At 46.0% G+C, this 57671-nt stretch carries 46 protein-coding genes and 1 riboswitch (2 of these 47 only partly in view); of the genes, 28 read left to right on the top strand and 18 right to left on the bottom strand.

The features are described from left to right. On the bottom strand, positions 1 to 267 hold the start of the coding sequence (locus tag JFT56_RS15325) for a LysR family transcriptional regulator (protein WP_198780883.1). The gene continues 624 nt to the left of window position 1, outside the view; only the first 267 of its 891 coding nucleotides appear in the window; its start codon is at positions 265 to 267; the stop codon falls past the left edge of the window. A gap of 136 nt (positions 268 to 403) precedes the next feature. Here JFT56_RS15325 and JFT56_RS15320 point away from each other — a divergent pair, with 136 nt between their 5' ends. The 5 genes from JFT56_RS15320 (at position 404) to JFT56_RS15300 (ending at position 5860) form a co-directional block, all read left to right on the top strand. After that, on the top strand, positions 404 to 835 hold the full coding sequence (locus tag JFT56_RS15320; RefSeq protein ID WP_198780882.1) for a CidA/LrgA family protein: 432 nt from the start codon (positions 404 to 406) through the stop codon (positions 833 to 835). 1 nt (position 836) lies between these two features. Beyond that, entirely contained in the window at positions 837 to 1571 is a 735-nt protein-coding gene (locus JFT56_RS15315) for an LrgB family protein (protein ID WP_198780881.1), read from the top strand. Between the two features lie 171 nt (positions 1572 to 1742). Next, positions 1743 to 2219, top strand: coding sequence for a GNAT family N-acetyltransferase (locus JFT56_RS15310; protein ID WP_198780880.1), 477 nt, complete (start codon positions 1743 to 1745; stop codon positions 2217 to 2219). 225 nt (positions 2220 to 2444) lie between these two features. Continuing rightward, on the top strand, positions 2445 to 3917 hold the full coding sequence (locus JFT56_RS15305) for a carbon starvation protein A (protein WP_198780879.1): 1473 nt from the start codon (positions 2445 to 2447) through the stop codon (positions 3915 to 3917). Positions 3918 to 4177: 260 nt separating this feature from the next. Continuing rightward, positions 4178 to 5860 (top strand): glucan biosynthesis protein, encoded by a 1683-nt coding sequence (locus JFT56_RS15300; RefSeq protein WP_198780878.1) that lies wholly within the window; start codon positions 4178 to 4180, stop codon positions 5858 to 5860. A 67-nt stretch (positions 5861 to 5927) separates the two neighbouring features. Here the strand turns inward: JFT56_RS15300 and JFT56_RS15295 are convergent, their stop codons facing one another. Then, entirely contained in the window at positions 5928 to 6644 is a 717-nt protein-coding gene (locus tag JFT56_RS15295; RefSeq protein WP_198780877.1) for a type 1 glutamine amidotransferase, read from the bottom strand. Between the two features lie 84 nt (positions 6645 to 6728). Between JFT56_RS15295 and JFT56_RS15290 the strand changes: the two genes are divergently transcribed. The 3 genes from JFT56_RS15290 (at position 6729) to JFT56_RS15280 (ending at position 10243) form a co-directional block, all read left to right on the top strand. Beyond that, complete coding sequence (locus JFT56_RS15290; protein WP_198783600.1) at positions 6729 to 7544, top strand: AraC family transcriptional regulator; 816 nt, start codon at positions 6729 to 6731, stop codon at positions 7542 to 7544. A 246-nt stretch (positions 7545 to 7790) separates the two neighbouring features. Next, positions 7791 to 9260, top strand: coding sequence for an inorganic phosphate transporter (locus JFT56_RS15285; protein WP_198780876.1), 1470 nt, complete (start codon positions 7791 to 7793; stop codon positions 9258 to 9260). 134 nt (positions 9261 to 9394) lie between these two features. Then, positions 9395 to 10243: an isocitrate lyase/PEP mutase family protein gene (locus JFT56_RS15280; RefSeq protein ID WP_198780875.1), complete on the top strand. Its 849-nt coding sequence runs from the start codon at positions 9395 to 9397 to the stop codon at positions 10241 to 10243. Between the two features lie 73 nt (positions 10244 to 10316). Here JFT56_RS15280 and JFT56_RS15275 read toward each other — a convergent pair whose 3' ends face one another. Then, a complete protein-coding gene (locus tag JFT56_RS15275; RefSeq protein ID WP_198783599.1) occupies positions 10317 to 11213 on the bottom strand; it encodes a DUF72 domain-containing protein in 897 nt (298 codons plus the stop codon). 341 nt (positions 11214 to 11554) lie between these two features. Between JFT56_RS15275 and JFT56_RS15270 the strand changes: the two genes are divergently transcribed. After that, positions 11555 to 12982: a GGDEF domain-containing protein gene (locus JFT56_RS15270; RefSeq protein WP_198780874.1), complete on the top strand. Its 1428-nt coding sequence runs from the start codon at positions 11555 to 11557 to the stop codon at positions 12980 to 12982. A gap of 85 nt (positions 12983 to 13067) precedes the next feature. Here the strand turns inward: JFT56_RS15270 and JFT56_RS15265 are convergent, their stop codons facing one another. The 6 genes from JFT56_RS15265 to JFT56_RS15240 all read right to left on the bottom strand — a co-directional run bounded on the left by JFT56_RS15265 (position 13068) and on the right by JFT56_RS15240 (position 21517). After that, a complete protein-coding gene (locus JFT56_RS15265; protein ID WP_198780873.1) occupies positions 13068 to 14960 on the bottom strand; it encodes a methyl-accepting chemotaxis protein in 1893 nt (630 codons plus the stop codon). Between the two features lie 294 nt (positions 14961 to 15254). Beyond that, on the bottom strand, positions 15255 to 17888 hold the full coding sequence (gene pepN, locus JFT56_RS15260; protein WP_198780872.1) for an aminopeptidase N: 2634 nt from the start codon (positions 17886 to 17888) through the stop codon (positions 15255 to 15257). A 249-nt stretch (positions 17889 to 18137) separates the two neighbouring features. Next, positions 18138 to 18731 carry a penicillin-binding protein activator LpoB gene (gene lpoB / locus JFT56_RS15255; protein ID WP_198780871.1) on the bottom strand — a complete coding sequence of 198 codons (594 nt, stop codon included), beginning with the start codon at positions 18729 to 18731 and terminating at the stop codon, positions 18138 to 18140. Positions 18732 to 18793: 62 nt separating this feature from the next. Next, complete coding sequence (locus tag JFT56_RS15250) at positions 18794 to 20197, bottom strand: COG3014 family protein (RefSeq protein WP_198780870.1); 1404 nt, start codon at positions 20195 to 20197, stop codon at positions 18794 to 18796. A gap of 147 nt (positions 20198 to 20344) precedes the next feature. Further along, positions 20345 to 20557 (bottom strand): SlyX family protein, encoded by a 213-nt coding sequence (locus JFT56_RS15245; RefSeq protein WP_198780869.1) that lies wholly within the window; start codon positions 20555 to 20557, stop codon positions 20345 to 20347. 9 nt (positions 20558 to 20566) lie between these two features. After that, positions 20567 to 21517 carry a WD40 repeat domain-containing protein gene (locus JFT56_RS15240; RefSeq protein WP_198780868.1) on the bottom strand — a complete coding sequence of 317 codons (951 nt, stop codon included), beginning with the start codon at positions 21515 to 21517 and terminating at the stop codon, positions 20567 to 20569. A 154-nt stretch (positions 21518 to 21671) separates the two neighbouring features. Between JFT56_RS15240 and fkpA the strand changes: the two genes are divergently transcribed. The 5 genes from fkpA (at position 21672) to JFT56_RS15215 (ending at position 27058) form a co-directional block, all read left to right on the top strand. Continuing rightward, complete coding sequence (gene fkpA, locus JFT56_RS15235) at positions 21672 to 22451, top strand: FKBP-type peptidyl-prolyl cis-trans isomerase (protein WP_198780867.1); 780 nt, start codon at positions 21672 to 21674, stop codon at positions 22449 to 22451. Between the two features lie 566 nt (positions 22452 to 23017). Next, positions 23018 to 25630, top strand: a complete 2613-nt coding sequence (gene exeM, locus JFT56_RS15230; RefSeq protein WP_198780866.1) for an extracellular exonuclease ExeM — start codon at positions 23018 to 23020, stop codon at positions 25628 to 25630. Between the two features lie 107 nt (positions 25631 to 25737). Beyond that, positions 25738 to 26190: a hypothetical protein gene (locus JFT56_RS15225; RefSeq protein ID WP_198780865.1), complete on the top strand. Its 453-nt coding sequence runs from the start codon at positions 25738 to 25740 to the stop codon at positions 26188 to 26190. 93 nt (positions 26191 to 26283) lie between these two features. Then, a complete protein-coding gene (locus tag JFT56_RS15220; protein WP_198780864.1) occupies positions 26284 to 26721 on the top strand; it encodes a PaaI family thioesterase in 438 nt (145 codons plus the stop codon). A 94-nt stretch (positions 26722 to 26815) separates the two neighbouring features. Further along, the gene (locus JFT56_RS15215; protein ID WP_198780863.1) at positions 26816 to 27058 is read left to right on the top strand and encodes a YgjV family protein; all 243 of its coding nucleotides are present in this window, start codon (positions 26816 to 26818) and stop codon (positions 27056 to 27058) included. Positions 27059 to 27256: 198 nt separating this feature from the next. Here JFT56_RS15215 and JFT56_RS15210 read toward each other — a convergent pair whose 3' ends face one another. Beyond that, a complete protein-coding gene (locus tag JFT56_RS15210) occupies positions 27257 to 27811 on the bottom strand; it encodes a TMEM165/GDT1 family protein (protein ID WP_198780862.1) in 555 nt (184 codons plus the stop codon). Positions 27812 to 28222: 411 nt separating this feature from the next. Then, positions 28223 to 28322, top strand: a riboswitch (cyclic di-GMP riboswitch). 122 nt (positions 28323 to 28444) lie between these two features. On the opposite strand from JFT56_RS15210, the gene gbpA reads away from it, so the two are divergent. The 3 genes from gbpA (at position 28445) to JFT56_RS15195 (ending at position 34051) form a co-directional block, all read left to right on the top strand. After that, entirely contained in the window at positions 28445 to 29890 is a 1446-nt protein-coding gene (gbpA, locus tag JFT56_RS15205) for an N-acetylglucosamine-binding protein GbpA (protein ID WP_198780861.1), read from the top strand. Between the two features lie 566 nt (positions 29891 to 30456). After that, a complete protein-coding gene (locus JFT56_RS15200) occupies positions 30457 to 31632 on the top strand; it encodes an aromatic amino acid transport family protein (RefSeq protein WP_198783598.1) in 1176 nt (391 codons plus the stop codon). Between the two features lie 262 nt (positions 31633 to 31894). Further along, positions 31895 to 34051, top strand: a complete 2157-nt coding sequence (locus JFT56_RS15195; RefSeq protein ID WP_198780860.1) for a S46 family peptidase — start codon at positions 31895 to 31897, stop codon at positions 34049 to 34051. A gap of 994 nt (positions 34052 to 35045) precedes the next feature. Here JFT56_RS15195 and JFT56_RS15190 read toward each other — a convergent pair. Then, positions 35046 to 35816, bottom strand: coding sequence for an FRG domain-containing protein (locus JFT56_RS15190; protein WP_198780859.1), 771 nt, complete (start codon positions 35814 to 35816; stop codon positions 35046 to 35048). Between the two features lie 487 nt (positions 35817 to 36303). Between JFT56_RS15190 and JFT56_RS15185 the strand changes: the two genes are divergently transcribed. Beyond that, on the top strand, positions 36304 to 37761 hold the full coding sequence (locus JFT56_RS15185; RefSeq protein ID WP_198780858.1) for an OmpA family protein: 1458 nt from the start codon (positions 36304 to 36306) through the stop codon (positions 37759 to 37761). A 162-nt stretch (positions 37762 to 37923) separates the two neighbouring features. On the opposite strand, the gene JFT56_RS15180 is transcribed toward JFT56_RS15185, so the two are convergent. The 5 genes from JFT56_RS15180 to JFT56_RS15160 form a co-directional block, all read right to left on the bottom strand. Beyond that, positions 37924 to 38634: a 23S rRNA pseudouridine(2604) synthase RluF gene (locus JFT56_RS15180; RefSeq protein WP_198780857.1), complete on the bottom strand. Its 711-nt coding sequence runs from the start codon at positions 38632 to 38634 to the stop codon at positions 37924 to 37926. Between the two features lie 8 nt (positions 38635 to 38642). Next, the gene (locus tag JFT56_RS15175) at positions 38643 to 39338 is read right to left on the bottom strand and encodes a hypothetical protein (RefSeq protein WP_198780856.1); all 696 of its coding nucleotides are present in this window, start codon (positions 39336 to 39338) and stop codon (positions 38643 to 38645) included. A gap of 192 nt (positions 39339 to 39530) precedes the next feature. Continuing rightward, positions 39531 to 40868, bottom strand: coding sequence for a Na+/H+ antiporter NhaC family protein (locus tag JFT56_RS15170; protein ID WP_198780855.1), 1338 nt, complete (start codon positions 40866 to 40868; stop codon positions 39531 to 39533). 329 nt (positions 40869 to 41197) lie between these two features. Then, a complete protein-coding gene (locus JFT56_RS15165; protein ID WP_198780854.1) occupies positions 41198 to 42829 on the bottom strand; it encodes a methyl-accepting chemotaxis protein in 1632 nt (543 codons plus the stop codon). Positions 42830 to 42968: 139 nt separating this feature from the next. Then, positions 42969 to 43859, bottom strand: coding sequence for a DMT family transporter (locus tag JFT56_RS15160; RefSeq protein ID WP_198780853.1), 891 nt, complete (start codon positions 43857 to 43859; stop codon positions 42969 to 42971). Between the two features lie 191 nt (positions 43860 to 44050). Between JFT56_RS15160 and JFT56_RS15155 the strand changes: the two genes are divergently transcribed. Next, positions 44051 to 44830, top strand: coding sequence for an AraC family transcriptional regulator (locus tag JFT56_RS15155; RefSeq protein WP_198780852.1), 780 nt, complete (start codon positions 44051 to 44053; stop codon positions 44828 to 44830). 490 nt (positions 44831 to 45320) lie between these two features. On the opposite strand, the gene JFT56_RS15150 is transcribed toward JFT56_RS15155, so the two are convergent. Next, on the bottom strand, positions 45321 to 45728 hold the full coding sequence (locus JFT56_RS15150; RefSeq protein ID WP_198780851.1) for a GreA/GreB family elongation factor: 408 nt from the start codon (positions 45726 to 45728) through the stop codon (positions 45321 to 45323). A gap of 634 nt (positions 45729 to 46362) precedes the next feature. Between JFT56_RS15150 and JFT56_RS15145 the strand changes: the two genes are divergently transcribed. Then, positions 46363 to 47658, top strand: a complete 1296-nt coding sequence (locus JFT56_RS15145) for an O-acetylhomoserine aminocarboxypropyltransferase/cysteine synthase family protein (protein WP_198780850.1) — start codon at positions 46363 to 46365, stop codon at positions 47656 to 47658. 99 nt (positions 47659 to 47757) lie between these two features. Here the strand turns inward: JFT56_RS15145 and JFT56_RS15140 are convergent, their stop codons facing one another. After that, a complete protein-coding gene (locus JFT56_RS15140) occupies positions 47758 to 48891 on the bottom strand; it encodes a methyltransferase (protein WP_198780849.1) in 1134 nt (377 codons plus the stop codon). An 83-nt stretch (positions 48892 to 48974) separates the two neighbouring features. On the opposite strand from JFT56_RS15140, the gene JFT56_RS15135 reads away from it, so the two are divergent. The 8 genes from JFT56_RS15135 to JFT56_RS15100 form a co-directional block, all read left to right on the top strand. Continuing rightward, positions 48975 to 49676, top strand: coding sequence for an alpha-ketoglutarate-dependent dioxygenase AlkB family protein (locus JFT56_RS15135; protein WP_233095526.1), 702 nt, complete (start codon positions 48975 to 48977; stop codon positions 49674 to 49676). A 147-nt stretch (positions 49677 to 49823) separates the two neighbouring features. Then, complete coding sequence (locus tag JFT56_RS15130) at positions 49824 to 50144, top strand: BolA family protein (protein ID WP_198780848.1); 321 nt, start codon at positions 49824 to 49826, stop codon at positions 50142 to 50144. A 253-nt stretch (positions 50145 to 50397) separates the two neighbouring features. Continuing rightward, positions 50398 to 51513: a TRAP transporter substrate-binding protein gene (locus JFT56_RS15125; RefSeq protein WP_198780847.1), complete on the top strand. Its 1116-nt coding sequence runs from the start codon at positions 50398 to 50400 to the stop codon at positions 51511 to 51513. A gap of 163 nt (positions 51514 to 51676) precedes the next feature. Next, the gene (luxS, locus tag JFT56_RS15120; protein WP_198780846.1) at positions 51677 to 52186 is read left to right on the top strand and encodes an S-ribosylhomocysteine lyase; all 510 of its coding nucleotides are present in this window, start codon (positions 51677 to 51679) and stop codon (positions 52184 to 52186) included. Positions 52187 to 52342: 156 nt separating this feature from the next. Next, positions 52343 to 54394, top strand: coding sequence for a TonB-dependent receptor domain-containing protein (locus tag JFT56_RS15115; protein WP_198780845.1), 2052 nt, complete (start codon positions 52343 to 52345; stop codon positions 54392 to 54394). A gap of 403 nt (positions 54395 to 54797) precedes the next feature. Beyond that, a complete protein-coding gene (locus JFT56_RS15110) occupies positions 54798 to 56132 on the top strand; it encodes a Na(+)-translocating NADH-quinone reductase subunit A (RefSeq protein WP_198780844.1) in 1335 nt (444 codons plus the stop codon). Beyond that, entirely contained in the window at positions 56132 to 57331 is a 1200-nt protein-coding gene (locus JFT56_RS15105; protein ID WP_198780843.1) for an NADH:ubiquinone reductase (Na(+)-transporting) subunit B, read from the top strand. Before JFT56_RS15110 ends, JFT56_RS15105 begins: the two co-directional genes overlap by 1 nt. Beyond that, positions 57324 to 57671, top strand: the beginning of a protein-coding gene (locus tag JFT56_RS15100; protein ID WP_198780842.1) for a Na(+)-translocating NADH-quinone reductase subunit C. 441 nt of this gene lie beyond the right edge of the window; 348 of the gene's 789 nt are visible here — the first part of the coding sequence; the start codon lies at positions 57324 to 57326; its stop codon lies beyond the right edge, outside the window. The genes JFT56_RS15105 and JFT56_RS15100 overlap by 8 nt, the downstream gene beginning before the upstream one ends.

The raw sequence follows: 57671 nt of genomic DNA, 5'->3' as shown, positions 1-57671 counted from the left end.
GCTGCGCTGCGCCGCGAGTTCGGCGAGCATGCGCTGTCTTCCCGCGAGCAACTCTTTACCGTGGCGATAGACGACTTCTCCCGCTTGGGTAAGTTTCACTTGAGTGCCGCGTTTGCCCCGTTCCAGCAAGGTCAGATCCAGTTCATCCTCTAATTGCCGCACGGCTTTGGAGAGGGCGGGCTGTGTGAGGTGTACTTTTTCCCCTGCTTTACCAAAACCGCCCGCATCAACGATTTCGATAAAATAGCGGATCACTTTAAGATCCATGTTTACTCACCTTGAATGCATTCTTAAAATTTATGGATTGCATTCTTAATATTCATTTTTTTTATTAAATAGGCAAGCCTAAACTATCGCTATAGAAACTGTTCGCTACAGAAACTGAGAGTCAATCGAGAACGTCATGTTATTTCCAGCCGCAATACGTCGATGCCGCTATGGGGCTTTGCTCTTTATCCAAATAGGTCTGTTTTGTTTGTTGTCCTTTGCTTGCCACTGGCTGGCAATTTGGGCGCATTTACCCATACCGGGTAGCGTGCTTGGTTTAGGCATGCTATTGATTTTACTCGGCTCTAAACTTATACCTGAGAGTGCTGTGCAATTGGGCGCCGCATGGCTTATCGGTGAGTTATTACTGTTTTTTATTCCGCCTGTGATATCCGTTATCAAATATGAAGGACTATTTGAGCAATATGGCGTCAATATCCTTTTTACGCTGATAATGGGCAGTGTCTGTGTGATGGTGGGGACCGGATTTGTGGTAGACAGAGTGTTTCGTTTCGAACGTCAGCTCAATATTAAGAAGCATGCTCGCCGCCATGCTAAGGCCATTTAGGATGTCTAACCTAGATCTAAGCACTGTGGGTTTATCCTCGTTATTGTTTTCTCAAACAGGGCTAGCACTGCTTAGCCTATTGCTGACCTTATGCAGTTATTTTGCCGCTAAACGTTTATATCAACGCCATAAAGTCTGGTGGCTAGCCCCGATAGTATTCGCCCCTGTGGTGATCACTTTATTGGTATTTAACTTAGATATTCCCTTACCGACCTATTTTGAATATACCCATTGGTTAATGGCCATGTTGGCACCGGCGACCATCGCCTTTGCGCTGCCGATTTACCGCGAACGCCAGTTGATCCGTCAGTACCCACTTACTCTCACTCTGGGTGTAGTTGCAGGGCTATTTTTGGGGATGATCTCGAGTTGGTTGTTAGTGAAGTGGGTGCCACTTCCCGCTGAGCTTTCAAGGAGTCTATTAGTGCGCTCGGTTTCAACGCCCTTTGCGATGGAGGCGACGGGTGCATTTGGTGGGGTGCCAGAGCTTACCGCCATGATGGTACTCATCACAGGGATTATTGGCATGTTAGTGTGTGAACCTTTATTTAAACTGATGCATATTCGAACCTCGCTAGGTAAAGGTGTTGCGCTGGGGGCATCGGCCCATGGGGCTGGCGCCGCCAAAGCCAGCGAGTTAGGCCAGCAGGAGGGCGTTATCGCCAGTTTAACCATGATTTTTATCGGTATTGCTATGGTGTTAGGCGCTCCGGTGTTTGCAGTGATCTTCAGTTAGTTTTTGTGAGTGATTAGTGAGTTTGCGTTAACCATCTCGACTTTAATTTAATTTCGTCAGCTTTAATGATTTTGTTTTACCTCTTCGGGCGCTAACCTCTGCTTGGGTTATGCGCCCATTTTTTTAGTTGGTAGTGAGTGATGACGAAATTGAATCGAGTAGGGACTTAGGATGGAAAAGCAGACAAGCGTGTCGAATGTGACGCTACGGCCAATCAAGCAAAGCGACCTTGAACAACTCTTTATCCATCAACGGGATCCGATTGCTTGCCAATTGGCCCAGTTTCCCCCGCGGGATCGCGAGGCTTTTTTTGCCCATTGGCAGCAAAATATTCTCGGGCAGGCGTCTGTGCTGGCACTGGGGATAGAGGTGGATGGTCTGCTTGTGGGAAATATCGGCCATTGGCATATGGATGGACAGGCGCTGATTGGTTATTGGATTGACCGCGCATTTTGGGGGCGTGGGGTGGCGACGTTAACCTTGAGCGCTTTTTTACCTTTAGTCGCCTCAAGGCCGCTTTTTGCCCATGTGGCGAAGCATAACATCGCATCTCAGCGGGTGTTGCAACGCCACGGATTTGTAAATTCGAATGGTTTAATTCAAGAGGAGGATGACGCTGCGCCATTGTTCGAGTTTGTGCTGCGCTGATGTTTAAACAGGTTATCTGGCCAATGGCTTAAACACTTATCGAGGGGATTGGATTTATATTAGCGAACACATTATTTGAGAAATCTATTTAGATAAGCTAGTCTTATCGTAAATTTAGATTTATCAACCCGACTTTAGTCTAATGCTGAGTTGCTTGACCTTACCGCATAACTCAATGAAACTCGTCATTTAATCATCTCCCACTAAAGTATGGGTAATTAAATAATGTTAATTTTCTTCATTTGCCTTGCGCTGTTAGCGCTTGCATATCGGTTTTACAGTCCATTTGTTGAACGCCAAGCGGGTATCGATCCTAAGGCTCTTACTCCTCAAGCCAGATTTAAAGATGGCGTGGATTATGTTCCTGTTCACCCCTTTAAAGCGTTTTTGATCCAGTTCCTCAATGTGGCTGGTGTGGGGCCGATTTTTGGTCCTATTCTGGGTGCTCTCTATGGTCCTATTGCTTTGGTCTGGATTGTGCTTGGCAATATTATTGGTGGTGCTGTACACGATTACTTTTCGGGTGTACTCAGTATTAAGGAAGATGGCAAAAGTCTGCCGGAAATTGCGGGGCATTACTTTAATATTTACTTTAAAGGCGTGATGCTGCTCTTTACGGCTATGTTGCTGTTTTTTGTGGGCGTGGTGTTTATTATGAGCCCAGCGGGACTTTTGAGTAATCTGGATTACTTTAAAGACACCATTTTTGGCAATAACACCTTCTGGGTATTAGTGATTTTAGCTTATTACTTTTTAGCAACTATGCTGCCGATTGATAAGATCATTACTAAGTTATATCCCGCATTTGGTTTGTTAATGGTCGTTATGACCACGTCAATTGCAGTTGCATTAATGCTCCATGCTCCGCAGTTACCAGAAATGGGTGATGTGTTTGCCTATTTTGATCATAGTCATTATAACAATGACTTACTCGAGCCTAACCCTGATGGTTTACCTGTATGGCCACTGCTGTTTGTGACTATTACTTGTGGTGCAATTAGTGGTTTCCATTCGACTCAAGCACCGATTATGGCTCGCTGTTTAACCAACGAGAAATATGTTCGTCCCGTTTATTATGGCGCTATGGTTGCTGAAGGTATTGTGGCATGTGTCTGGGCTACTGCGGGTATTGCCGCTTTCCCTGGAGGATATGTTGAACTGAAGAGCCTGCTGGATCAGGGGGGTCCTGGCTTAGTGGTTAATCAAGTGGCGACAACTTATCTTGGTGTTCTGGGCGGCGTGATGGCGATTGTTGCTGTTGCTGTATTCCCTATCACTTCGGGAGATACTGCTTTTAGATCCTTACGTTTAACGATCATTGACGCATTTAATATTCCACAGAGTATGCGTAATCGTTTATTAGTAGCAGCCCCGATCCTTACCATTGCTTACTTTATGACAAAGATCGATTTCTCATTGATTTGGCGCTACTTTGCCTTCTCAAATATGTTGTTATCGACCAGTGTATTGTGGCTAGCGACTAAATATTTATTCGATAGAGGCACTTTCCATTGGATTGTGAGTTTACCTGCAATAGCTGGAACCTGTGTGACGGTTTCCTATATCGTTACCGCGGGCATAGGGCTTGGTTTACCTCAATCTTTGAGCCAACCTGTGGGGATTGCGGTGGGCGTTATCTGCCTCATAGCACTGATTATTGCCCATAACAGACGTAAAGTGGCTGTCGATCTGAAGTAATTTTAGTTGGTGATTCACCGTTTATCAGGGGCTACATTGTGTAGCCCTTTTTAATACTATTTTCATAAACTGGCGTCAGTATTGAATATTGTTGTCGAGCCATATTCCATTGTATCGAAATTATGTTAGATTCTGGCGAACTGATGGAGATAGAGGTATGTTTATCACTGTCATTCACAGTTCTCCACAGGGCAGTCACTGCAATAACGCTTAAATTTGCAGAGAAGTGTCAGGAAGTTACACCAATTCAGAGTCTGCTTATGCAACCCAATTTATTTCCCGAACAAAGAAATGTTAACCGTGGAACTAGGCTAATACCCTCATCGGTTGAAGCTAAATCTCACCGCGGTCGCCTACAACGTATGGTTGGCAGTGTATTGCTGACCTGCAGCGTATTACTGAGTCTCTCGGCCTGTGCGGCTAGCAAGGTTAGCACACCGCAAGAGGGTGAAGCATTTAGCTATGCTTGGCTAAAAGGCTATGCCCATACGCTAGCATCAGGGCCCTATGTCAGCCATAAGGGTGAATTGCCTAAGAGCTTACAGGGCATGAGCTGGGATGATTACCAGCAATTCCATTATAAGAAAAAGGCCGCCATGTGGCGTGAGGATGATTCAGAGTTTCGCGCCGAACTGTTTCACTTAGGCCTCTATTTTGATACGCCAGTCCACATCTATGAGCTTGATGGGGGAAAAGCGGAGCTTATCGAATACTCACCCTCGATGTTTGACTATGGCAAATCTAAAGTGAAGGGCAGTCAGCTGCCAAAAGATCTCGGTTTTGCTGGCTTTAGAATGCAGTTTAATACCGACTGGCAACGCGACGTGGTCGCCTTCTTAGGGGCTAGCTATTTCCGTGCGGTAGGCCAAGAAATGCAGTACGGCTTGTCAGCCCGTGGTTTAGCTGTAGATACGGCTTTACCAAAACCTGAAGAGTTTCCAATGTTTACCCACTTCTGGTTAGAGAAGCCACAACCAGGTTCTAATATTGCAACTGTTTATGCCTTGCTTGACTCACCGAGCGTGACTGGAGCTTATCGCTTCGATATCGAGCCGGGTGAGCGTTTAAAGATGAAGGTGGATGTGGCGATTTATCCACGTAAAGCCATCGAGCGTTTAGGGGTTGCACCGCTAACGAGTATGTATATGGTCGGTGAAAATGATCGCCGCACCGGTTACGACTGGCGTCCAGAAATTCATGATACCGATGGCTTAGCCATGCACACGGGCAACGGTGAATGGATTTGGCGTCCGCTAGCTAACCCAGAAAATCTGCGATTCAATGCCTATAGCGATGAAAATCCAAAGGGTTTTGGTTTACTGCAGCGGGATCGTAACTTCGATCATTATCAGGATGACGGTGTTTTCTATGAAAAACGTCCGAGCCTGTGGATCGAACCAACGGGTAACTGGGGTAAAGGTTCGGTACAGTTAGTGGAAATTCCAACCTTAGATGAAACCTTCGATAACATAGTGGCCTTCTGGAATCCTGCTGAGCCTATCCTGCCAGGTCAAGAATTGCTATACAGCTACAACATGTACTGGGGCGGCATTCCACCGGTTCAGTCACCCCGTGCTCGGGTTGTCGATACCTTCACCGGGATTGGCGGCGTAGTTGGCCAGAAACGCAAATACTACAGTAAGCGTTTTGTGGTGGATTTCGCGGGCGGCACTTTGCCTATGATAGGTAAAGACACCCAAGTTAAAGCGGTGATCACAGCATCTGAAGGTAAAGTGGAAATTGAATCAGCGCGTCCGTTAGCGTCGATTAATGGTTATCGCGCTATGTTTGACGTAGTGCCACCCGGAGACGGCACAGAGCCGATTAACCTGAGAGTCTATTTGGAAGTCGATGGTCAGCCATTGTCTGAGACTTGGATGTACCAGTGGACTCCGCCTGCTAAGGATGATCGTGAATTGCACAACGCGGGTCATCTGCAATAAGCGATTTGTGAGTCATTAATCTAAAACGCCAGCTAAGTTAGCTGGCGTTTTTGTGTTGGCTTTATTCTTATACGGCTTGATAGGCTAAGACTAGATTATCTAAAAAATGCCCCAGCAACTGATTCATTCGAGTCGTTGATTGCCCTAAGATGAACTCAGGGCTTTGAATATATGGCATTTTCTGTTTGCTAGAAAAAGCATTTTCTTGGGCAATGAGTGGCGTTAATTGGCTACTGATAAATTCAAGATGGCATTGAAATCCAAAGACTAAATTTGTGTAACGTACAATTTGTCGCGGGCAAGCTGCACTCGTGGCGAGCACTTCGCAATCGGGAGTGAGGCCTGGCATATCGTTATGCCAGTGACCGACCACTTCAGTGGCCGAAAATGTCTTAAGGCTAATATCACTTCTTCCTGCCGCCGTCAGTTCAATGGGGAAGTAACCAATCTCGGCATGTGGGCTCTTTTGATAACGGGCACCTAATGCTTCGCCGATTAACTGCGCCCCAAGGCAAACCCCTACAACGGCTTTATTTGTTTGGATAGCTTGTCTGATAAGCTTTTGTTCTGCTTGGCTATCAAAATATGAACAATCACTTTGGCATGTCGCGGGAGACTGGGGGCCGCCGAGGACAATTAACAGATCAAAACTATCACTATTTTCGGGTAAAGCTTCATCTAGATAGACTTTGCTAAAGCTCATACTGTAGTTTTTGCTTGCGGCCCAATCGCTAAAATAGCCTGGACCTTCATAGCTTTCATGGATAATGCAATGAATGTGCATCGAGTTTTCCTGTGTCTTTTATGGGGTAACGCTATGCTACAATCCGTTGTATTTGGCTGAATAACGTCATATGGACAAGTAATGATGCTAAACCGACAACTCGATTCAATTAACGCCATGATTGAGCAAGCGCCTAATATGCCTTCTTTTGTAAAAACGATTGAGATGCAGAAGGGTTATGTGGATGTTTTACACCAGCACTGCTGGCATCAGCTTATTTTTCCGCTCCAAGGTTTGTTGCAGACTGAGGCAAATGGGGCACTGTTTTTAGTCCCCCATACCACAGCGCTTTTTGTGCCAGCAGGTGTCATGCATGAGTCTGTTGCGATTACAGATACCTGCTTTATTGGCGTCTATTTGAATCCTATGTACGGCCGAGATTATGGCGCCACGATTAAACCCGTCGCTATGAGTGCTTTTCTAAGGGAGTTAGTGTTAACGCTCAGAAAACAATGTGCTTTTATTACCCCAATGAATGTTGATCCAATGGTTCAGGCGCCAATACTGCGTTTGCTTGAGGTGTTATACGATCAAATTAATAGTGCGGAAGGACAGACGTTTAAGTTACTGATACCGCAAGATAGGCGTCTCAAATTGATTTTTGAGCATTTAACCCAAACGCCAGCTTTAGATTTCTCTTTAGCAAAATGGGGGGAGATGGTTGGGGCATCGGAACGAACATTGTCGAGGTTATTTGTGAGGGAGTTTGGTTCTTCATTCGGATTATGGCGTCAACATTTGCGACTGATCTATTCGCTGTCGTTATTGGCCACTGATCTATCAATACAGAATGTGGCCCACCAAATTGGTTATCAAAATGATTCATCTTATATCAAAGCCTTCAAGGAGCGTTTTGGGATGACGCCACAGCGATTTCGGTTAGGCGATCATGGGGTATAGCTCAGTTACGACTGATGACGACGAACACTCTATTTAAATGGTTTTTACATGTTAAATCAATATTTTGCATAATATTTCTGCACAGTTATTCATATAGTTGAATAAAATGAAGCCTGTGTTAATTGCAAGCATGCTACTGAGTTATTGAGGGCTAATTCACTTTTTGACAATCTAAATAATTTTTCACTGTAAAAGAGGTTAAATATAGGCGTAATCTGTGGGCGTTATTGCTATTGGTAGTATGTTATGTTTGAAATGTTCACAACGTTAGGCTTTGCTTGGTCTGTGGGTTTAGTACTTGCGATACTGTTTGTATTGGCATACGAGTTCATCAATGGTTTCCACGACACTGCCAATGCGGTGGCTACGGTCATTTATACCAAGGCAATGCCAGCCAATCTTGCCGTTGTTACCTCTGCGCTCTTTAATTTTGCGGGTGTGCTATTAGGTGGCTTAGGTGTGGCCTATGCGATAGTGCATTTGTTGCCCGTAGACTCCCTGCTCAGTATGGATTCGACCCAAGGTTTATTGATGGTCTTTTCCTTGCTGTTTTCGGCAATTATTTGGAACTTAGGCACTTGGTATTTTGGTATTCCGGCATCGAGTTCCCATACCTTGATTGGTTCAATAATGGGCGTAGGCGGCGCGTTCGCTTGGATGAATCATCAGCCTATCTTGCAGGGCATTAATGTCTCCAAAGCCTCGCAGATCATGTTGTCCTTAATCATTTCGCCAACCTTAGGTTTTGTGATGGCAGGGATTTTTCTGCTCATCATGAAATACGTCTGGCAGAAACATAAAATCCACCGTACTCCCGATGAACAGATGCAGATTAATGGCAAAAAACATCCGCCATTTTGGGCAAGGGCGAGTTTAATTGTTTCTGCAATGGGGGTGAGCTTTGCCCATGGTTCGAACGATGGGCAAAAGGGCATCGGCCTAGTGATGCTAGTGCTGATTTGTATGGCTCCGGCGTATTTTGCCTTGGATATGAGCAGCCAACCCTATGATTTAGAACGAACTCAAGATGCCAATCGGCGCATTATGGCGATTTACGATCGCAATCAAACCATTATCGCGGATGTCATCGATTTTAACGCTTCGGCAAATGTCCCCGAATATATGCTGGCCCATTGTTCGCCCGCGAATGTATTACCGGCGATGTCGCTGCTCGATCGCCGCTTGGCAAAAGTCTCGACTTACCAAGATATGGATGTACAAGAGCGACGCGAGGTGCGTCGGTTACTCCTGTGTATCGATGATACTGCCCGCCAAGTAGCTAAGTTAGACCTTCCCGCGAAAGATCTGACTTCATTGGCTAAATGGCGCAAGGATCTCACTCTAACCACTGAATATGCGCCTCTTTGGGTCATTATTGCCATTGCGACTGCGCTGGGCTGCGGTACGTTAGTGGGCTGGCGGCGGATTGTGCATACCGTTGGGGAAAAAATTGGTTCATCGAGTATGACCTATAGCCAAGGTATTGCCGCACAGGTCACCGCGGCCGTTTCCATTGGTATTGCCAGTGTGACGGGCATGCCAGTATCGACGACTCATATTCTATCTTCCGCTGTTGCTGGCACTATGGTGGCGAATCGTTCAGGGCTTCAGAACCAAACAATCAAGCAAATCATGCTCGCTTGGCTGCTGACGCTTCCTATTACTATGTTGCTCTCTGCGTGCGTGTTTATCCTTGCCAATGCACTTTGGGGTTAGCTAAGAATACTCAAGTTGAATGTACACATAGCCAAGCCCTGAGGGATTGGCTTTTAGGTTCAGTGCCGTTTCCCGCGATAATGACCTAAGCCATCTTGTTAGAGTTGAGCTTTCAACACCCACAAGGACATAAAATGGCTGACCAATCTAGAATACTTTTCAAAGCACTACATCAACAATCAGAGCCGCTGATATTAACTAACGTTTGGGATGCCGCCAGTGCGGCCATCATCCAAGCATCGGGCGCCCGTGCGATTGCGACCAGTAGCGCGGCATTGGCTTGGTCGCTCGGTTATCCCGATGGGCAAGCGCTACCTAAAGCGGCTTTATTGGACGCAGTGAACCATATCCTACGACTGAGCCGAGTGCCCGTGACGATAGATATTGAATCTGGTTATAGCCAAGATCCCGATGAGGTTGCTGCTTTTGTTGCGCAGCTCGCTGAGCTTGGCGTAGCAGGAATTAATATTGAGGATGGCAGTGCAGGTGTTGCTGAGATGGTGGCCAAAATTAAAGCTATTCGCGCCCACCCTCGTTGCCAAGGATTATTTATTAATGCGCGAACCGATGTGTATTTACTGGGTTTAGCCAGTGGTGAGGCCGCAGTCGTTATGACTATTGATAGGTTAACTCAATATCAGGCTGCGGGTGCGGATGGCGGCTTTATCCCTGGCGCGATTAAGGTCGAGACCGCTAAGCGCTTGTCTGCCGCTGTGGATATGCCACTGAATTTTATGCTATTGAATGAGCAGATGGATATCGGCGAGTTATTTGCCGCAGGTGTGCAGCGTTTTTCCACAGGTCCGGCTTCGTTTTTACAAGCCTATGACACTTTGCTTAATCCAATTTTGTTGAGTTCTATTACGGCAAAGCCGTTTCAACAACAGCCAAAAGATGCGGTTATTGCCGTTGATAAGGGTTCAGTACCTAAAGCCATTGCCCTTGATTTTGAACGAATGAATAACTTATTTATCCCGAGTTAAAGCTGTTTTTCATCTATATCCACGGCGAGCTTGCCGTGGGTTTCTTCTTAAGTCCGTTTCACCTCGCGCCCTTTTACCAAGAAAGTCCCATCTGCGTGCTTGTCTCCTCAGGTTTCTTATCATGCAGGCTTATCTCGGCGAGTTGAATGTGCGCTGTAATTTGGCTGCGCAATTTTTGATAGAGACGGATGGCCAGTTCGGGCGCGGCTTCATTATCGGGAGTATGAATAAACAGATAGGGCTCTCGACCTTCTGCGAGCCACAGCGGGAGCTGTGCGAACCAATTATCAAAAAAGGCATCGTTATCCTTAGGCAAAGCGCTAACGCCTTGCTGCGCGAGTTGTGCTACGGCATCGTCTGGTTGGCCGATAAAGCGCACCACAGGATTGTTGGCGGTGGCAATCGCATGCACTGGCACCCGCGGTTTTTTCCTGTGGGCGTCGATGATGGCAGCGTTGCTGGGTGGCAGGGCAAATAATGGACGACTATCCATAATGATACGATTCACTTTTTTATCTATGAGTAATCGATTGAGTGCGCGTTCGGCTTCTCCCTTAGCAAAAAATGCGGGATGCCTCACTTCGACGCCGTAGTTGAGCCCTTGGGGGACTTGCGCTAAAAACTGTTTAAGTACAGGTAATTGCTCCGGCCCGAAGTGAGCGGGTAACTGTATTTTCCACACTCCCGTTTTCTCAATCAGTGGCGTCATTACCCGAAAAAAATCATTGAGTTCTTGTCCGCAAAGTAAAAGCTGCTTCTGGTGGGTAATGGTCTGTGGCAGCTTAAAGGTAAATCGAAAATTCTCTGGGGTAGCACTGTGCCAATTCAATACGGTTTGTTGGCTTGGTGTCGCGTAGAAACTGGTATTGCCTTCAACGGTATTAAAAATATCGGCATAGCGGGCAAGTCGATCGGCCTGCTTGGTTTCTCGGCCATAAACACTGTCTTGCCAATGCTGATGCGACCACATGGCTAACCCAATACGTAGGCTTCCGTGACGGTGTGAAGGCGGTACGAGTGGATTCAAATAGACATTCCTTTCACAATACTGTGGGTTTATCCCAGTATGATTTTCCCAACAAGAAATTGACCGCTATTGTGCCTATGTCACTATAGAAGCGTCAAATCCGTTGCAATAGCCTGAGTTAGGGCGGTTGTATACTCAATGATTATGGATAAATTAACGGCTTCGAAACGTCTATTCATGAATGTTGGTGATGGATCGACGCTGAAAATTAACCTACTCTAATAGTGTGTTATTGTACGCTTTGCATTACCTTCTGTTGAAATGGAACTTGAGTGGAGAACCGCGTGAATAATGATGGTTACACATCCCTAAGTCATTTTATCGATCTGTTATTAGATGCGATTTGTGTCGTCGATAAAACGGGACGATTTGAATTTGTGAGCGCCGGTGCCGAGCGAATTTTTGGTTATACCCCAGAAGAAATGATTGGCATGCAGATGTTAGATCTCGTGCTGCCGGAGGATAGGGATCGCACACTCGCGACCGCGCAGGAGATCATGGCTGGGCATTATAAGGTGGATTTTGAGAATCGATACGTCCGTAAAGATGGTTCAGTGGTCGATATTCTCTGGTCTGCGCGATGGTCTGAGGCCTATCAGCAACGTGTCGCCGTCGCCCGTGATATCACTAAGAGCAAAAATGCGGAACGTAGGCAGTCGGCCCTGTACGAGATCTCCGAAGCCGTGCATGTCACCGAGGATTTACTCGCGCTCTATAGTCGTATTCATCAAATTATGGCGAAACTCTTGCCCGCGGCTAATTTTGCCATTGCGCTCTATGATCAAGATTTAAATGAATTAAGTTTTCCTTACCGCGTCTTGTCCGAAGAATATGCGGAAGTCGATATCGCAAGTTTTAGCATTTTCACTGAGCAAGTGATCCACAGTGCCGAGTCTTTACTGATATGCCCTATCACCTTAAGTGGGGAGGCCAGCGCCTCAGACTGTGAGCATAATAGTTGTAATATGAGCTGGCTTGGCGTACCGCTTAAGTTACAAAAAGGGGTGATAGGTGCACTGGTGATGCATAGCGATCCCAGATTTGCCTCTTATACCCAACAAGATCGTGAGTTAGCCGAATTTGTTTCAACTCAAATTGCCTTTGCGATTGAGCGTCGGCAGATGTTGGCTCGTTTAGAGCATATCGCTCTGTACGATCAGTTAACCCATCTGCCAAATCGCGAGTTGTTTTACGATAGATTTCAGAAAGCATTGAATCGAGCCCACCGCGAGTCAAGTTACTTCTCTTTGCTTTACTTAGATTTAGATAAGTTCAAATGGGTGAACGATACCTATGGTCACAGTGTGGGCGACCTATTATTGCAAATTACCGCCCAGCGTATCCTCAGTTGTGTGCGGGAGTCGGATACTGTGGCGCGTTTTGGTGGCGATGAGTTTGTGGTGCTGCTTGAGCGAGTGGATTCGGCTCAAAATACGCTATTAGTGGCGCAGAAAATACTGCAAATGCTAAATCAACCATTTGAGCTTGCCGATCAGCAGATCCATATTTTACCTAGCATAGGTATTGCCTTGTATCCAGAGCATGGCTTGGATGAGAAACAACTGCTCTCCTGTGCCGATGCCGCCATGTATAAGGCGAAAAAGAATGGTGGCAATCGGATTGAGATGGGCTACCAAGGTTTAAGAACCGTGCAAGTTCAATCTTTACCTCACCTCGAAGTACAACTGATGGATGCTAAAAAAATGATGTAACTTCAGCATCAATAAAATGCCCGATAACCTCAGGTTATCGGGCATTTTTTATTGATGCGGATGAGCCGTAAATTATGATCCAAGATTATAGCTTAAAGCGGTTGACCTCTTGCTGTAGCGACGCCGCTAAATGGGCGAGTTCTTGAGCCTGCACCATGGATGTTTGGGCTTCGATAGAGAGATTTTCAGAAACCTCACGGATGGACTCAGTGTTACGGTTGATTTCGCTGGTCACTGAGGTTTGCTCCTCCGCTGCGGTAGCAATTTGGCTCGCCATATCCGAAATATCATTAATGGCTTTGCTGATTTGCAATAGGCTCTCACTGGCCGAATTGGCATCGGACACACTGGTTTCAGCCATTGCGTGACTCTGGGTCATAGATTTAACCGCTTTGCCTGCCGTTTGTTGTAGGGTTTCAATCATGGCTTGAATTTCTTGGGTCGATGAATGGGTACGTTGTGACAATACCCGTACTTCGTCGGCAACGACCGCAAAGCCTCGACCCTGTTCGCCAGCGCGAGCGGCTTCAATCGCTGCGTTGAGGGCCAGTAGATTGGTTTGCTCGGCAATGCCGCTGATGGTCAGCAGGATACTGTTGATCTTCTGCGAGTGTTCATTGAGTTCACCGATAATACGGCCAGCGGTTTCCACTTCATTGGCTAAATTACGAATGGATTGCTGGCTTTGCATTACTTGCTTTTGTCCGTGATTTGATAGACTTACGGCATTTTGCGCCGTTTGTGCCGTGTGCTCGGCATTGCTGGCAATTTCCTCCGTTGCACTGGCCATTTCGGTAACCGCAGTGGCGACCATAGTCACTTCATCCTGCTGCACTTCAATGCGTTGGCTGTTATCGGTTGCCGAAGCACTGCTGCCTTTCGCTTGGTATTCGAGTTGGCCTGCAATTTTGTGCATCCGTGAAATCATACCGTGGAGACGTTCGACAAAGCGGTTAAAACCAGAGGCCAGCATACCTATTTCATCGTGCTGATTGGCAGTATGAATACGTACCGTTAAATCGCCATCGCCCTCGGCAATATCATTGAGCGCTTGGGCAACGCGTTCTAGATCTCTAAATTGGATTTTGAAAATGGCCACCAGAATCAAACCAAAGAGGAACAACAGCGCGGCGCCAACGACGGACATCCACCAAGCCAAATTAGTCGCTTGGGACATAATTTCCTGTTTATCCATAACGAAAATGAGCGCCCAGTCAGTGGAGGGAACGGCAGCGACATAGACTAATTTTGTCGTACCATCGAGCTCTCGCTCCTCCATAGTATTGGCGTTAGCGCGTTGGGATAGCCAGCTGGTGGTGAAGTCGCCGTCAATGCTATTGAGCTGCTGGTTATTGAGTTGGCTATTGGGGTGGCTGATGATAAGACCTGCCATATCAACCATTAAAGTATAACCTTTGCCCGGTACGAGCAGGCGCTGCACCGCATCGGTCAATTGATCTATGGTCAAATTTGCCGCAGCCACCCCAAACAGTTGCCCTGAAACCATCACAGGCTCCGCTATGGTGACAACTTGTTTTTTTAAGGTCGCACTGACATAGGGAGCCGTCATTATCATTGCATTGGCGGCCTTCGCATCCATATACCAAGGGCGCACCCTAGGGTCATAATTTGCGGTATTGAGGGAGGGATCTTGGCGGTACATATTGCCTTGTTCATCACCGAAATACGTCAGAGCAAAGCCCATAGTATTGTGGGCTTGGAGTAAATACGGCGTCACTTGTACTGAAGGTTCTCCCTCTATGGTCTTTTTGAGGCTAGTGATGGCGGTTTTTCGATCCTGCATCCAAAGGCCGATACCTTGGGCAAAGGTATTAGCAAGCTGATCAATTTCATGCTGGGTATTTTCTAATGCATTATTTCTGATGAAATAGCTGGAGATGCTGACCAAAACCGCAATGGTAATAAGTACGGCCATGAGACTGCTTAATAATAAGCGTGTTTTGAGAGTGGATCGCATATCTATTCCTTTATATTCCGTTGGCACCCTAAAGTTATTTTAGTATAGCGGCTATAGGTGACAAGACATGGTGAGGCTAGCATTATTTTAATTAATTTAGGCGTTTATCTCATTATTTACCGTTTGCATAACGGTTTGATAACCATAACGAATGGGGCAAAATATGATGAGGTTCTATTTAAATGGTTCACAAATGCGGTGGCTAAATAAAGGCGTGATTTTGTAGTCTGTTGCTTTCCAGCGGACATAAAAAGAGGCTCCTAGGAGCCCCTTAACGTGATTTTTACATTAAGATCAATGGGTCATCTTATTCTTGATCAACACGCAACGCTGCTCTGCTTGGCGGGTTTCGAGCAGGGCACGGCGCCCGAGATTAGAAAGCCCAGTCTGACTGTCTAGCACTTTATCCAATGCGGCAATACTCGTGTAATTACAGTCGGTTGGGATCAGGTTTTTGCTATAGCTACGCATAAACACGGGTCCCTTTTTATCCATATCCACTAAGCTGGCTAAGCGCTCTTCTGCGGTTGCGGCATTCAATAGTTTTTGCTCGGCGGGGTATAAATGCTCCATCACGATACGCTGCTTCGCAAATGGCAGGGTGTCTGAATGCACCTTACTCAACCAGCGACGTTTAGCCGCGGCTTCTGGGCGAATAACCTGAGCCGCAAGGGCCGCTTTTTCACCCGAGTCCGAGTTATCCTTTGCCGCTTCTTTGGTTAAGCGTTGTTGGGCATTAGGGAAATCATAACGGTTGAGTTGGGTAATGATGCTCCAGCGTAGATCTTGATCTAGCGTTAGGCCTTTGATTTTTGAGGTGCCATCTAAAAGCTGTGCAAGGTGGCGCAGACTGTCGCGATCGCTTGCTAGCTGTATATAGGCGTTAAACCAACGACGTTGGAAGTCAGTATCATCTTTACTTTCCATGGTTTTTCTCAGGCTCATCTGCGCTAGCCCTTTCACCGCATTCTCGGCATAGTTTTGCTGGATAGGGGCGATTTGCGCTAAGTATTCCTTTGAGCGCAGCAGGCTTGAAATAATTTGGCCGACGATAGTGTAATCCGTCTCCGCAGGTGCGTTGACAAACACTGTGCTCAGATATTGATCTAAGCTCAAGTTACCTTCGCGCACGCTATCCCACAGGCTTTGCCACAGCATAGAACGCAGCAGTGGATCTGACACATTGCTGAGTTGCTGCTTGGCAGTCGTAAAGGACTTGTCATCTAATTCTACTTTTACAAAACCCCAGTCATCGAAGTTTGGATACACTAAATCCGGGCAACGCTCGCCAACTAATTGTTTGACTTCGGTGCGTTCACCCTTATAGGTCACAGGGACTGTAATGTCATTTCTTAAATCGAAACGGCCTTGGGTGAATAGGGCTATCTGTACCTTTTGCTCGCGCAGTGTTGGCAGCTCTGCACTTGCGGGGAGTTGCAATAGGCTAAACTCGCTTATGCGATTACCGTCGCAGCGATATTCTGCTTTGATAGTGTTAACACCAGCACTGTAGAGCCATTCCTGAGTCCATACCTTTAAGTCACGTCCAGCCGCTTGGCCTAAGCTATTGATAAAATCGTCTAGTTCGGCATTTTGATAGCTGTACTGTTTTAAGTAATTACTGACACCGCGGCGGAACACCATATCGCCTAGCAAGTGGCGCAGTTGTTTCAGTGTCGAGGCTCCCTTTTGATAGGTAATGGCATCGATATTATCGAAGGCATTTTGCGTCGTTGCGACGGGGACTTCAATCGGGTGAGTGGTGACTAAACTGTCCTGTTCATAGGCTCTTTGCTTACCTTGGGCATAAAAACTGCGCCAGGCATTGGTAAATTCGGTGGCTTCTTGGGTGGCAAGCGTTCCCATAAAGGAAGCAAAGCTTTCATTTAACCAGAGGCCGTTCCACCATTTCATCGTGACGAGATCGCCAAACCATTGGTGTGCCATCTCGTGCATGATAACGCCGGCGAGGCTTTGTTTTTGTTCTGCCGTCATGGCCGCTTTATGGAGGAAATGATCCTCAGCAAAGGTCACTGCGCCCGCATTTTCCATCGCACCATAGAGAAAGTCAGGCACTAGAATTTGATCGTATTTCTTAAAGGGATAAGGGATCCCAAAATAGTTATCAAAGAAGGTTAAACCTTGCTTTGTATAGGTAAACCAGTCCTGGGGTGTCACTTGGCTGGCGACGGACTCCCGCGCAAATAAACGCATTGGATAGCGGCCGGAGTTATCCTGCCACATATGGTAAGGTCCCGCATGCATTGAGAAGTTATAGGGACTCAATTTAGGCGTTTGGGGAAACTCCCAGCGATTAAAGGCCCCTACTGGGGTGATATTGGTTTCACGCATCGCACTGATCACTTGCCAATCCTTTGGGGCCGTTACCGTAATTTGGTAGTTGGCCTTAATATCAGGTTGGTCAAATACGGCAAACATCTGCTGCGCCGCGGCGGGTTCGAAGTGGGAATAGAGGTATACCTTGCCATCAACGGGATCTTGGAAACGGTGTAAGCCTTCACCATTGGTGCTGTGGGCGCGGGTAAACAGGACTTCGACCGTGTTTTCACCCGAGGTGAGTAAACGGGTATTTAAGCTGATATAGGCGCCATTATAATTAGGGTAAACGGCGGTGCCATTGATTATAAAACGTTTTATTTGGGCTTTGTTTAAATCTAGGCTCAGTTGTTTTGGTACTTCACTTAAGTTGAAGGTCACCTTAGTGCTCGCCGTGAACTCGGCTTCGCCCGTCAGTTGAAAATCCAGTGCGTAGTGGACGTCGGAAATGACTTGGGAACGCAGACTCGCCTGATATTGGCTGATATAAGGGCTCGCATCCCGTGGCCCAGTATTGAGCGTACTTTGGGTTGCACATGACATTAATGCGGAGCAGGTTAGGGCGATCAGGCTAGCTTTAAACAAGTTCACAACTTAAATCCTTCAACGATTTGTTATTTTTTCTGCGCCGATGTTGGCATTCATCTCGCCGTTGGCTGACCGTGCTGGTTTTACCCAAAGGGGAGGGCAACGCCCAATCGTGGCATCATTGCAGTGTATTTTGGGGCAGTACACTACCTTATTTACCTTGGATAACCAATGTTAAAAATGTAAAAAAAAGCCAGCAATGATGCTGGCTTCTACGGGGCGATAGGGCACCGCGGGTGCCCAGCGCTATAATTACATCCCTAAGAAAGACTTAGACTTAGTCTTACGGATTTCTTTTTCATCTGACCACTCAATCAAACCTGTTTCTAAATCCATTAGACGCATGGTCATCTTGTAGTAGACATCCTTAGTGCTACCGTCTTGTTTTACTATGCTAGACAGGTTGCCATAGAGCATATATTGGGCACCAATTTGACGACCAAACTTGATGGCAGTTGATGGGTCAATCATGCCAGTATTATTTTGGTAATCCAGTTGCTTACGCACCGAATCAACCTTGGTCATATCGATAAAACGGAACTTGCCAGAGCGTAACAGCTTATTGCTGATAGAGTCGGTCACTGACTCAGTATCAATATGTTCTGAGGTTTTGTTTTTAATGCTATCGACAAATAAAATTGGACGATTATTTGCAGTCATAGCGACGATAGGGGGAAAAGTCATCATGCTATCCACCATCTTAGCGGCGATGGCCTGTAGATCCGTTGAGCCAAAGTTTTCGTTGACGGTTTCAACTTCGGTGGCATCACCATACTCGACTTTAGATTGACATGCAGCCAGACCTAGTACGGCAGCCAGCACAAAAATCAGTTTAAATTGTTTCATAGTCAGTTCCATTTTGTGATTGTATAAACTTAATGACACTCGTTTTATCCAAATATTCACCGCTAGATGATTATTGAATAAATTCGAGTGTAATTACCAGTATCAATTGCCCAGACTAAGGTGGTTTTGCCTGCTGCAACGTCAATTTTGGCTGGCGGAGCTTTATCTAACTGTAGGGTATATTCCCCCGGATTGAGATAACGTCTGCCGATCTGCGCCTGTTTCGGGAGCGTTAGCCAGCTGCGGCGATCCGCCTGTTCAGAGACTACGTTAAAAATCTGCATGGCAATACTGCCTATATCGGCGGCATTGTTGCCGGGTTTGCCACTCTTTTCGACCTGATAGGCCATTTCTGATTTGGCATATACCCTAGCGACCTGACGCACTAAAGTGCCGGGCAAGTCTTCTTTTAATGCCGTGATGGCTAAGGCATCGATATTAGCAATAGGTTCAGTTTTGAGCACTGTACCTAAACCTTGCACTTGGGCTGGCTGTACAAAAGCATTATTTGGCCCATAGGTCGCCAGCGATACGGTTTGCCAGTTACCGTGTATGGTAAAGGGCACGGTTAGCGCTTGCTTCTCTGGGACAAAACCACGCTCGACCATCAAAATTACTTGGCCTTCACCTGATTTGGGCAGTTTAGCATCGCCCCAGCGCCGTTTAAATTCATCGTATTGGGGCATGCCTAGCTGTTTTGCAAGGCGGACTAAATCCTGTTGTAGATAGGTGTTATCAGGGGTAATTTGCGCCGCTTTGCGGTAATCAATAAAGGCATCGTTTGGCTCGCCGAGCACTTCATGCAGTACGCCAGTAGTGTAATAGCTGTAGGCATTTAAGAAAGAGCTGGTCACAGTGCCGGCGGCTTGCCCGAGTTTATTGACCTCAGCATCGACAGTACCATTTGCCATGGCTTGCACAGACTTTTGCGACTTTTGATAGCGTTCCTGCTCACTGCCTTGCAACTCGTTACTACGGCGAACTTCGACGAGCGCCCCCTGATAATCCCCACTGAATAAGTAATTAAGTGCTTGATATTGATGTAGCATAATGCGCTCATACCCAGGCCCACGGTAGGGGATCGCATTATCGTTTAGCACTAAACTACTGGCGGTAGCGCCCACATCACTTGCGCTAATTTTGGCTTTATCGTCAAAGGCTGTATAGGCCGCGACGGCCTGCTGATAGTATTGTTTGCTGCTGGCAAAGTCGCCGGCAACTTGGGCAACTCTCCCGGCCTCTTGGGCATAGAGTAAGCCATCGTTGCCTTGGATATTGCTCGCCAGTTTATCTATGCCAGCCAAGGGGGTTGCAGTGTTTAGCCCTTGTTTAATAGGCGCTATTTGCGAGGGATAATTGATAAAAATACTGTTATAGGCACAACCACTGGCGCCTAATGCGAAACCGATAATTAAGCTGCTGCTAATGGCCGATTTTATCAAAGAATTGCTGAAGGTCATTTTCATGCTTGAGGGCGCCTTAAAATGGCATCGCCAACGGCGGCAATAGTCAATGATGGTGGCGTTTCTTCTAACATCTTATCTCTAAACATCGCATTCCCTGGATATTTACATAGTTTCTAGTGGTCACAGTCTTAACGGATTCAGTGGCAATTAGTAATGTGGTGGCGGTGTTTCTTCCGCTTGAGTGGCCATATTACTTGGCTCCATTGCCTGTAATCTACCGACTAATAATTGGATCTGGTGCTGCTGATGAGCCACGAGCCGATTCAGTTTTATCACTTCTTGGTTTAGCTCTTCGACCGTGAGCTCCTGAAAAGCCAATTTCGTTTCTAGCTCTTCAATCTGTGCTTGTACGCCTTGCATGACTAACCTCTATTGCTGCCAAGTCTCGACTAAGCCTTGGCTACTGATACTAACGACTTTATTGGTATCTCGAATTGCCACAGAGTATACAACGGCTCCTCGGTTTTGGCTGTTTTTAGTGAGTGCGACCTGCCATTTACCGATTTGTTTCCCCGTATCGCGTTGCCAGAGTATCACCTCTCTGGCGGGGGTGCCGGTCAATAACTGGCTGTCTTGTTTAATAAAACGCACCGCAGAGAAGTTCATTTGGCGCCGTTTAATCTCTAATTGATTGAGTAACTTACCGCTAGTGTTGTCCCAGATTTTTGCTTCATTAGTGCTACCATTGGTAAAACTTAGGCTGCCACTATCATTAAGGGCAACTTTGGTGATCCGACTACTTAAGGTCCAAGTGTGCAGGGGTTGTCCGGTTTGTGCCTGCCAGAGAATGGCTTGCATATCGTTCGATCCTGTTAAGGCGATGCGTCCATCGGCTGAAAGGGCGACACTATTTACCCGCTCTTTATGACCCAGAAATTTGATTAAGGCTGTTTTGGCCGCATTTAACGACATAACAGTACCATCATTAAGCCCGATTAAGAGGGCGCCGGTATCGGCAACTGCGACACTTTCACCCGATGAGGGTAATGACCACCAACCTATGGATTTACCGTCGGTTATTGTCCACAGTGCAACTGAATCCCGGCTTAATGAAGCGGCAAAGAGCCCATTGGGGGAAATGGCGGTGCTCGTGACTCCGGTATTTATATCGCCATGTATCCATTGGTATTTAAGAGTGTGGGTGCTTAAGTCCCAATACTGGACGCCCTCACTTTGAGTCGCAACTAAGGCGAATTGGGCATCACTCGAGAGGCTGGCACTATAACTTGGTCCTGTGGTGAGGACGTTAATATCATCGGCTTTGGGCTGGCAAGCAGTCAGAAAAATGGTACAAATTACCAGCAGTAGATTTTTCTTCATGAACTTGCTCCTAAAGTTGGTGTCTCTAGTCTCGAGAGAGTGAGATTAATCACTGTTAACCCATAAAGAATCTAGTTGGTATAACTGAGATAACTAGTATAAAGTTGTCGCGCTTAGGTTATTGTAACCGCTTGAGGATGCTGAGGAAGCTTTAATGAAATCGATTTATAAATTATCGTTAGTTGCATTGGCTGTTATTGGCCTATCTGCTTGTAATCAAGAAGAAAAAGCAACAAACACAAGCACAAATGTTGAATTAACGACAGAAGCTCAAAAAGAAGCATATAGTGTAGGCGCTTCAATCGGTCGTTACATGTCTGGCCATATCAAAGAGCAAGAAGAATTAGGCCTGCCAGTTGACCGCACTCTGATCGTTACCGGCTTTACTAACGGTTTGAATGATCAGCTGAAATTAACCGAAGAAGAAATGCAAACCATTCTTCAAGGTTTAGACAAGAAGTTAAACGACAAACGTCAAGAACAAGCTAAAGTTATTGCCGCGAAAAATGTCGAGGACGGTAAAAAGTTCCTCGAAGACAACAAGGCTAAACCAGGCGTAGTCACCACTGAATCGGGTCTGCAATACGAAGTGTTAACACCGGGTTCTGGTGAAAAACCTGCCGCTGAAGACACTGTTGAAGTGGATTACGTTGGAACTTTAATCGACGGTACTGAGTTCGACAGTTCATACAAACGTGGTCAAACTGCTAAGTTCCCACTGAATCGTGTTATTCCAGGTTGGACCGAAGGCGTGCAATTAATGCCTGTAGGCGCTAAGTATAAGTTTGTTATTCCTGCAAACTTAGCCTACGGTGACCGCGATACTGGCACTATTCCACCAAATTCGACGTTGATTTTCGAAGTTGAGTTGAAGTCAGTTGAGAAGGCTCCTGCAGCACCAGCCGCTGAAGCTACTGAAGCTGCTAAAAAGTAAGTGGTTAGCTGCGACGTGTAATACACCGTCATTTGAAATACCGCTCCTCAGTGAGCGGTATTTTTTTTGCCTTGAAAATACCGATTGTTTTAATGTGTTTGGCAAAGGCTGATGCAGCAAGGCTGGGATAACACGGATATGTTTAACCCTTAGATTTTATTTTGTCGGGCGGGTTGTTTATTTCAAAATAATGAATTCATAGTTAAGTTTTAAATAAATCAATTGGGCCTTATATGGGCTCTTTTTTTATATTTTATTTGGTACTTCGTTCTGAATAATATCATTAAAATATCATATTTAAATATTGTCGATTATTTGGTCGTTGATGAAGATTAATCCAGTTTATGTGTATTAGTCTTACTGATTGTTTTTATTTGGCTAATACTTTTGTTTTATATGCCTGTTCTGCTTGGTGAACAATAAAATGTATATAATTATATACTCATCAATGTGTTACATGGTCAATGTGAGATCTTGCCCTCTTTTTTTACGCTTACAACTCTGAAATAATCCGCCCGCACGTTAATAGAAGTTAGCGGCAATATTATAATAATGGGGTTGATGATATGGATAATGTTAATAAGTTAACGGCTATTTCTTTAGCGGTTGCAGCAGCTTTACCTATGATGGCAAGCGCTGATGTGATGATTACTGAATATGTTGAAGGTAGCTCAAATAATAAAGCGATTGAACTATATAACGGCGGCGATACGGTAATTGATCTTGCTGGTTATAAACTGGTTCGTTATAAAGATGGTGCAACCGAAGCCGCAGATATGCAGGTCTTAGATGGCCAAACCATTGCGCCTAAATCCACTAAAGTTATTATAAACTCCAGTGGTGCTATTACTCTGGCCCAAGGTGTCGATAGTTTCTCTGGCACATTAAGTTTTAACGGTGGCGATGCGGTTGCTTTAGTTAAAGATGGCAATGTTGTCGATATTATCGGTGATGTGCCAACTCCAGCGGGTTGGGGATTCGATGTAACCCTCAAGCGTAAACTCGACTCATTAGTGGCAAACACTGTCTTCAATTCTGCCCAGTGGGAACAACTGCCTAAAGATACTTTTTCTGGTTTAGGTTCGTTAGACACGCCAGTAGAGCCTGAAGTCCCGGTTTTTAGCTGCAGCGGCGCGAAAATAGTCCCGATTTATCAAGTACAAGGTGCGGGTGAGTCTAGTCCTTTTGTGCCTGAAGGCGCATTTGAGTCTGAAAGCGAAGTGACGGTTCGCGGTGTGGTTACTGCCCGTGGTGAAAGCTTGTTTAAAGGTTTCTATCTACAAGAAGTTAAAGGGGATAACTCTCCTTACACCTCAGATGGTGTGTTTGTTTTCCTCGGTGAAGCGGCGCCCGAAGCGATTCAACCTGGGGTTGAAGTCTGCGTACAAGGTAAGGTGAAGGAATACTTCGGCTTAACCCAAATTGATATTAAAACCGACAAGAAATTTGACGTTGGCGCTAAGGGAGACGTCCCCGTTGCCACGCCTTTCTATGTCGCCGATGGCGAAACCTTAGCCCAAGCGTTAGAACGTTATGAAGGCATGAATGTCGCCTTAGATGCGGGCAGCGATCTGAAGATCAGCCGTACCTTCAGCTATGACTATGCGGGTCGTCGTAACAATATGTTAGTGTCCTATCAAGCTCCCTTGATGAAATCGACACAGCTGTATCCCGCGCTTTCTCCCGAAGCGATTGCTTTAGTTAAATCTAACCAAGCTAATCAACTCTTTATCGAATCCGATTACAAACCTGCAGATGGCGTTATTCCATACTTCCCTGATTTCAACGTCGAAACGGGCTACATCCGCGTTGGCGATCAACTGACTAACCTGCAAGGGGTGATTGGTTACAGCTACGGTGCCTATCGTTTAGTGGCGACTAACTCTATTACTGCGGGGGATTTTATTCGTGGTGACGACAGAACCGATGCGCCAAGTGTAGCGACTAAGGGCGATCTGCGGGTTGCTAGCTTTAACGTGCTTAACTTCTTCAACGATGTCGTTGGTGGCGATACTAACCCTTCAGGCAGTAACCGTGGTGCACTGACCGAAGAGGAAATGCTGTTACAACGCACTAAAATTGTCAGTGCCATTACCGCGATGAATGCCGATATCGTGGGCTTAATGGAAATCGCTAACAATGGTTTTGGTGAAAAGAGCGCGATTAAAAACTTAGTCGATGCACTGAACGAGAAGCAAACCCCTGAAAACGCCTATAGCTTTGTTGAGATCGCCGATGCCGACAAGTATGACGGCAAATACTTTGGCTCCGATGCTATTACTGTGGGCATGTTATACCGTGGCGGCAAAGTGACCTTAGCGGGCGCAGCGCAGACGATTGAGACACCAGAGCAACACGCCAGTGCTGGTAGTGTGACTCGGACTAAAGATGGCAAGACGGAAACTAACCCAGGTAACGATGCTTACCAACGTCACAGCCTAGCGCAAACCTTTAAGATCCATGACGAATCCCTGACGGTCGTTGTTAACCACTTAAAGTCTAAAGGCTCAGGCTGTTTAGAGGATTGGGCTAACTTCGAAGACAAGACAGATCCTGCCGATCAACAGGGCAAGTGTAATGCTTTCCGTGTATCTGCAGCCAAAGTCTTAGGTGAAACGTTAAAAGACGTGAAGGGCGATTTACTGGTTATCGGTGATATGAATGCCTATGGTATGGAAGATCCTATCCGTGTATTAACCGACTTCGATGCTAGTAAGTCAGATCGTGACATCATGACCGCCTCTTGGACGACACTCGATGGCAGAGTGTTTGAACGCCAAGGCAGTAAGATTGAGAAGGGTTATGGCCTGATCAACTTGAACACTAAGGACCACGGTGCAGGCACTTATTCTTACAGCTATAACGGCGAGTTAGGTAATTTAGACCACGCTTTAGCCAATGCTAGCCTAGCTAAACGTTTAGTGGATATTGAAGATTGGCATATCAACTCAGTGGAATCGAACCTGTTTGAATACGGTAAGAAATTCTCTGGTGATCTAGCTAAATCTGAAAATGCCTTCTCGGCATCAGATCATGATCCTGTGATTGTCGCTTTAAGCTACCCAGCGCCAGTCGAGCCTCCAAAACCTGAGCCAAAGCCTAAAGATGATGGCGGTGCCTTGGGCTATTTAGGCTTAGCACTGATGTCCTTGTTTGGTTTACAACGTCGTCGCCGTTAATTCAGCAGTTTGATCATCACAAAGAAAATTTGTGAACTAAACTGAGAACAAAGGGATGGTTAACCATCCCTTTTTTATGCTTGTGCTTAACGGGGACGGGGGAATATATGATCGCTACGGCTGCTTATCCCATTGAGGGTGTGAAAGCACCCATGTGGTTTTATTTTGTCGCAACCTTTAGTTTATTGTGGAATATCATGGGATTTTTGTCGTTTGTTATTGAAATGACAATAACGCCGGAAGCGATGACACATATGAGTCCTGAGCAAGTCAAACTCTATGAATCTACGCCAGTATGGGTCGAACTTGTCTTTGGCTTTGCAGTAATATCTGGAGTGCTAGGTTGTTTGTTGTTGATATTGAAAAAAGCCATATCTTATAAAGTGTTATTGGTATCACTTGTCGCAGTGTTAGTGCAAATGGGTTATGTGTTTGGTATTCAACATGCCGCCGTTGTCCTCGGAGCCGGCAGTCTTATTTTGCCGAGTGCCGTGATCCTGTGGGGGATTTTTCTCGTCTGGTTTAGTCATTTTAGTATCACCAAACAGTGGTTAACTTAAATGGATGTGAGCTTATTTAGGGCTTGTTAATCTGTTGAACTTCATCCAGTTCCCAGTAAACTGCTTATTGGTTTTAATTACTAGGATGTTGAAATGAGTATTTGGTTTAGACCTGTGACCTTAGAAGATTGTGCACGTTTAGATGCCGGAATGGGTGGCAAAGGCACATTAATGCAGACCTTAGGGATAGAGATCAGTGAGATTGGCGACGATTATATGAAGGCCACTATGCCCGCCAGTCCTGCGGTGCATAACCCATTAGGCATAGTCCATGGCGGTGCGAATGTTGCCCTTGCCGAGACCGTCGCTAGTTATGCGGCAAATTTTGCGGTGGATTTTGAGCAGTACTATTGTGTAGGGCAAGAGATTAATGCCAATCACTTAAGGGCTTCCCGTAATGGGATATTAACCGCCACGGCTAAAGCTATCCATTTAGGGAAACGTAGCTCGGTATGGGAAGTGTTAATCCATAACAGCGCCGGTGAACTGACCTGTATTTCACGGATGACGGCGGCCGTCGTTAAACGCTAAATGCTAAATGTGACGGACCAGCCCAGCCTATTTTCTGTTGTGTAAATGGCGTATCAATTGGTTGATTTAAATAACATATTAACAAGGATTAGATATGGATAGCGCAACAATGTGGGAATGGGTTGGTTATTTAGCCTCTGTGGTCGTCGCAATATCACTGATGATGTCGAACATCAAAAAACTGCGCTGGTGGAATCTTATCGGTGCCGCTTTATTTGTGGCCTATGGAATGGCAATTGGTGCTTATCCCGTTGCCTTAGTTAACTTTTTTATTGTACTCATAGATGCTTATTATCTGGTTAAGCTATATCGCGAACCTGAGCTACCCGCTAATTAGTGCAAGATGCTCTCATTCTTACGATCTCGCTCTGGCTATCACATACTGACTATCTAAGTCTGATCTCCAAACCTAACTCAATAGCCGTTTAATTTTAAGGCGGGTTATTGCGCTAAAATCTGGGCACATTCGTGCTAAGTATTGGCGGCATAACAGGCCAGTAATGCATTTACTGGCCTAATTGATTAATCGAATCCCCTAGAACAATAGCGTTGCCACACCTAACAGTGCGAACAATAGGGCGCAGCCTCGGTGGATCCAGTGCATGGGGAGTTTGTCTGCGCTGAAATGACCGGCGATCACTACGGGCACGTTGGCAAGCAGCATGCCTAAGGTCGTACCCGCAACCACCATAGTTAATGAATCGTATTTTGCGGCGAGCACCACTGTCGCTATCTGGGTTTTATCCCCCATTTCGGCAATAAAAAACAGGATAAAGGTGGCGAGAAAGGGGCCCATTTTGTAGAAACGGCTTTCCTCGGCATCAACCTTATCGGGGATTAACACCCACAGGGCAATTGCAAAGAATGACGCGGCAACTAAATAACGTGCAAGATCTGGGCTGACCCAGTTAATCGCCCACTGGCCAATCCAAGCAGCCGCAAAATGGTTGAATAATGTCGACAACAAAATACCGAAAATAATGGCGGTTTTATTTTTAAATCTTGCGGCAAGAATCAGTGCAAGTAGTTGAGTTTTATCGCCAATTTCGGCAATGGCAACCGTAAAGGTTGAGGCAAGTAGGGCTTCCAAGTGTGATCCTTTAGGGGTGGTTAAGACATAAGCACAATACACCGTCCACCCCTAGGTGCGGTTATTGTGCTCAGGTCTTGCCGGGCAAATCTATGATTTGCTGTGAACACCATGGCATGTGGCCAAGTATGTTGATGTTCACCCAGAATGACGATGGCTCGAAATTCCGTTAGCTACTCCCCCGAAGCGAGGTGGGCATTATACCTAAGTGCATTTCGCTTTCAAGCGTGAGTTGATGGCAGCAGGCGCTGAACAATGTTTGACAGGTGTCAGAAAAATACCGCTCATCGTTCCATAATTAATTGAATTTAAATAAAATAATTTTTTGACAGCGTTGTCTTTTGTTGTTAATTTAGCCCGGTCATTGCAACACGATTACATATTGTTAACTTGTCGTGATTCGATGGTACCTACCGTATTTGGCAAACTAATTGAAAAGTTAGGACGCAAAGCTTCCGGTCTAAGGTTGTAAAGGGATTTTTTAGTGAACTAAGATAGCGGAGTTGCCGCAGAACGCGATTTCTGTGAAAGATAAATGACTGCTGTTTAATGCCGTTGTTTGCCCAAATACCACTTTTATATCTAAGCCTAAGCCAATACTGGCAAAGATGGCTGCAAATGGAGTGCATTAAAGTGGCAAATCCTACAGTTTTTTCCCCTGTTTCTAAATTGAGTTTATTGGCCGTTGCAGTGATGGCGGCGAATACGTTTGTGAGTATCTCTGCACAGGCACACGGTTATGTGGTAGCGCCTGAGTCACGTTCCTATGCCTGTAAAACCGGCAAAAATGCCAATTGTGGCGCAGTACAATGGGAGCCGCAAAGCGTAGAGGGGCCATCGGGTTTTCCTGAATCCGGGCCTGCTGATGGCAAACTGGCGAGTGCAGGCAATGGTGCATTTTCACCTTTAGATGAGCAGAGCCCAAGCCGTTGGTCAAAGACGGATATCAAAGCGGGCTGGAATAAGTTCAGTTGGCAGTTCACTGCCAACCATGTCACCCGCAATTGGCGTTACTATTTAACCCGCCCAGATTGGAATCAAAACCAAGCTTTAAGCCGTGCGAGCTTTGATTTAGCACCCTTTTGCGTAGTTGATGGCGGCATGGTGCAGCCGCCTAAGTTAGTGACCCATGACTGTTATGTGCCAGAAGGTCGCAGCGGTTATCAAGTGATTCTAGCCGTGTGGGAAGTGGGCGATACCACCAACAGTTTCTACAATGCTATCGATGTGAACTTAGGCTCGGGTCCTGTTGTGCCGGGTGAATGGCAAGATGTGGGGGATATCAATCCGTCACTCGATCTAAAAGCTGGCGATAAAGTGATGACCCGAGTGTTCGATGCCAATGGTGAGCAAACGGCTAAGCAAACCGTCATAACGATTAGCGATGCGACTCAAGGCGATAAACAGAATTGGCCTTTCCTGTTAGCGAGTGCGATTAATGCACAACACTCAGATCTTAAAGCTGGGCAAAAAAATGCCGCAGCTGAGATAGTGCCTGTCTACGGTAAGAACGATATTTTTACTGCGGAAAACTCAGGCATTGAACGTGTCGAAGTGGGATTCGATCTCGCACCTGCGCCGGGTAATAGTTTAGAAGTCACCTCACTTGCCGACGATTATCAAATCATCGACGGTGCAGCTCAGGTTCGTTTCGACGTGACGAGTAACACTGATATGTTAGTGTCAGCCTATTTGTTTAGTCACAATGGCACTGCGGCAGGTTTTGTCAGCCAAACTGTTAACAATACCAGTGCTAGCTTAGTGTTAGACGTGGTTGACCCTAAAGTTGGGCATTATCACTTGCAGGTTAAAGGTGAGCCAAAACAAGGTGATGTTATTCAGCAGAACTTTGACGTCTTCTTAAAGGATCAAGCACCAGCACCGGAGGCAGACTTTGTATTCCCTGAAGGGCTTAAAGGTTACGTTGCGGGCACCACAGTGTTACAGCCTAAAAATGGCAAAGTGTATCAATGTAAGCCATTCCCCTATAGTGGCTATTGTGTTCAGTGGTCGGCTTCTGCCACTGGATTTGAGCCGGGTGTCGGCGCTGCTTGGACGATGGCATGGACGGAGCTGTAAATTAACATGCTGAGTTAACCGATCCTCAATATGTTGTGATTGGGCTTAATTATATTCGCTGTATTTAAGCCCATATTCTGTTCGCTCACTATGGTGAAAAGACCTAGGTTACTTCGATTCAAGTCTAATACCGTATCCCGTGTATTTTTGGCTAAGGTAGCGACTTTGTTCGCTTGTGTATTTTCGTTTACCACAGCGCTATTAAGTTGTTACCGTACAATGGGCAACTCATCTTTGTTCACAACTGGCTTGCCCACTGGGTTTGGCTCTGTTAATGTCCCAAACTATCTATTTAGCCAGTACGTTAATTTGGGCAATCACAATTGAAAGTCATGCCGTTTTTAAGTCATCGATTTAGTTAGCCTCAATGGCTACTGGGTTGAAATATTCAAAAGCTATTGGGGCCAATTGATCTGCTAGGTGGAGATCCGATTGGATGCTTTTTGAAGCTGCTTTAAGTGAGATGTCGCTTATTTCGATTTAAGACGCAAGACTTTATCGGTTCAGATCTTACTCAAATAAAATAATAATTAATTATTGAACAGGACTATTGTGTGAATTCAAAAATGTTAGGCTCGATTGCCATCGTTGCCGGAACTGCAATTGGCGCCGGGATGTTGGCCTTACCTTTAGCAACAGCCGCTTTGGGGATTATCCCGGCAATTTTACTGCTGGTGGTCATTTGGGGTGTTTCTGCCTATACCTCGCTATTGATGCTCGAAATTAATTTACGCTCAGGGGTGGGTGATAATGTGCACGCCATCACAGGCAAGCTTCTTGGTAAAAAAGGCCAAATAATTCAAGGGGCTTCCTTCTTGAGTTTATTATTTGCCTTGACCGCAGCTTATCTTACCGGCGGCTCTTCATTATTAGTGCTTAAAGCCAAGAACATGTTCGATATCGTGCTCGATAATCAAGTCGCAGTGTTGTTATTTACACTGGTGCTCGGTGGCTTTGCGGCGCTAGGTGTTGCTTGGGTCGATAAAGTTTCACGTTTCCTATTTTCGTTAATGATTCTATTGCTCGTGGTGGTGGTATTATTTTTATTGCCCGAAGTCAGTATTGCTAGCATGGCAACGGGGGCGATTGCCGAGTCTATGACCAGCAGTTGGATGGCAGCGATTCCCGTGGTGTTTACCTCCTTTGGTTTCCATGTTTGTATCGCTACTTTAGTGCGTTACCTCGATGGTGATGCGGTATCCCTGCGTAAGGTGTTGTTGATTGGTTCGACAATTCCTTTGGCATGCTACATTTTTTGGCTATTGGTGACCTTAGGGACAGTTGGTGGGGCTGAGATCAATGGTTTTAACGGTTCTTTACCGTCACTGGTGACCGCATTGCAGGAGATTGCCCATACGCCTTGGATCAGCAAATGTATCTCGTTATTTGCAGACCTAGCACTAGTGACTTCATTTCTTGGGGTGACCTTAAGCCTATATGATTTTGTTGCCGAACTCACTCGCGCGAAAAATACCGTTATTGGTCGTATTCAGACCTGGGTACTCACCTTTGTGCCGCCATTGCTATGCGCCTTGTATCTACCGGAAGGGTTTGTCGCTGTACTTGGATTCGCGGCTGTGCCTTTGGTGGTGATGATTATATTTTTGCCGATTGCAATGGCTCTGCGCCAACGCCAACCACAAGCGGAAGGATATCAAGTCTCTGGCGGTTCTATAGCGTTACTTGCCGCGGGTGTATTAGGCGTCATCATTATTGGTGCCCAGCTTGCGGTAGCTCTGTAACGCATAATTGCATGGCGTTTTTTTAGCGAACGAAGTAGGGTAATCTTCGGGGAATGTATTTGCTTTGTAAGCGAATTTTTCTGAACCTGTTATAGAGTGTGTCCCATGTGATAAAGTCAGGCCCTGTGCCTGACTTTTTGCTTTTTAGGGTTTAAAGCGAGTGGGTACTAGGTTTTAGCACTGTTATTCAAGCTTAACGATTAAAACAAGAACATAGCCCAGCTTGCGCATGGCTCTATTCACATCAAACGGACTTAACACAATGAAAAAATGGTTACTCGCAGTTGCCGTGGCCGCCAGCTTTGGCGCTCAGGCTGACGAAGGTATGTGGCAGCCACATCAGCTGCCGTCTATGGCCGATGAGTTAAAGGCTAAAGGGTTAGAAATTGATGCTAAATCGATTTCAAAACTCACCGAATTCCCCATGAATGCCGTAATAAGCCTCGGCGGCTGTACCGCATCATTCGTATCGCCAAAGGGCCTAGTCGTGACTAACCATCACTGTGCCTATGGGGCGATTCAATACAACTCAACCCCTGAGAAAAACCTGTTACAGGATGGTTTTTTAGCTAAGACCTTTGCAGATGAATTGCCAGCGACACCGGGCTCTCGTGTGTATGTGACCGAAGATGTGACCAATGTGACCGAGCGCGTTAAAGCTGGGCTTGACGGTAAAGTGGGTAGCGATTTCTATCAAGGCATTGAAGCACAAGAAAAAGCCCTAGTGGCGGAATGTGAGAAAGACGAAGGTTACCGCTGCCAAGTGTATAGCTTCCATGGTGGCCTCGAATATTATCTGGTCAAGCAACTGGAAATCCGCGATGTGCGCTTAGTCTATAACCCAGCGGGCAGCGTGGGTAAATACGGCGGCGATATCGATAACTGGATGTGGCCGCGCCACACCGGCGACTTTTCTTTCTATCGCGCCTATGTCTCTAAAGCGGGCAAGCCTGCCGATTTTAGCAGCGATAACGTGCCATATGAGCCAAAGAGCTTCTTAAAAGTATCGGCTAAAGGTGTGAGCGAGGGTGATTTTGTGATGGTTGCAGGCTACCCAGGTCGCACCAACAGATATCGCACCGCCACTGAAGTTCAAAATGAGTTTGAGTGGGCTTATCCCGAAGGCAAAATGCTGCGTGAGCGCTTTATTGAAATCATTAAAGAAACCGCGCCCGAGGGCAGTGATGAGCGTATTAAGTACGAGAGTCAAATTGCGGGTCTGGCAAATTACGCGAAAAACTTCACTTCGATGATCGAGTTTTACGGCAAATCCACTATGTTGGCAGACCGTAAAGCCCTCGAAGCTAAGCTTGCTGAGTGGATCGCCAAAGACAGCAGCCGTGAAGCGAAATACGGCAAAACCTTAGCCGAATTAGATGCTTTGATTGCTAAAGCTAAAGCGCATCAAGAGCGTGACATGATCCTAAGCTACATTGGTAGCACGACTATGTTGCCGACGGCGCGCAGCTTATATCGCCTAGCGAACGAGAAGCAACTGCCAGATATGCAGCGTGAACCGGGCTTCCAAGAGCGAGATATGACACGCCTTAAAGCCAGCATGGAGCGTATCGATCGTCGTTATGCGTCAAGCGTTGATAAAGCGGTGTTGTTCGACATGCTAAAACGCTACGCGGCATTGCCAGCTGATCAGCGCCTGCCCGCATTGGATAAAGCTTTTGGGATCGATAAAAAGTTTAGCGAAGCTAAGCTTTCGAAAACCTTAGATAAAATGTACGCCAACACTGAATTAGGTAACAAAGATGTACGTCTGGCATGGATGGATAAATCCGTCGCCGATTTTAAAGCCTCTAAAGATCCTTTCATTCAATTCGCCGTCGCTATGTATGACACAGATATGGCCGAAGAAAAGAAAGAAAAACAATTAGCGGGTGAACTAATGAAGGTGCGCCCACAGTATATGGATGCCATCATTGCCTACAACCTAGAGCAAGGTAAGCCGGTTTACGCCGATGCGAACTCTAGCCTGCGTGTTACTGTCGGCCATGTGAAAGGCTATTCGCCAAAAGATGGCTTAGTGGCCGTGCCATTCACTCGCCTTGAGGGCATAGTGCAAAAGGACACGGGGGTTGACCCATTCGATGCGCCGAAGAAAGAGTTAGAGCTGATTAAGCAAAAGCAATACGGTGATTTCTACATGAAATCAATAGACTCTGTACCGGTAAACTTTTTATCAACCTTAGATACCACAGGCGGTAACTCAGGTTCTCCGACTTTAAACGGCCGCGCCGAACTCGTCGGTCTGCTGTTCGATGGTGTGTATGAAAGCATTATCGGCGGTTGGGCATTTGATAACGAGATTAACCGTTCTATTCATGTCGATAGCCGCTATATGTTGTGGGTAATGAAGTATTTAGATCATGCCGACAATTTATTAGCCGAGATGGAAATCGTTAAGTAACCCATTGCCGCATCAGCAATGGTGCGGCCTATAATGGCATAGTGAATTTGGATTATCAGCATTCAAGCGCGATTTAGTGCTTTAAGAATGCTGAAATAACAAGACAGCAAAATAGCGATAAACTCACTGGGTTTATCGCTTTTTTGTAGCTGTAATGGACGGCTGACGGCAGTTAAGATAGCTGCCGTGATAGGCGCGCCAGGGCATTAGCTCACCTTTTTAGTATTAGCGTAACCAGTGGATTGAAAATATATACGCAACATATTTTTAGACTGAAATGTGTTGGAAAGTAGTGCCGGAGGACCTGCATCTTTAGTTAGAGTTTTTAGTGGGTTAGCATTGGCAGGTATCCACGCATATAGGTTCGCCATGGCATTGACTCGTCGACACGCAGCAAGTCCATCCTTGGATGCTCGACCGCCCCGTCCATGGGGCGGACGGTCGTCTCGCAAAATCACCATGGCTCACCTTTCTAGCATTGGCGTAGTCAGTAAGTTTTAAAGACAAACGTAGCATGTTTGGGGACAACTCATAGTTAGTTCATGGGTTCTAACACATAAATTTCGGGATGAAAATTTCGATGGATTAACGCCCAAATCAGGGAGCGTGTTAACTAGTCTAGTCCGCAGGACGATGTTGCCTTTGTTTGTTAAATGCTCACACTTTGATAGAACCGTTAGTCCACCCAGTTATGAGCTGACTGATACTATCAGATACTTTATGAAACCTAGTTTCTATTGGATAGAAAACCCATATCCCTTGATTGTGGATGCGTAAACAAAATTCGATACCATCAGTGCCAGCATGACCGATAACTAAGTGGTGGTGATTCTTGTCAATTGAAACTTCAGCTATTGGAACCACCAACTGCAAGAAAGACTGTCTATCGTAATAGCCTTCTTCGTACTTAGATATGAGTTCTAAGCAATCATAGTTTTCCACTAAGTATTTCTTAGCAATCACTCAGAATCCCTCCGACATTTAGCGCCACATTTTATGCCTCTGTACTAATAGATAGAGGAGGTGGCGGAGGTAATATTGGTTGCTGACTTGTAAAATGCACTTCTTTAAGATGCTGACATAAGCCATCAAAGTCAGGAAACATTGTCATATCGTTGATCCCCATAGAATTGAGCTCACGCATAACGATATTTCGTTCACTCGCGGGCATATCGTAACGCCATAAAAACGTTTGATTCTTTTCTGCTCCCTTCTTCATTATAAAGCCTGCAATGTCTACTACGTTAGTTGATGTAGTAACCCCCATTTGTCGCACCATTCTTTGATTACCCGTTGCATAAGGGACAAAGTTGCTAACAAATTCTTCCCCTCCAAGAAAATTACTATCAGCTCCAAATTCTTTGTTCCAACACTCGATATCAAATATAAACACTGTTACTTTATCTGTGGGCTTAGTATTCAAAGAAGCGCCTTTAAATGCAAAATATGCAGCCACGTAACCTGACAATGTCCAGTCAAGCAAGGGTGTGGGAAAACCATGATGTTGTAACTTTCCTAAAAATGAGCCGTATTCAACGCTATTTTGAAAGTTAATTGGGGCTTCAAACGCAGCAACTTGGTAATGAACATCATTTATGATGGTGCTAAAGTAATCTTGAAGTGAGATATTTTTGAACTTTGCATTTCGGTGAAAAGTCGTTTCAAGCTTCCAGTCGCTGTTACTTTGCCCACGATAGTATAGTTTTTTGTTGTTTTTGGTAGCATCAGCTATCCAGTTTTTATAAGTATTCCAGTTTTGTTCCATATAATTTCGTATCTCGTCGAACTAAAGATGGATAACATTTATTAGTGCGTATGCGTGTTTATCACGTTAGACCAGTAATAAAAACTTGCCACTCATTTTTAATCACCAACATAATGCACTTTCGATTTGCCAACAACACGCTCTGGATAAAATGGCTTGAATATGAGGCGACAAAAGTAGGAGGACTACATCAGAGTCAAAAAGTGGTATTAGGGACTAATTTAAAGAGATAGTTCAAGGCTTATCTGAGTTCTGCAAGGATGTGGCATATAAACCTCCTTGTCGGAGGGCTACCACGCTATTTAAAAATGGGTATCTCTATATTTCTCTATTTATTTCTGTCTCTGTATTTCCTTTTCAATAAAAAGTATGACTTTTATGCCGTTTAATACCTAGGTAAAAATTTTTATCGTATCATCCCATCACTATTTCTTTATCTATCTAGTTGGTTCGCGAGAGCTAGATTCCCCACAGAAAAGGATTTTTTATGGGACATAAGACGTTATTGAGTGCTGTATTTTTGACCGCGACTTGCGGTGTCGTCACTTTTGCGGTGAATGCTGAATCGCTGTTTGCTCCCTTCCCAGACTCCAAATCGCCTGAAGAAAAGCACATCCACTTTACGCCCTTTGAGCTCATTACCGCAGTGAATGGTGACAAGTTCACTCTTTTAACTGTGTCGGGGAAATTGACTCGACAAAGCGTTGAGTTACCAGAGGGGTATAGTCCTGAACATGTGATCAATAACTATTTGGCTCAGCTAAAAAAACTGAATGCTGAAGTGTTATTTAGCTGTCAGGCCGCCACCTGTGGTGATGGCCAAGCCATGCAAACTCAGCTAAAGCCACTTAAAAGCGTGAATGCCGACTATCACAGTGCTTACGTGGCGGCAAAAATGGAAGGCGCTGGTGGTGATGTTTACAGCAGTATCTATGCCGTCAACCGTGAGGGCCGGTACACCTATTTGCAGGTCGATACCCTTGAAGCGATTCCCGAGCCGCTAAACTTGATTCAGGCAAACAGCAGCTTTTTGCAACAGGTCCAAAAAGAGATTGAGATTAAAGACAAACGCAGTGAGGATACCCAAGGATCGGCTGATCATCCTTTGTTGGGGCGTATGCCTGGCAGTTACATTGCTCACTATAAGCAAACCAATTTTACGCAGGTGCCTGTGATTGTGGGCATTGCCGGAGCTGACTACCAGACCAAGTTGCTGGATGCCAAACTCACCCAGATAATCTACCGCATGCCTGAAAGCTATTCCCTGTTTGAAATCAACAGCAATTATGCCGCAGCCGCACAAAAGCTGGCAGCAGAGCGGGTGTTCCATTGTAAAGGCATTGCCTGCGGCGACGAAGATAGCCTGATAAAAACCATGGGATTATTTAAAGATGATCAAGATGACGAGGGGCAAGAGTATCAGTTGTTTAAACTCAGCCACCCACAGGGCGAGGTGTATTTTGATATCTACTCACAGGGGTATTCCAATGGCACCCCATCCGACACTACTGTCAGAGTAATGGAACTCTCCGTTCTGAAGGATGATCGTGTTGCGATTGACCTCGATGCCTTGACCGATGCTATTAGCCAAACAGGCAAAGTGACGTTGGAAGGTTTGCTTTTTGATTACGACAGTGAGCGCATGTTGCCCGAGTCCAAGTCTGTACTCGATGTACTCGCGAGCTATCTTAAGCAGAATCCGACACTGAGTTTCTATGTGGTCGGACATACCGATGACAAGGGTGAGCGGAGTTATAATCAAAGCCTGTCGGAGCGTCGCGCTGCAGCTGTGATTAAGCAGTTGAGTGACGGGTTTCAAATTCCGTCAGCACAATTAACTGCCCACGGTAACGGTGAATACAGCCCAATCGCCAGCAACACGAATGACGCTGGACAAAAATTGAATCGCAGAGTGGAGTTAGTGCTTCGTTCCGATAAAAAGTAGCCCATATTAATAAGCTTGAAAGGGGAGCTTCGTTTTATAGAAACGCCTGAGTCATCTCAGGCGTTTCTATCTTCATTGGAGTTCATTGGAAGATATTGTTAGTGAAGGCATTCGTCTCATATTGAAGTTAGATGATTGAGTGTATTCGCCACTTGTATTTCTCTAAATTGTCACTGCGGCTTTAAGCACTGCAATTTCTTGTGGGGTGAGTGGCCGCATCTCTCCTTCGGCTAATGCTTCTAGCGTTAATGTCATTAATGCGACGCGCTGTAAGTCAATCACCTTATAGCCTAAGGCGCTGGCCATGCGCCGAATTTGTCGATTTAAGCCCTGAGTCAGCACGATTTCAAAGGTGTCCGAGCTGAGGCGGCGGACTTGGCAGGGCAGAGTTTGCACATCTTTATAATTTACCCCACTTGCCATTTGTTCAATAAAATCATCAGTAAATGGTCTATCGAGACGCACATGGTAGGTTTTGCTGTGAGCAAAACTGGGGTGCATGAGTTTATGGGTGAGTTCACCATCGTTTGTTAACAGCAGTAGGCCGCGGGAATCTTTATCTAGCCTGCCGATGGGATAGAGCCTCGGTGCTTTGGGAAGTAGGTGTATAAGGCTCGTTTCATCCTGCTCCAGCAGACGGCAATCCGTACCTACGGCTTTATTGAAGATCCAATAGGCGAGGGTTTCGGCTTTAGCAATAGCAGTGCCATCAAGCTCAATACTGTCGAGACAGTTTAATGAGCTGTCCAAACGAATAGGATCTGTGTGCTTGGCAATCTTGCCATTAAGTGTAATACGCCCAGCTTCAATCAAACGGCAGGCTTCACGGCGTGAGCCAATGCCACATTGGGCGAGGTATTTGGCTAAGCGCATAGGTTAAGTTAAGACAAATGATGGGTTTGGGCGCGATGATACAGGATTTTGGATAAGCGGCGCATGGCAAATGCGAGGCTTAAACACCAAATAATGTTGAGGTTGGTTTGCAGCCACATATTGGCTGAAACACTGCAAAAGTGTGTTTGGGGCTCGCAGGGGGGGAAATCTAACAGAGTCCAATCTAACTGTAGGCTTAAGCTAATAGCGCTTATAAAACTAATTAAACTCAAGTAAAACAAAGGTCTTGGACAAATTAGTTTAGGTGCTATGCCCGCAATAATCACTAAAAAATGCAAGCTTAATGTGCTCAATAGGTAACTTGTTGAAACCAGTCTGTGCATGCTTAAAAAGTTAATCGGGAAAATGCCCATCAAAATCACCGAAGTACCCACCCAAGCGCCTGTAAGGGCAATATATTGGCTAAAGGTATCGAGCTTGAGTAAGTAAAGCCCAGCCATTGAGATCAACATGCAAATCCCCGCCGCCAATAAACCTAGGTTAAAAACATAGGCAAGGGGGGAGTTGATATAGTCGCCCAAAAAGTCTGCCCGCATAGACAGGGCTTGAATGCCAATGGTTTGATATTCAGCGTATATGGCAATACTAACCCCCGCAGCACTGAGAAAGGCTGCCCCGACAATCAACCAAGTGATCAGGCGATGTAAATCATAATAACTGGGTTCTTGGTGTCTTGGGTTCATAGTGTTATCGGGTGAATCAAGGTCGAATAATCGGGTGTAACTTGCCTGAATCCCTGAATGATGGCAAGTCTAAGATAGTGGCGTATGCTGAAAAGCGATTAAAAACTAAGGGAGCGAATTGCTCCCATTAGTGATGTGAATAATATTAGTGATGTGAATAATAGCGATAAAACCAAGCGAGGCTTATGGAAATTAGTGACGCTTGCGGAAAATTACAATCGCAATCGCCACGGCCGCGAGGATCATGCAGTACCAAGCATAGGACACTGCGGCAAGCGGTGTGATGCTAAAGGTCGATGCGATAAGCAACGCCTGGGCGCCATAGGGAATTAACCCTTGGATAATACAAGCGAAAATATCGAGTATGCTGGCCGCGCGTTTTGGGCTTACACCGTGCTTTTCGGCTAAATCCTTTGCAATCTCCCCCGTCACTACGATAGAAACCGTGTTGTTGGCAACGCAGCTATTGGTCACAGCCACAATCCCAGCCATTCCTAATTCGGCGGCGCGGCATGAGGCTTCACCTTGGGCTTTTGAGAAGCGAGTGATCAGCTTTTCAATTTGCTTACTCACAAAGGCTAAACCACCTTGCTGCTGCATCAGGGCAGCTAAACCACCCACCAACATAGACAGGATAAAAATCTCCTGCATATTGCTAAAACCTGCGTAGATATCCTTACCAAATTGGATTACGCCGTAATCCATAGTCAACAAGCCTGTTGCGCCCGCTAATAAGATACCTAAGGTTAAGACGACAAATACGTTCAAACCAGCAACCGCTAAAACCAAAATGGTCAGGTAAGGAATGACCTTAATCAGATCGATATTCTGTGGCGCTAGCTCGGCTTGACCTTGGCCAGCAACGACAAAGGCGATAAAGGTGAGCACAGAAGCGGGAATCGCAAATATTAAGTTTTCACGGAATTTATCTTTCATATCACAGCCTTGGGTACGAGTGGCTGCAATGGTGGTATCGGAAATAATCGACAGGTTGTCACCAAAGAGGGCGCCCGACATTACAGCCCCCGCCATCAGGGCGTAATCGATTTGCGCTTGGTCGGCAACACCTAGAGCAATGGGCGCAACGGCGGCGATAGTGCCCATTGAGGTTCCCATGGCCGTGGCGATAAAAGCGGCAATCACGAAGAAGCCGGGTAACAGCAGGTTTGATGGGATCAAGGATAAACCTAAGGCCACGGTGGCATCGACGCCGCCGGTGGCTTTAGCGACCGCAGCGAAGGCGCCCGCTAGTAAGTAAATCAAACACATAGCAATAATATTGCTGTGGCCGATACCGCCAATAAAAGTATCAATCGATTGATTTAATTTCTGTTTTGATAGTATCAGCGCCAGAATAATCGCAGGTAAAATGGCGATAACGCTGGGTAATTGATAGAAGGCAAAGTCGACGCCCTGGCTTTGGAAATACACGCCCGCGCCAATAAATAGGCCTAGAAAAACCAGTAATGGCAACAGGGCAATGAAGGATGCCGGACTGCTCTGTGAAGATGTTTGTGCTGAATGACTCAATGTTGTCTCTCTTTTACTTAGAGTTTTATCCGCGGGATCCTTGGCAGTCAAACTCGCTTAAATTTCATGCTGCTTCGGCATCATATCCTAGCAACGTGTGGCGAAGCATATTTGATCCCCTCTCTTCTGTCAATTTAGACGTCTAGATGTTTTTACTTCCATTTATTTGAATGAGTAATAAAGCACCAATTTAGACCGTCAATTTTTAGCATTATTATTTTAAATCAAACGATTAATGTATATATTCCCAACGCGCCGAAATTGGAGTGGGTTATATGTGGTTGCATTGAAAACAGCCCAAGGTTTCCCTTGGACTGTGATAGGCAGGCTTAAGCGACTTTAAATCGGGCCACTTCTTTTTGTAGATTGCTGCAAATGGTCTTAGTATGGACGACGATTTGCTGGGTTTCTTGGATAACCATATTACAATATCTTGTTTTATCAGACAGTTCAGTCAAGTTACGATTGATTTCTTCGGTTACATGGGTTTGTTCTTCGGTCGCCGTTGCCGTTTGCGTGGACATCTCGCTGACCTTAGAGGTGGAATTAAGAATTTCATCTAATGCATCTTGGGTCTGGCTGGCGAGGGTGACCGTCGAGGTGGTCAGGCTAGCACCGGATTCAATACTCTTTACCGCATCATTTACACCGCGCTGCAACTCTTCAATCATGCGCTGAATATCTTGGGTCGAGGTTTCGGTGCGGCTCGCCAGCGTACGTACTTCATCGGCGACCACGGCAAAACCGCGGCCCTGTTCGCCCGCCCGCGCCGCTTCAATGGCGGCATTAAGGGCGAGCAGATTCGTTTGCTCGGCGATGGCGCGGATCACATCGAGCACAGAGGCAATATTGGCCGAGTTAACTGAAAGTTTTTCAATCACAGTGACGGCATTTTTAACCGATTCAGAGAGTTGCTGAATATGATTAACCGACTGGGTAAGAATTTTTTTTCCTTCCACCGTCTGATCATTCACCTTAGTAATTTCACTCGCCGTGTGCAGGGCATTGCTGGCAACCTCCCTTACGGCCGCGCTCATTTCATTGACTGCGGTGACAATGGTGTCGACGAACTGCTCCTGTTCATGGCTGATGCTGATAGTGGTGGCAGACTTAGTCGCAAGACTTTCAACGGTTTGGCTCACATCTTTGGTTTGGCTAATAATGGCGATAATCATCTGTTGTAGCTGTGCCACAAACAAGTTAAAGGCGTTGGCGAGTTCGCCAATTTCATCCTGACGGGTGATGGGGATGCGCTGGGTTAAGTTGCCATCGCCATCGACAATATCATTGATCCTATGAGTAATATCTTGAATGGCGTCGGCGATGATTTTGGGGCCAAAATAGGCGATCAACAGGGCGACAATCGCCACTAAGCTAGCGATGCTGACCGAGATTTGGGTTTGGGTAGTAGCCTGTTCCGATGCCTGTAGATCCAGCTCCTTGACGCGGTTATCGGCGGCTTCGCCCGCAGCATTGTAGATGTTTCTTAAGGCTTTAAACTCTTTTTTTGATTTACTTTCATGCAGTTGTCTAGCTCGTTCAAAATCATTATTTTTAACCGCGTTAATCACCTCGGATGAGGCTTGATACCAGAGGGAGAATTGGGCTTCAAAGCCGTTGGTGGATTGCAGCACTTGTGGGTGATCCTTGAGGATTTTTTTAAATTCCGCCATACGATCACGGGCTTGTTCGGCATTTTCCTGCCAATCATTTATCTCGCTGTTGCGCTCATCGCTGCTCAATCCTTCCCTGAGTAGCACTGTTTCACTAAGCTGTGCTTGATAAAGATCGCGATCAGCATTGAGTATCGCCGAAATTGCCGGGTTAAAGAGCTGACTAAATTCTTGCATTTGCTTAATCGTCGCGCGACTTTGCATGGCATCGGTTATTGCCATCACAATAAGGGCCATCGCCATAACGATAAGCATCAGCGAAAATTTAACTCGAATACTACTGAACATAGGGGCATCTCCATTAATAACTTACTAAATAGCTTAGTAGTTATTTAGGAATTTGCCCTGAGCTTGCGAAGTTACATTTATGGATTGAAGGGATTCGACCCGCCTCTATTGCATCCTTGAGGCGAGTCGATTTTGCAGTTTATTCGGTACAAGCTAAGGTTGTGATGGCTTTAGGCTTAGGTTTTATCTGCACTAGCATCACACCCATAATCACCATAGAGCCGCCAAGATAATGATAAATCGCTAAGGTTTCATCTAGGATCATCGCCGCCAGTATCGCCGCAAGAATAGGCATGAGATTAAAAAAGACGCTTGTGCGCTCGGCGCCGAGCTTGCCTATGCCGTTGATCCAAGCCCAAGGTGCGATGAGTGACGCGCCAAGGGCTGCATATAGAATGAGTGGCGCGGCTTGACTGCTGATGGCAACACTTGGAGCACTAAAAAGCAACGGGGTTAACATCAACACGGCAATAATGCCTTGAATATAAACCGATTCCCAAGTCGATATCGGTAGCTGCCAGCGCTTTAGCAATACCCCATAAAGCGCGTATACAAAGGCGCTAACCAGTAAGAGTAAATCCCCCTCGGTAACGCCAATGGCTAAATTGGCCATATCCCCATGACTTAGCATAAATACTAACCCCAGCAGCGAGATTAAGGTGCCGCCAAAGACTAAGGGCGTAAGTTTTTGTTTGAGCAGAGGCACAGCCAAAAACAGGCTGACCATAGGCACCAGCGAGTTGATCAATGCCATATTGGTGGCCGTTGTCGTTGCCGCGGCAAAGTAGGCAAGGCTTTGGTTTAACACCATTCCTAAGGCGGCTAAGCTGGCGAGTTTCGGCAGTAGAGGAATGATAGTGCGGCGATTTTTCCATACGGGTTTTAGCATAAAAGGCGTTAACACTAGCATGGCAAAAAACCAGCGGTAAAAGGCAATGGCTTCGGGGGCAATAATCCCAAAGGAAAGCTTGTTTACAATGGCGTTGCCTGCCCAGATCACTACGGCGAGCAAGGGAAATAAATACAGCATAGATAAGTCTTTATTGAGGTGAAGACGGGCTTATGCCGGGCGGCATAAACAGGTGTCAAAGGTTGAGTGCTATTATCTCTGGTCTTTTGTGATATAAATATCGCTTAAAAGACAATGTCAGTTCCTCGGCGGACAATAAATCCTAATGTGTATGCCAAGAATTGTTAGAAAGTACCTTTATTGGAGTACAGATGCGCCCTGTTTACCATCCTCTAGGGGCCGAACAGGCGCCAGTTGCAGATATTTTCTTTAACTATGAAGCCTTTTTGCCTAATACCATCACGCCTAAGCATCAACATACTTGGGGGCAAGTGCAGTTGATCAGTGGCGGCATTATGGAGTTACATGCGGCGGGGCAGCGATTGTTATCGCCGTCTCAATATGCGATTTGGGTACCTGCAGGCATAGAACATGAGAGCTATACCCGCCGCAGTATTCATTATTGTTCGATGAATATCGCCGCGAGTCGCTCGCTTGCCTTTCCCCGTGAGACTTGTTTACTCGCCGTAACCCCAATCGCACAGGCGATAGTGAATGATCTCCGGGCGCGGCAGATGAGCGTCGCTAAGAGCGATGCGGATAAACGTTTGGTTGAGGTGTTAATCGACCAGTTAGTTTTGGGGCAGGCGCAGCCGCAATTTTTACCTTCGAGTAGCGATAAGTTGTTACAGCCGATTTTACAGCAGCTTGAACTCGATCCCGCCAGCCAAAAGAGTCTTAACATTTGGGCGAGTGAACTGCATACCACAGAACGTACCCTTGCTCGGCGCTGCCAAGATAGCCTTGGAATGAGTTTTACTGAATTACGACAGCGACATAAGTTTATTTATTCGCTACAACTTTTACGTGAAGGCTTATCTATCAAGGAAGTTGCGCTGACCTTAGGCTACAACCAGACATCGCCCTATATAGTGATGTTTAAAAAATACGCCCAATATTCCCCAGAACAATACCGACGCCAGCTGGCATAAAAAAGGGCACAGCAATTGCTGCACCCTATTGCTGAATAAAAGAGAGGATTTAAGGGACTTTAATAACAGGAGTTAATCGGAGGCTTTTTGGCGGTTCCGTTTATCCTGACGTTTTTCTTTTAAGGTTTTCATCGGCGTTTTTTTCGCTTTTTCTTTACTCATGGAAAATACTCCCAAGTGAAGTGAGGCTATCGAGTGTAGCGCCGCGGTTCTCACTGATAGCTAAGCTCAAGTTTTCAGTTAATAAGCTTGAGATATTAAATAGGAAGAGCGAGTCCTTTAAATAACCTTCTTATTTTATGCTTAAGCGCTGCCATACCTTAGTCAATTTTTAAGAAGGTTAAATTTAGATTCACTTGCTTCAATGTATTTCGCGGCCAGTTAATAACTTCAAAATTTCTTCCTCCAATATATTGGTTTTTCTGTGCTAAATGCCGCCGCAAATAGCGAGTAAAAAGCATGTTGCCACTGAATTGAACATGCTTATTTTTTAAACTACTTTATTTTTTGGTTGTTTTTTGGCTAAACGGACATCTTTAATCATAAACAGCACTGGTTTACCTAAAATGCTCACCTCTGCCAGTTCACCCTTTGACAGCCCAAGTAAGCTGACACCCAAATCGGAGATAACAGAGAAGCGTCCTGCACTGGGTTTATGCCTTGGCGGATACACTAGCTCAATTTGGTACTCTTGTTGATCCTGCAGATTAACTAAGTGAATTTCCCGTCCCACAGTCACTTTATCACTCGACGCTTCAAGTTTTAGCTGTTCAAGCTTACTAATCACGCCTGCCAAAGCCATTGGGCGCAGTGAGGCGTTAAAACTGTTTTGTAAATAATAGGTTTCAGTTTTTAGAATAAAATTCTGGAAAAGACCGCTAAAAAAAGAATATGCCATTGCCGCCTCTGAAATAACAAAGTTAAAATATAAGCGTAGAAATTTAAAAGAGTAGTAGTTTTACTCTGTGCTTATTTCACAAAAAGTTATAATTCTGCCGAGCGCGAGTGACGCTCGGCTTAGACTGGGAATTTGAGCGAGAGGCGGATTGAGCTTACGACACTAGATGTGCTAGCTAATGCATGGGGAAATAGTGATGAAAATGCAGTGCTAAACATAGTGTTACATCTCCAGTCAAAAGTTGATATTCGATTGATTATTTATTTTTTGTATATCGATTTAGTATATCGGTCTTGCCATTAACTAAATCTTGCCATTAACTAAATAAGTAATTGCTTGGCTGATACCATAGGTCAAGTAAAAATATAAAGCAAGCCTGAAAATATAGAATCCTTTTAATAATTGAATCCTTTGAGTAATAGTTTTGTGGTTTTTATTAACCTTTGATATCGAAGAGTGCAAAAGCTTATTTCGGGAAAAAAGCCCATTTTTGTTCTCGGTCGCAGTTTTTAATTCGGGATTAAAAAGTTTTAGACTTCTAGATGTCTATCTGTTAGCTTGTTGAACATGCACAAATCCTGTGCAATTTTCAATGTCGATTGAATACTGGGCTGCTACGGATAAGGAAGGCAAAATGAAGCTTGAATCACTGGCATTACACCACGGTTATGAGTCAGAGGCGACCACTAAGGCGGCCGCGGTACCTATCTATCAAACGACCTCTTATACCTTCGATGATACCCAGCATGGTGCTGATTTATTTGACTTAAAAGTCGCTGGCAATATTTATACTCGGATAATGAATCCTACCACTAGCGTGCTAGAGCAACGTCTGGCGGCCATTGAAGGCGGCATAGGTGCGCTGGCTGTGGCATCGGGTATGGCGGCGATTACCTATGCAATTCAAGCCCTGACTCAAGTTGGCGATAATATTGTCAGTACCAGTCAGCTCTATGGCGGCACCTATAATCTGTTTGCCCATACGTTGCCGCGCCAAGGCGTTGAAGTGCGCATGGCGGCCTTCGATGATTTTGAAGGCTTAGATGAGTTGATTGATAACAAAACCAAGGCCTTGTTCTGCGAATCTATTGGTAATCCGGCGGGCAATATTGTCGATTTACAACGTTTAGCCGAGATTGCCCATAGGCATGGCGTGCCTTTAATAGTCGATAATACGGTCGCGACTCCAGTGTTATGTCGCCCCTTTGAGCATGGCGCCGATATCGTTATCCACTCTTTAACCAAATACATTGGTGGCCATGGCACAACGATTGGCGGGGTGATTATCGATTCTGGCAAGTTCGATTGGGTCGCTAATAAGGAAAGATTTGCCTTACTCAACCAAGCCGATCCTTCCTACCACGGCGTGGTTTACACAGAAGCCTTTGGCCCAGCTGCATTTATTGGCCGTTGCCGTGTGGTACCGCTGCGTAATACCGGCGCCGCACTGTCACCCCACAGTGCATTTTTACTGCTGCAAGGCCTTGAAACCTTAAGCCTTAGAATGGAGCGCCATTGCTCGAATGCCTTGGCATTAGCCGAATATCTGGTGCTGCATCCGGCGGTGAGTTGGGTAAACTACGGCGCCTTGCCGAGCAGCCCTTATCAGGATAATTGTCACAAGATCACTGGCGGCAAAGCCTCTGGAATCATTAGCTTTGGGATTAAAGCGGCCACGCCTGAAGAAGGTAAGCTTGCCGGTGGACGTTTTATCGATGCGCTGCAGATGATCCTGCGTTTAGTCAATATTGGCGATGCGAAGTCCTTGGCCTGTCACCCTGCGAGCACCACGCACAGACAGCTCGATGCCGATGAATTGGCGAGGGCGGGCGTGTCTGAGGATCTTATTCGTATCTCGGTGGGGATTGAGCATATCGACGACATTATTGCCGATGTGGCCCAGGCTCTCGATAGGGCATTAGTGAGCTAATAGCATTTAGTTCATCATTCATAGTGAAAACCTAAAAAGTCGCCATAGATTATTCGATGGCGGCTTTTTAGTGCGCAAAGGCATGTTAATACTGCGGGGTTACTTTTTCGCCTGCAGGATCACAAATTTACCGTTAGAGGCCACTGTGGTGCAGTTCTTAAATAAGCGCTGCAATTTCACATGGTAGGCCAGATGGCGGTTGCCGACGATATGTAAAATACCTCCGTCTTTTAAGCGGCGGCGAGCATCTAAAAACATCTGCCAGGCGATATGATCGGTAATGGCTTCGCCTTGGTGAAAGGGCGGGTTACACAGTACTAAATCCGGCTGCACATCATCGGGTAGATGCGTCATGCAATCGTCCCAATAGAAGTGGCCCTTATCTGCGGGCAATTGATTGCGTGCCCAGTTTGCCTTGGCCGATGCGACCGCCATTTCAGAATCATCGATAAAGTGGATATCAGCCTCTGGGAATAACTGGGATGCGCGTAACCCTAACACGCCATTGCCACAGCCGAGGTCGACAATGGTTTTAAAATCCCCCTTGGGCAGATTATCGAGCATGATACGTGCGCCAATATCGAGTTTATTGGCGGCGAATACATTACTTAAATTGCTGATCTCAAGTTGATATTCAGGTACGGCCCAAGTTACTTCTTTAGGTAAGGCTCTTGGTTTACCATCGCTTAAACAGGTGATCACTCGGGTGTTTTTCCAGGCTAAACTGGCGCTTGCTGGGCCTAAATGTTTCGCAAAGATATCGAGCAGGGCGCTATTGATTGATTTGGCTTTGGCGGCCACTAATACACGAGTGCCAGCGGGTAACACTTGTGACAGGCGCGTGAGCTGGTGGGCAAAGTAGCTTAAGTTTTTAGGTAACTTCATCAATACTAAGGCTAAGTTGTCTGGCAAAGTATCGCGGCTGGTAAACCATTGCAGATTATCCATAGGCAATTGATTGCGGATATGATTTTGCTCTGTGCCTAAAAAACTGGTTCTGGCATCGGTTTCAACAAAGAGCGGCCAACGTGGATTTCGTTTCGATAGCGCACAGCTTAAGGCGCCGAAACTGTCGTTGATAATGGCGGTTGGCACTGCGGCTTGTTCTGACTCAACAAGGCTCTTGAGTAAGTGTTCGTCGGCGGCATCCCAAGCTTGAAGATTAGATTCCTGCTGAGCTGGATACCGTAAAAGTTCGAGTTCAACACCCGCTACTGAAAATTGTGTTGTCATGTGCCACACTGCGCCAATAAATTTAAGGCGCAGATTATCGCAGATTTCACGATTGAGTGCGACGGCTCGCTGGGAGTATGTCTATGCAGCAAGGGAAGTTTGGATTCGATACTGAGGATGATTGCCCAACATCATTTAAACAAACGGATGCTCGAGGGGCTACCCTGTCGAATATCCCAGCGGCGCAGCCTAACCTTGAGCAGCAAGAGACGCAAGCGAAGCCGCCCATTACCTTAGTGCGCGGTTATCTTAATGCCGAGCAGCAAGCGGCATTATTGCAAGAAGCGCAGACTTATCCCTTGAGCCGCCCCGAAATCCAAGTTTTCGGTCAGTTTCACGCGATTCCTCGCCAACAAGTGTGGTTTGGTGATTTGGGCTGTGACTATCTATATTCAGGCCTTTTTATCCGCGCCTTACCTTGGCCTAAGTATGCCTATAAATTGAGGGAAAAACTCGCCCGGGATTTTGGCTTAGCGAGTAATGGCGTATTAGTGAATCGTTACGCCGATGGTAAAGAGTGTATGGGCGCCCACAGTGATGATGAGCCAGAAATCGCCCATGGCAGTGATATTGCCTCTATCAACCTTGGCGCTACCCGGGATTTTGTGATTAAACATAAACATAGCCAAGTAAAATACCGCATCAGTTTGCACAGTGGTGATTTGCTGATCATGCATTGGCCCATGCAGCGCGATTGGCTGCACAGTGTGCCTAAGCGATTAAAGGTTAAAGACCCCCGTTGGAACTACACTTTTAGGCAACTGGTAGTGAATTATCATGGCTAATAATTACCTTAAGATATGGCGTTGATATTGCGATTAATGTTGCAATAGAGTGAGTCATCATTAACAAAATTGGCCCGGTGAATTTGATCTTTTTAACTTGAAGCAGTACTCTGCGGCCACTGGATTTTCCCATTCTGAGATTCGACTATGTCCAATATGCACACGCAGGTTACAGTGGCCGAGACCATCACACAGAAGTTAACGGATAGCTTCTCGCCAATTCACTTAGAGGTTCTGAACGAAAGCCATCGTCACCATGTTCCGCCTAATTCAGAGACTCACTTTAAAGTGGTATTGGTGAGTGAGGAATTTGATGGGCTGCGCCTATTGGCACGTCATCGTTTAATCAATAACTGTTTAGCCCATGAGTTAGCCACAGGTGTGCATGCGCTTTCTATTCATACTTTTACCCCAAGTGAGTGGGATGCGAATGTGGAAGTTCCCCGTACCCCCAATTGCCGCGGTTAAGCGTTAACGGGTACTTGCGACTAAGCCACTTCCTCGGAAGTGGCTTTTTTGTTTTAGGTCACTTCCTCGGAAGTGGCTTTTTGTATTAAGTCACATGGAGGGCATTCTTTAGTTTCCCTGCTGAATTTTCTGTGTTAACAATATGTTCTATTTTGTGGGTGTTTAGCGCGCATCAAGGTGCTTAATACTTCTCGTAAAGAACGCTGACTCAGGTTTAATAAAGAGGGGTGATTGAAACTAGGGAGTGTATAAGATGTATAGGTTTGGGCCCCTGCTTTTGACTCTGTTGCTTGTGGTGCTTAGCGGTTGCAAGCCGCCGGCAGGCAATGCGGGAAATGCATCAGGAGAGCCGGGCAGCACGCTATCATCTAGTCCCCAAGTTATCGAGTGGCGTCTTGCAACTTCTTGGCCTAAAAATTTCCCCGGTTTAGGCATGGCCCCCGAGCGTTTTGCCCGCCTTGTCGATGATATGTCCAATGGCCGCTTAAAGATCCTGGTCCATGGCGCAGGTGAATTGATGCCCGCCTTTGCCGTATTCGATGGTGTCAGTCAGGGCAAAATTCAAATGGCCCATGCCGCTTCTTATTACTGGAAGGGTAAGACACCCGCGGCGCAATTCTTTTCCTCTATTCCCTTTGGTATGACGGCCCAAGAAATGAATGGCTGGCTGCACTATGGTGGCGGTATGGCGCTTTGGGAAGAAGTGTATCGCCCCTTTGGGGTGATACCGCTGGCGGGCGGTAATACGGGGATGCAAATGGGCGGCTGGTTCAATAAGCCGATAAACACTATTGCCGATTTTAAAGGTTTGAAGATCCGTATGCCGGGCTTAGGCGGCGAAGTGTTAAAACGAGCCGGTGCCGTCCCCGTAAATATGGCGGGCCGTGAACTCTATGGCGCGCTGCAAACGGGGTCGATTGATGCGGCTGAATGGGTGGGACCATTAAACGATCTTGCCTTTGGTTTGCATAAAGTGGCTAAGTACTACTATTACCCCGGCTGGCATGAGCCGGGTTCTAATATGGAGTTTTTAATCAATAAAGCCGCCTTCGAGGCACTTCCTAAGGATTTGCAGGCCATTGTGAAGGTCGCGGCTAGGGCCATAAACCAAGATATGCTCGATGAATATACGACCCGCAATGTGACAGCCCTTAATATCTTAGTCAAAGATGAGGGGGTTGAGTTAAGGGAATTTCCCGCCCAAGTGCTAACAGAACTTGAGCAGATTTCCTTGAGAGTGATTGAAGAACAAGCTAATCAAGACCCTTTAATGCGTAAAGTTTACGATGCCTACCACGTCTATGAACAAGGCGTACGTCAGTATCATAAAATAGCCGAGGATGCCTACAGCCAACAAAGGCAACAATAATCGCCAGAGTTGTTATTAAATGGTCATATTAGCGGCGGATTTATATGAGATGATTTCATCTTACCTTATCTTGTTATCGACCTAATTCATTTGATGATATGCTGGCAATCTATATAGACAGTGACAGTGGCGTTGATGTCGCCCTGAGAATTTGGAGGTCCCTATGCCATTACTTGATAGCTTTACCGTTGACCATACTCGAATGAATGCACCCGCAGTCCGAGTCGCTAAACATATGAGCACGCCAAAGGGCGATGCGATTACGGTATTTGATCTGCGTTTTTGTGCGCCGAATAAAGAGATCCTCAGCGAGCGTGGTATTCACACTCTGGAGCATTTATTTGCAGGCTTTATGCGCGATCACTTAAATGGCAATGACGTTGAAATTATTGATATTTCACCCATGGGTTGTCGCACTGGTTTTTATATGAGTTTGATTGGTGAGCCAACAGAGCGCCAAGTGGCCGATGCATGGTTGGCTTCAATGGAAGATGTACTCAAAGTCGTTGAGCAATCAGAGATCCCTGAGCTGAACGAATACCAGTGTGGCACCTATGAAATGCATTCATTAGAGCAGGCACAGGATATCGCCCGTAATATTATTGCGGCGGGCGTGAGTGTGAATCGCAATGATGATCTGAAATTAAGCGATGAGATCCTCGGCAAACTCTAAGTCTTAACCGCCCTTAATACTGAAAGTGGCAGTTTAGCGTTATAGCTACAGATAGAAGAAAGCGACAATGTCGCTTTTTTTTTGGAATAAATTCAGCTATTTTACAACTTAATAACAAAAACACCGTACGCTAACAAACACTTTTGGGAGCTTGGTATGTCTAGTCACTATTTTGCAGTATCGCTTACCGCGGCTGCGGTTTCGCTCGTTTGCTCAAATGTTCTCTCTGCCAACCCGCTTTACTATCAAACCCTAGAACTCAGCGAACTCCATGATAACTATCACAGCAGTGATGATGTGATGATGCTCAGTCATTTGAATTCATTAACCTTACTGCCCGCCGATCACAGTGGTAATACGGCCAATGTCGGTATGCGTTCGGCTAGCCAAGGTGTGGCGGTGATGCAAGACAGGGTGTATTTCTCTCCTGCGCCCTACAGTGCACCACAGTTACAGCTACTGCCGCATCTTTTGCAGCAACAGAGTGTTACCGTTACCCCCCTCGCGGATATGGCCGTTGGCGGACAAGGTGCGTTTGGGGTGATAAATTACCAGAGTCTAGCCATTGCTGATCACGCGCAGAATGCCAGTCTAATGGTCGAAGGCACGACCGACTCGGATTTTAATGCGGGTATGAACTGGGGGGTTAAACAAAAAGAATATGGTATGGTGCTGGCGGCAAATTATAGCCAAAATCAAGGTGATGGATACTTTCTCAATGATAGTGATGCCGACAGGCGAACCACAGATATTCTCTTCAAAATGAATGCCTCTAGCCTGCTCGGCGCCCGAAGCCCACAGGTGACAGAATTTACCTATCAATTTATCGATGATGATAGTTACCGCTCACAATTGGGATTGACTGAGGCCGACTGGCTCAAGGATCCGCTCATGCTTTATTCTGCGAGTGCAGAGGATGAGCACCAAGGGCGACACCATAAATACCAGCTTTCACATCAAGTGTCCCTAGGAAGCAGTAAAGTGGTTACCGACTTTTACTACCAATCCTATTCACAGCAATTAAATCAATTAAGCCAATTCAACGGTCAGGACATTGATACTCAGAACCTTGCTGCTATTGCCGCATTCGATCGACAGCCCACAGCCGATGGGGCAGAACTCACAGCCCTAATGCAGGACAATGACTACAGCTCTTTTGGCACTCAAACCCAATCGATCACTCAGTACGGTGAGCATCAAGTGATTTATAGTGCCCGTTATCATACCGATAAAGCCGAAATGCGTTTTGCTGAGCAACAGGGACAATGGCTGGCAGACAGAAGCATTGCTGGTGGTGCCGCTACGGATATCTTGGCTTACACCGATGATGCGACCGCTCTCACTTCCGCCATTGATTCATTGTTCAATTGGCAAGGGCTGCAAATCAAGTTAGCACTCACTTATGAGCATGTGGATGTGAGCCGCGAAGTTAACTTAGATTATGCTGGGCTCGAGGCGGTGGAGTTTTCCGATAGTGATTGGATGCCACAATTAGGGGTGTTATACGACGCGGGAGATTGGCGTTTTAGCACTGATATACGCCGAGCCTGGAGCGCGGCAAGTGCGGGCAATAGTGAACAAGAAGCGCAGGTTTCGCTCCATTATCAAGTCAGTGCCCAATACGCCAGTGACGGCATGAGCGCCGACATTAAAGCCTATGTTCAAGAGTTTGATAATCTGCATGTGGGCTGCGATGCCTATTCAATGTGCTCAGATGCGCGCTTGTTAGCCCAAGAAAATGTGCCAGATGTGCTCACTTATGGTGTGGAACTCAGCCTAGGTTATCGCTGGGATCTCGGTGAAGTGCAGTTACCTTTGGGGCTGAATTATCAATATCTGAGTTCTGAATATCAAATCAATACCTGTACCGCTATCCAAGGTTGTGTCTCAGCGGGGGATAAATTGGCCTGGTTACCCGAGCAGCAACTGCAATTCAGTGCCGGGGTTAACTATGCCGAATATGGTGTTAATTTAAATGCCTTTTATCAGTCTGAGCGGGAATTAACGCAATTTGGCTCTGAGCTGCAAACGGTGTCGAGTCAATGGCGGGTCGATTTAGCGGCCAGTTATCAATTTGACCGTCACCATGAATTTTATTTTCGTATCGAAAATCTCTTAGATGAGTCACTGGTCACAACAGCATCAAATAGCGGAATTCGATCAGAAAATGGACGGATCAGCTATTTAGGTTACCAATGGCGTTTCTAAGCTTAGTGTAAATATTGTTTGAATTTTATTCGGTGATAGATAAGAAAAATACTATTGGGGAGTTTTATAGACTCCCACTACTTTTTGCTAAATTAAATCTTTAGAAATTAATGTTATAGTATTTGCCGACCGTAATATTCTCTCTTTCTGATCCGTCACTAGGTTGGAAGGTGAACGCCGTAGCGCATGATTCTTTTAAATCCGTATTTTAGGTTTGAAAACACCTATAATTTTCGTGGCGATGCCAAGTCAATTGGGGTAAAATGCGCGCGACCAGCGTGATTGCGATCGCATTTCTGTGATAAATCTGCGCTAGCTCAATGCAGTAGGTTTTGTTTAAAACCTCAGTATTTAGCAGGAACGCGGCGCATTGTCTTTCCTTCAAAACGTAGTGCTTGTGGATATGATTACAATTAAGAAAGGATTGGAACTGCCTATAGCAGGCGGACCAGAGCAAGTTATCCATAATGGCCCAGCCATTAAACATGTAGCTACTTTGGGTGAAGAGTATATTGGCTTACGTCCTACGATGAAGATCAAAGTGGGCGATAAAGTACAAAAAGGTCAGGTTCTTTTTGAAGATAAGAAGAATTTAGGCGTTAAATATACGGCTTTAGCCAGTGGTACTATATTAGACATTAACCGGGGCGCCCAGCGTGTGCTGCAGTCTGTCGTTATTCAAGTGGAAGGCAACGAAAGCGTTACCTTTGCTAAGTATGACGCCACTGCACTCGATACGCTCGACTCGCAACTGGTCCGTGACAATCTGATCGAATCAGGTTTATGGACTGCATTGCGTACACGTCCTTTCAGCAAAGTTCCTGCTGTAGATTCATCTGCCGCTGGTATTTTTGTAACCGCGATTGATACTCAACCCCATGCTGCCGATCCCGTTGTGGTGATCCGCGAGCATAAAGAAGATTTTGCTAATGGTCTTAAAGTCTTAGCAAGACTCACTGAAGGTAAAGTCTACCTTTGTAAAGCGCCTGGCGCCGATATCCCTGCCGCAAACGCCCAAGTTGAAGAATTTGCCGGTGTGCACCCTGCAGGATTAGTCGGTACTCACATTCACTTCTTATTGTCTGCCTCTGCAAAACGTACTGTTTGGCATATTGGTTACCAAGATGTAATAGCCATTGGTCAGCTATTTACGACGGGTGAGCTCAATACCGAACGTGTGGTTGCGATTGCCGGTCCTAAAGCGGCCAAACCAAGACTGGTTCGTACAGTATTGGGTGCAAGCATGGCTGAATTGACTGCTGGCGAAGCCTTAGATGGTAATGTACGTGTTGTTTCAGGTTCTGTTCTGAACGGTCGTACCGCCGTTGGCCCGCAGGGGTATTTAGGTCGTTACCATGTTCAAGTGAGTCTGTTAGAAGAAGGTACAGAGAAAGAATTTTTAGGCTGGGTATTACCAGGCTCAAATAAATATTCAATTACTCGTGCATTCTTAGGACATCTTGCTCCTTCTCGTCTGTTCAGTATGACGACCAGTACAGGTGGTTCAGACCGCGCTATGGTACCCATTGGTAACTACGAGCGTGTTATGCCTCTGGACATTCTTCCTACTATGTTGTTGCGTGACCTGATTTCGGGTGACTTCGACGGTGCTGCTACCTTGGGCGCATTAGAGTTAGATGAAGAAGATCTCGCACTGTGTACGTTCGTATGCCCAGGCAAGTATGACTACGGTTCATATCTGCGTGACTGTCTAGATACGATCGAGAGGGAAGGCTAATGAGCTTGAAAGATTTTTTCGAACGTATTGAACCCGACTTTGAAAAAGGCGGTAAATACGAAAAGTTTTATGCCCTATTCGAAGCGGCATACACCATTTTTTATACCCCGGGTAAAGTGAACAAGGGCAAAACCCACGTTCGCGATAACCTCGACCTAAAACGTATGATGATTACGGTTTGGGCCTGTGCTTTCCCCGCGATGTTCGTGGGTATGTACAACGTAGGTTTACAAGCTCAATTAGCGCTCGTGGCTGGTTTTGCGACCCCTGACGTATGGCAAGTGAGCTTGTTTAGCATGTTCGGTACCGAACTGACGGCAAACTCTGGCTGGCCTGCACTGATGTGGTATGGCGCCTGTTTCTTCCTACCTATCTACGCGGTGACGTTTGCCGTCGGTGGTATCTGGGAAGTGCTGTTTGCCTCTGTCCGCGGTCATGAAGTCAACGAAGGTTTCTTCGTTACCTCTATCCTGTTCGCTTTAACGCTGCCAGCAACTATCCCATTATGGATGGTGGCGCTGGGTATCACCTTCGGTGTGGTCGTGGCGAAAGAAGTGTTCGGTGGTACAGGGCGTAACTTCTTAAACCCAGCACTCGCGGGTCGTGCCTTCCTGTTCTTCGCGTATCCGCTGAACATGTCAGGTGATACCTCATGGGTTGTGGCTGACGGTTACTCTGGTGCAACTGCACTGAGCCAAGCGGCATCTGGCACCTTAGATTACGCCATTAACCAAAACTGGTGGGATGCGTTCTTCGGTTTCATTCCTGGTTCTGTCGGTGAAGTGTCTACATTAGCGATTCTGTTAGGTGGTCTGGTCATCATCTATACCCGTATTGCTTCATGGCGCATTGTTGGTGGTGTGATGGTGGGTATGATTGCCATTTCTACGCTGCTTAACTTTGTCGGTAGTGACACTAACCCAATGTTTGCAATGCCTTGGTACTGGCACTTAGTGTTAGGTGGTTTTGCGTTTGGCATGATGTTTATGGCGACAGACCCAGTGTCAGCGTCATTCACTAACCAAGCTAAATGGGCATACGGTATCTTGATCGGTGCAATGGCTGTGTTTATCCGCGTGATTAACCCTGCATTCCCAGAAGGCATGATGTTAGCGATTCTGTTTGCTAACCTGTTCGCGCCATTGTTCGACCACTTCGTGGTTCAGGCAAATATCAAGCGGAGGATTGCCCGTGGCTAGTAATAAAGATTCGTTCGGCAGAACGTTATTTATCGTCGTTGGCTTATGTCTAATTTGTGCGATATTTGTGTCTACTGCAGCAGTGTTACTGCGCCCAACTCAAGCGGAAAATAAACTGCTTGATAAGCAAAAGTACATTCTGGAAGCCGCTGGTCTTATCGATACTAAAGCGGGCAAAGTGACCAAAGCGCAAATTTTGGAAACTTATGGTAAACACATCGAAGCTAAACTGGTTAACTTGAAAACCGGTGATTGGGTTGAGGGTGTGAATGCTGATACTTTCGATCAACGCAAAGCCTCTCGTGATGTGAAAACCTCATTTGTACCTGAGAACGACATT

The organism is Shewanella putrefaciens, from assembly GCF_016406305.1.
Lineage (GTDB): Bacteria > Pseudomonadota > Gammaproteobacteria > Enterobacterales > Shewanellaceae > Shewanella > Shewanella putrefaciens_C.
Note: the sequence above shows the minus strand (reverse complement) of the source record. Positions and strands in the feature narration are given on the sequence as shown.

Coding starts and splice junctions, on each gene's coding strand:
- JFT56_RS15320 (WP_198780882.1), top strand. CDS start 404: ATGTTATTTCCAGCCGCAATACGTCGATGCCGCTATGGGGCTTTGCTC.
- JFT56_RS15315 (WP_198780881.1), top strand. CDS start 837: ATGTCTAACCTAGATCTAAGCACTGTGGGTTTATCCTCGTTATTGTTT.
- JFT56_RS15310 (WP_198780880.1), top strand. CDS start 1,743: ATGGAAAAGCAGACAAGCGTGTCGAATGTGACGCTACGGCCAATCAAG.
- JFT56_RS15305 (WP_198780879.1), top strand. CDS start 2,445: ATGTTAATTTTCTTCATTTGCCTTGCGCTGTTAGCGCTTGCATATCGG.
- JFT56_RS15300 (WP_198780878.1), top strand. CDS start 4,178: ATGCAACCCAATTTATTTCCCGAACAAAGAAATGTTAACCGTGGAACT.
- JFT56_RS15295 (WP_198780877.1), bottom strand. CDS start 6,644: ATGCACATTCATTGCATTATCCATGAAAGCTATGAAGGTCCAGGCTAT.
- JFT56_RS15290 (WP_198783600.1), top strand. CDS start 6,729: ATGCTAAACCGACAACTCGATTCAATTAACGCCATGATTGAGCAAGCG.
- JFT56_RS15285 (WP_198780876.1), top strand. CDS start 7,791: ATGTTTGAAATGTTCACAACGTTAGGCTTTGCTTGGTCTGTGGGTTTA.
- JFT56_RS15280 (WP_198780875.1), top strand. CDS start 9,395: ATGGCTGACCAATCTAGAATACTTTTCAAAGCACTACATCAACAATCA.
- JFT56_RS15275 (WP_198783599.1), bottom strand. CDS start 11,213: ATGTGGTCGCATCAGCATTGGCAAGACAGTGTTTATGGCCGAGAAACC.
- JFT56_RS15265 (WP_198780873.1), bottom strand. CDS start 14,960: ATGCGATCCACTCTCAAAACACGCTTATTATTAAGCAGTCTCATGGCC.
- lpoB (WP_198780871.1), bottom strand. CDS start 18,731: ATGAAACAATTTAAACTGATTTTTGTGCTGGCTGCCGTACTAGGTCTG.
- JFT56_RS15250 (WP_198780870.1), bottom strand. CDS start 20,197: ATGAAAATGACCTTCAGCAATTCTTTGATAAAATCGGCCATTAGCAGC.
- JFT56_RS15245 (WP_198780869.1), bottom strand. CDS start 20,557: ATGCAAGGCGTACAAGCACAGATTGAAGAGCTAGAAACGAAATTGGCT.
- JFT56_RS15240 (WP_198780868.1), bottom strand. CDS start 21,517: ATGAAGAAAAATCTACTGCTGGTAATTTGTACCATTTTTCTGACTGCT.
- fkpA (WP_198780867.1), top strand. CDS start 21,672: ATGAAATCGATTTATAAATTATCGTTAGTTGCATTGGCTGTTATTGGC.
- exeM (WP_198780866.1), top strand. CDS start 23,018: ATGGATAATGTTAATAAGTTAACGGCTATTTCTTTAGCGGTTGCAGCA.
- JFT56_RS15225 (WP_198780865.1), top strand. CDS start 25,738: ATGATCGCTACGGCTGCTTATCCCATTGAGGGTGTGAAAGCACCCATG.
- JFT56_RS15220 (WP_198780864.1), top strand. CDS start 26,284: ATGAGTATTTGGTTTAGACCTGTGACCTTAGAAGATTGTGCACGTTTA.
- JFT56_RS15215 (WP_198780863.1), top strand. CDS start 26,816: ATGGATAGCGCAACAATGTGGGAATGGGTTGGTTATTTAGCCTCTGTG.
- JFT56_RS15200 (WP_198783598.1), top strand. CDS start 30,457: ATGTTAGGCTCGATTGCCATCGTTGCCGGAACTGCAATTGGCGCCGGG.
- JFT56_RS15195 (WP_198780860.1), top strand. CDS start 31,895: ATGAAAAAATGGTTACTCGCAGTTGCCGTGGCCGCCAGCTTTGGCGCT.
- JFT56_RS15190 (WP_198780859.1), bottom strand. CDS start 35,816: ATGGAACAAAACTGGAATACTTATAAAAACTGGATAGCTGATGCTACC.
- JFT56_RS15185 (WP_198780858.1), top strand. CDS start 36,304: ATGGGACATAAGACGTTATTGAGTGCTGTATTTTTGACCGCGACTTGC.
- JFT56_RS15180 (WP_198780857.1), bottom strand. CDS start 38,634: ATGCGCTTAGCCAAATACCTCGCCCAATGTGGCATTGGCTCACGCCGT.
- JFT56_RS15175 (WP_198780856.1), bottom strand. CDS start 39,338: ATGAACCCAAGACACCAAGAACCCAGTTATTATGATTTACATCGCCTG.
- JFT56_RS15165 (WP_198780854.1), bottom strand. CDS start 42,829: ATGTTCAGTAGTATTCGAGTTAAATTTTCGCTGATGCTTATCGTTATG.
- JFT56_RS15160 (WP_198780853.1), bottom strand. CDS start 43,859: ATGCTGTATTTATTTCCCTTGCTCGCCGTAGTGATCTGGGCAGGCAAC.
- JFT56_RS15155 (WP_198780852.1), top strand. CDS start 44,051: ATGCGCCCTGTTTACCATCCTCTAGGGGCCGAACAGGCGCCAGTTGCA.
- JFT56_RS15150 (WP_198780851.1), bottom strand. CDS start 45,728: ATGGCATATTCTTTTTTTAGCGGTCTTTTCCAGAATTTTATTCTAAAA.
- JFT56_RS15145 (WP_198780850.1), top strand. CDS start 46,363: ATGAAGCTTGAATCACTGGCATTACACCACGGTTATGAGTCAGAGGCG.
- JFT56_RS15140 (WP_198780849.1), bottom strand. CDS start 48,891: ATGACAACACAATTTTCAGTAGCGGGTGTTGAACTCGAACTTTTACGG.
- JFT56_RS15135 (WP_233095526.1), top strand. CDS start 48,975: ATGCAGCAAGGGAAGTTTGGATTCGATACTGAGGATGATTGCCCAACA.
- JFT56_RS15130 (WP_198780848.1), top strand. CDS start 49,824: ATGTCCAATATGCACACGCAGGTTACAGTGGCCGAGACCATCACACAG.
- JFT56_RS15125 (WP_198780847.1), top strand. CDS start 50,398: ATGTATAGGTTTGGGCCCCTGCTTTTGACTCTGTTGCTTGTGGTGCTT.
- luxS (WP_198780846.1), top strand. CDS start 51,677: ATGCCATTACTTGATAGCTTTACCGTTGACCATACTCGAATGAATGCA.
- JFT56_RS15115 (WP_198780845.1), top strand. CDS start 52,343: ATGTCTAGTCACTATTTTGCAGTATCGCTTACCGCGGCTGCGGTTTCG.
- JFT56_RS15110 (WP_198780844.1), top strand. CDS start 54,798: ATGATTACAATTAAGAAAGGATTGGAACTGCCTATAGCAGGCGGACCA.
- JFT56_RS15105 (WP_198780843.1), top strand. CDS start 56,132: ATGAGCTTGAAAGATTTTTTCGAACGTATTGAACCCGACTTTGAAAAA.